A 56,207-nucleotide genomic window follows, 5' to 3' on the forward strand; every position below is an offset into this window, starting at 1 on the left:
TCTCCAGCACGTTCTTGCGTGAGTGGGTGAGCCTGCTGCCGGCGGGGACCTCGTTGCGCCGGTACTTGCCGGTGAGCAGCCCATTGGCGAGAGGGAAGTACGGCAGGATGCCCAGGCCGTAGGCCTCGACGGCGGGGACCACTTCGCGTTCGAGGCGACGGTCCAGCAGGTTGTACGGGTTCTGCGCAGAGATGAAGGGCGTGTAACCGCCGCTGCGTGCCGTGAACTCGGCCTCGGCGATCTGCCAGCCGGCGAAGTTGGAGTGCCCGAGGTAGCGCACCTTGCCGCTGGTCACGAGGTCGTCGAGGGCCGCAAGGGTCTCCTCGATGGGCGTCCGGGCGTCCGGTGCGTGGTACTGGTACAGGTCGATCCACTCGGTGTCGAGGCGCCGCAGGGAGGCCTCGACCGCGCGGATGATGTAGCGGCGGGACCCGCGGGCGCCCCAGTCGGGTCCGTTGACACCGTCCATGTCGAGGCCGAACTTCGTGGCCAGGACGACGTCGTCGCGCCGGGTGCGGAGGGCCTTGCCGAGCTGCACCTCACTCACGCCCGGTGCCTTGCCGTACATGTCGGCGACGTCGAACAGGGTGATCCCGGCGTCGATCGCCGCATGGACGACGGCGTCGGTGCCCTCCTGCGACTCGGAGGTGGTGCCGGCCCGGCCGAGGTTGTTGCAGCCGAGCCCGACGGTGGAAACGCTGAGCCCCGAGGCGCCCAGTCTGCGATAGGTCATCATGCCCCTAACTTACCAACACAGTTGCCCCAGGCACATGACCCGGGGCAACGATGTTTGCGGTGGCGTCAGGCGAACCAGATACCGATCTCCCGCTCCGCGGACTCTGCCGAGTCGGACCCGTGGACGAGGTTCTGCTGGACCTTCAGGCCCCAGTCGCGGCCGAGGTCGCCGCGGATGGTGCCGGGCGCCGCCGTCGTCGGGTCCGTGGTCCCCGCCACCGAGCGGAAGCCTTCGATGACGCGCTCGCCCTCGAAGACGGCGGCGACGATCGGGCCGCTCAGCATGAATTCGACGAGCGGCTCGTAGAAGGGCTTGCCGAGGTGCTCGGCGTAGTGCTCCTCGAGCAGTTCACGGGTGGCGTGCACGCGCTTCAGCTCGGCGATGGTGTAGCCCTTCGCCTCGACACGGGACAGGACGGTGCCCGTCAGGCCGCGGGACACGCCGTCGGGCTTGACGAGGACAAGGGTGCGCTCAACGCTCATGGGGACTCCTGGGATGGATGCGCCGTCATGGACGGCGCGGATGGAACAACTGGTACCGGGTTCGACTCTACTAAATGCCCTACCCCTCGGGGTTCGCCTTCTCCCACTTCGCCTGCAGGCGGTCACGCTCCACGTTCTCGCGGTCCACGCGCGTCCCCTGCCGGATCCCGTACAGCCAGGTGAGGGCGAACGCGAGCCCGACGACGAACATGGCGGGTTCGAGGAAGCCCCCGGCGATGAGGACGAGCTGGAGGATCCAGCCGAGGGCGATGCCCCACTTCTTCGTCAGGACCGCGCAGGTGAGCACGAGCACCACGCTCAGGAGCAGTCCGGAGGTCAGGATGACGGCCGGCGGGATCTCGTCGCGCCGCAATCCGAAGACGACGAGCGTCGCGAAGAACACCACGAACGCCTCGAGGAGGAGGACCGTCGAAGCGAACATGACCTTCGTGGACCGCCGCTTCTTCGGCATACCGGGCCGCCACTCGCGCTGCGCCTTGGTCATGCGTCGTGCCATGCGTGGGCCTACTTCCCGAGGAGGGTGCGGGTTTCCCCGACCACCGTGATGGATCCGGTCACGAGGATGCCGCCGGCGAGGTCGTTGTTCTCCTCGGCCTTCATCACCGCCCACTCCAGGGCGTCGTCGAGCCCGGGCAGGATGGTGATGTTCTCCTCAGCGAACCCGGCCGACAGCGCTGCCTGCAGGAGGTCGGCGGCGGGGACGGACCGGGGCGATGTCGACTGCGTCAGGCAGACGTCCTCGAGGATGCCACCGAGCTCCTCGTGCAGCTCGGCCAGCATGCCCGCCGCGTCCTTGTCCTGCAGTACCCCGATGACGAGGACGAGCCGGCTGAAGTCGAACGCGTCGTTGATGCCCTTGGCCGCGGCGCGCGCCCCGGCAGGGTTGTGCGCTGCGTCCACGATGATGCTGGGTGCGGTCCGCACCACTTCGAGGCGGCCGGGTGAGGTGACGGCCCGCAGCCCGTTGCGCACGAGCTCCGTCTCGAGTTCGCGCTCGCCCCCGCCGAGGAACGCCTCGACGGCGGCGACGGCGACGGCCGCGTTCTCCGCCTGGTGCTCGCCGTGCAGGGGTACCAGCAGTTCGCCGTACCGGCCGGCGAGCCCGGTGATGGACACCACCTGGCCACCGACCGCGACCGTGCGGGACTCGATGCCGAACTCGACGCCCTCGAAGCGGAACTCCGCCCCGACCTCGCGGGCCCGCTCGAGGAGGACCTGCGCGGCGTCGCGGGGCTGGATCGCGCTGACCAGGAAGCTCCCGGGCTTGATGATGCCGGCCTTCTCGAGCGCGATGTCCTCCACGGTGTCGCCCAGCAGCTCGGTGTGGTCGAGGGAGATCGGGGTGACGACGGCCACCTGGCCGTCGCCGACGTTCGTTGCGTCGGTGATCCCTCCGAGTCCCACCTCGATGACGCCGACGTCGATCGGCTCGTCCGCGAAGATCGCGAACGCGAGGATGGTGACGCACTCGAAGTAGGTCAGGCGCGGCTCCCCGGCGACGAGGAGTTCGCCGTCGACGATGTCGAGGTAGGGCTTGATCTCGTCCCAGACCCGGACGAACGTCTCGTCCCGGACGGGCTCCCCGTCGATGCAGATGCGCTCCGTGACCCGCGCGAGGTGCGGGCTCGTGAAGCGGCCGGTCCGCAGGTCGTGCGCCAGCAGGATGCTCTCGATCATGCGTGCGGTCGAGGTCTTCCCGTTGGTGCCGGTGATGTGGATGATCGGGAACGCCCTGTTGGGCTCACCCAGGATCTCCATCGCCCGGTGGAGGGGCGCCATGCGCGGCTCCATCCTGTGCTCCGGGGCGCGGCCGAGCAGCTCCGCGTACACGCTCTCGACCGAGAAGGCGTCCAGCCCGGCGCTGCTCCCCGTGGCGTCGGTGGCGTCGGTGCCTGTCGTGTCATCCATGCTGCTGCTCCTGCTTCTCGACGGTGATGGTGAAGTCCTCGCGCGCGTCCGGGACTGCCTCGATGCGCAGCTCGACCGTCAGGGTCTCGGCCCTGATCAGCCCGGCGTTCGCCTCGAGCGCTCCGACCTGCCCGTGGGCGACGCCGACGGTGGTGCGGATGCGGTCGCTGATGTCGAGGTCGGCGTCGCGGCGTGCCTGCTGGATGGCGCGGATGGCGTCGCGGGCCGTCCCCTCGGCGGCCAGCTCGGCCGTCACCTCGGTGTCGAGGACGAGGAACCCGCCACCGGGCAGGACTGTCACCGCCTTCGAGGCGGCGTCGTTGCCCTCCACCACGGTGTCCAGGGTGTATTCGTGCGGCTCGAGGGCGAGGCCTCCCGCGGTGACGCCGCCGTCGTCGTCGACCTGCCAGTCGCCCGACTTCGACGCCTTGATCACCGTCTGGACGTTCTTGCCCAGCCGTGGTCCTGCCGCGCGGGCGTTGACCACGAGCCGCTGGGTGATGCCGAACTCGGCCGGTTCGGCGTCGGCCGAGTCGATCAGGCGCACGCCCTTGAGGTTCAGCTCGTCGGCGATGATCGTCGCGTACTGCCCGGCGAGGTCAGCGGCGGCGGGCGCCACGACGGTGAGCTCCCGGAGCGGGAGCCTCACCCGGAGGTTCGCGGCCTTGCGCAGGCTGGAACCGACCGAGCAGACCGCACGCGTGCGGTCCATCTGCTCCACCAGATCCGGGGCGGCGGGGAACGACGTCGCTTCGGGCCAGTCGGTGAGGTGGACGGACCGGCCGCCCGTGAGGCCGCGCCAGATCTCCTCGGTGACGAGGGGGAGCAGCGGTGCGGCGACCCGGCACACGGCTTCGAGGCACGTGTAGAGGACGTCGAACGCGTCGGTGTCCTCGTCGAAGAACCGCTGGCGGCTGCGGCGCACGTACCAGTTGGTGAGGGTGTCGAGGTAGCGTCGCAGGGACTCGCAGGCGTCACTGATCGTGAAGGCGTCGAGCGCTCCGGTGAGGTCGCGGACGAGGTTCCCCGTGTTGGCGAGGATGTAGCGGTCGATCGGCTCGCTCAGGAGCGCGGCGACCTCCGGCGTCACGGTCTTCGCCTCGTAGCCCTGTCCGCCCTGGGCGGCGTTGGTGTAGAGGCTGAAGAAATGCCAGACGTTCCACAGGGGCAGGATGACCTGGCGGACGCCGTCGCGGATGCCCTGCTCGGTGACCACCAGGTTGCCACCGCGCAGGATCGGCGAGGCCATGAGGAACCAGCGCATGGCGTCCGAGCCGTCGCGGTCGAAGACCTCCGAGACGTCCGGGTAGTTGCGCAGGCTCTTGGACATCTTCTGCCCGTCGGAGCCGAGCACGATGCCGTGGCTGATGACGTTGCGGAAGGCCGGCCGGTCGAACAGTGCCGTGGACAGGATGTGCAGCATGTAGAACCAGCCGCGGGTCTGCCCGATGTACTCGACGATGAAGTCGGCCGGGTTGTGCGTGTTGAACCACTGCTCGTTCTCGAACGGGTAGTGCACCTGCCCGTAGGGCATGGACCCGGAGTCGAACCAGACGTCCAGGACGTCCTCGACGCGGCGCATGGTCGACTGCCCGGTGGGGTCGTCCGGGTTGGGCCGGGTGAGCTCGTCGATGAAGGGGCGGTGGAGGTCCACCTCACCCTGCTTGTTGACCGGCAGTCGTCCGAAGTCCGCCTTGAGCTCGGCGAGCGAGCCGTAGACGTCGGTGCGCGGGTACTCGGGGTTGTCCGACTGCCAGACGGGGATGGGGCTGCCCCAGAAGCGGTTGCGGCTGATGGACCAGTCGCGCGCGTTGGAGAGCCACTTCCCGAACTGGCCGTCCTTGACGTTGCCCGGGATCCAGGTGATGTCCTGGTTCAGTTCCACCATGCGGTCGCGGATCTTGGTCACTTCGACGTACCAGGAGGACACCGCGCGGTAGATCAGCGGATTGCGGCAGCGCCAGCAGTGCGGGTAGCTGTGGACGTAGCTGGACTGGCGGACCAGGCGCCCCTCGGACTTCAGGACGCGCGTGATGTGCCGGTTGGCCTCGAAGACCTGCAGCCCGACGATCTCCGCGAGCGGTCCGCTGCCGAACACGGGCAGGAACTTCGCACCCTCGTCGACCGACAGGATCACCTGGATGCCGGCCTCCTCGCAGACCTTCTGGTCCTCCTCGCCGTAAGCGGGCGCCTGGTGGACCAGGCCGGTGCCGTCGGTGGTGGTGACGTAGTCCGCGACGAGGATGCGGAAGGCGTTGCGGTAGCCGCCCTCCTCGGGGTCCGCGAGGTAGTCCCACAGCGGCTGGTAGGTGAGTCCCGCCAGCTCGGTTCCGAGGTGCCGGGAGGTGACGGCATCGCGCGCGGCGGCGGCATCGACGAAGCCGAGGTCCTTGGCATAGTTGCCGAGGAGCTCCTCGGCGATCAGGTAGCGCCCACCCGCGTCGTCGCGCCGACCCTCGACGACGACATAGCTGATGTCCGGCCCGACGGCGAGCGCGGCATTGGTGGGCAGGGTCCAGGGCGTGGTGGTCCAGGCGAGGGCCTGCACGCCGGCGAGGTCCTTCGACAGGGCCGAATCGCCGGGGAGGATGGGGAACGTGACCGTGACGGTCTGGTCCTGGCGGTCCTGGTAGACGTCCTCATCCATGCGCAGTTCGTGGTTGGACAGCGGCGTCTCGTCGTTCCAGCAGTACGGCAGCACGCGGTACCCGTTGTAGGTGAGGCCCTTCTGGTGCAGGGTCTTGAACGCCCAGAGGACGGACTCCATGTACTCGGGGTTGAGGGTCTTGTAGTCGTTGTCGAAGTCGACCCAGCGCGCCTGGCGGGTCACGTAGTCGCGCCACTCCCCCGCGTACTTCATCACGGACGCGCGGGAGGCGTCGTTGAACTTGTCGATGCCCATGGCGAGGATCTGCTGCTTGTCGGTCATGCCGAGCTGCTTCATCGCCTCGAGTTCGGCGGGCAGGCCGTGCGTGTCCCAGCCGAAGCGCCGTTCGACGCGGCGTCCGCGCTGCGTCTGGTACCGGCCCACCAGGTCCTTGGCGTAGCCCGTGAGGAGGTGGCCGTAGTGCGGCAGGCCGTTGGCGAACGGCGGTCCGTCGTAGAACACGAACTCGTTGGAGCCGTCGACGCCGGCGTCGCGGTGGTCGATCGACGCCTGGAAGGTGCCGTCCTCCTGCCAGTAGCGGAGGACGCGCTCTTCGAGCTCGGGGAAGCGCGGCGAGGCGCTGGTCCCGGCGGAGGGTGTGCCGCCGTCGTCGGGCGACACGGCTTTGGGGTAGATCTGCGGCATGGGTCTCATCCTGTGTACGGCGGCGTCGGGTGGTGCAGGAGTCCTGCCGTGAGGACGGGACCCTGTCTCCCGCCGCCGGTTGCCTAACCGGCTGCGAGGGTCCAGGACCCGCGGTACCACCTCACTTGCCGCCGTCGTCCGCCGTGCCGCTCATCGCGGTCACGCGGGCCGGGGCCGCCGCTCGTTTCTAGGCTGTGACGGGCCTGCCCGTCCGGTTCTACGGGCCGCCTCCCGGGAGGCGGCCTTTCTTCCGGAAGCTCACCGGTGATGGCCGGGTCGACGCTTGTCCGTCCAGTCTATCCCGGCTCCGAATTCGTTGTCGAAAGGATGGAAGCACGTCGGGCGCCTCCGCGCGCGCACCGAAACCCGTTGTGGCCTTGGCCTCGGCTTGGCAGGGTGGGAGGATGACACCCCCCGCCCTTCCCACCGCATCCGCCCCGGACACGGCCCGGCTGCTCCTCGGCGTTCTCCTGCCGACCATCGTGAAGGGTCCCATCATCCGGCGGCCCTGGGCGGTTGGGCTCGCAGCACGCCTCGACCTGGACACCCGGGCGGTGGGGATCGTGAGGACGATCCACGCGAAGTACCCGGCCGGTCCGCTGATGCTGAAGCTGCCGATCCGCAGGCAGGCGATCGTCCTGGCGCCCGGCGACGCCAATACCGTCCTGGCGCAGTCCCCGGAACCGTTCACCCCCGCCAGCAGCGAGAAGCGCGCGGCGCTGTCCCACTTCGAACCCTCCAACGTGCTGATCACGCGCGGACCCCTCCGGACGGTGCGGCGCGCCCTGCAGGAACAGGTCCTCGACACGGACCACCCCGTGCACCACCTCGCCGACCGGTTCGTGCCCGTGGTGGAGGACGAGATGCGGCAGTTGCTCACGGAGGCCGCCCGCAGCGGATCCCTTCCCTGGGACGACTTCCTCGACGCCTGGTACCGGGTGGTGCGGCGGGTGGTGTTCGGCGACCACGCGCGCGACGACACGGACCTCACGGACATGGTGATCCGCCTGCGCAAGGACGGGAACTGGGCGTTCCTGAAGCCGGTGCGGAAGAAGACCCGACGGCGCTTCCTGGCGCGGATCGACGAGGAGCTCGCCAACGCCGAGCCCGGAAGCCTCGCGGCCGTGATGGCCGCCGCTCCGAAGGGCGACGGCGCCGAGCCCGCCGACCAGGTGCCGCAGTGGCTCTTCGCGTTCGACCCCGCCGGTATGGCGACGTTCCGCGCCCTGACCGTGCTCGCCACCCATCCGGAGGCGATGGCCGCCGCGCGGCGGGAGGTCGACGGCGACACCTCGGGACGCCGCCTCCTCCCCTACCTGCGCGCCGGCATCCTCGAGTCGCTGCGCCTGTGGCCCACCACCCCGATGATCCTCCGCCAGACCACGCAGCCCGTGCAGTGGGAGCAGGGACTGATGCCGGCCGATTGCGGCGTGCTGATCTACGCGCCGTACTTCCACCGCGACGAGCGTTCCCTGCGCAGCGCACACAACTTCTCACCCGAGCGCTGGCTGACCGAGGAGGACGACGGCTGGCCGCTGGTCCCCTTCAGCGGCGGACCGGTGGTCTGCCCGGGCAAGCAACTGGTGCTGCTCATGACCAGCGCGGCTCTGGCGGAGCTGGTGGCCGGGCACGACTTCCAGGTGGAGGAGGGGCAGTCGCTCGACCCGGACCGGCCGCTGCCGGGCACCATGGACAACTACAGCGTCCGGCTGGGCGTCTCCCCCAGGGCCTGAGCAGCGACGCCCGGCCGCCGCACCCGCGTCATCAGCCGGGTTCCCCGGGCCTTCAGCCCCGGAGGACCTTGTGGTTGGCAGCCTGCGCGAGCGGACGGAGGACGAGCTGGTCGATGTTCATGTGGTGCGGCGCGTTGAGCGTGAACGCGACGGCGGCGGCGACGTCGTCGGCCGTCAGGGGGTACGCGACCCCTTCGTAGACCTTGTCGGCGGCGCCTCGGTCACCGCTGAGGCGGTTGAGCGAGAACTCCTCGGTGTGCACCATGCCCGGCGAGACTTCGATGACGCGCACGTTGTGCTCGGCCTCCTCGAGGCGGAGCGAGCGGGCCATCGACTCCTGCGCCGCCTTCACGCCGCAGTACCCGGCGCCGCCCTCGTAGGGCGCGAGCGCCGCCGTCGAGGTCAGGAACAGGACGCTCCCCTGGCCGCCGTCGCGCAACGCCGGGAGCAGGGCCCGGGTCATGCGCATGGAGCCGAGCACGTTCACGTTGTACATCCACTCCCAGTCCTCGGTCCTGGCCTCGGCCACCCGCTCCGTGCCGAAGGCACCCCCGGCGTTGTTGACCAGCGCATGGACCGGGCCGGTCGCGGTGACCTCGGCCGTGAAGGCGTCCACGGATGCCTGGTCGGTCACGTCCAGCACCATGGGAGTCGCCCCGGTCTCGTCGGCGAGCGCCTGCAGGCGGTCGATGCGCCGGGCCGCGGCGACGACGTCCCAGCCGTCCCGACGGAGGGCGCGGACGGTCGCGGCGCCGATCCCTGAACTGGCACCGGTGACGATGGCGAGCAGGGCGGAAGGGGCGGGGTCGGCGGGGGCGCCGAGGGGCGCCCTGGATGTCTCGGTCATGGGGCCACTGTAGTCAGTGGGGGCCGAAACCCGCCTCGCGGCCGGCGATGGCGCGCCCGGCCCGGTGCTGGACAGGGCCGGTCAGGGCAGAGTGACCAGCGTGGAGGCGAGGTTCCGGACCCGCGTCCTCAGCACCTCGCGGACGGTGCGGACCCCGTCCAGGTCCATGGCCGCCGGATCGGAGATCTGCCAGTCCTCGTACTTCTTCCCCGGGTAGATGGGACAAGTGTCCCCGCAGCCCATGGTGATGACGACGTCCGCGGCCCGGACGACGTCGTCGGTCAGGGGCTTCGGGAACTCCTGACCGGGATTCAGGGCGAACCGGCGCGTGATGATCGGCAGGTACGTGGTGAACGTCGCCGTCCGGCTGAGCGCCGTGTAGGACTCGAAGACGTAGCGTTCGACCATCTCCGGGCTGAAGACGCCGTCGAACGTCGAGGACAGCTCCGCGGAGATGCGCTCCAGCACGCGTCCGCGCAGGAGTGCGCCGTCGTCGGCTGCAGGTGACTCGTTCATTCGTTCCCCTTCGATGTGGCCCGCGCTCGGTATCAGCAGGTCGGCGGTCAATGGTGGGCGGCGATCCGGGTGGTGGTGCTCAGTGGTCCGGGTCCCCCGACCGCCCGTGGGCGGTGCCGGTGGGGAAGCCGATCCTGACCAGCTGTGGCCCGCCACAGCACCCGGCATCAGCGTCGGCATCCGGGCCGGCGGCCGTGCCGGTCCCGCACTGTCGCGTCGCGTCACTGTCGATCGCGGCCGGGACGATGGTGTCGCAGGAGCCCCCTAGATCGGTGCTGCAGACGCCTGTCTCGGGAAGCTCGAGCTGGAGGCGGGACGCAGCTTCCGTGTCGCCGGCGATCGCCGCGGTGACGGAACGGACCTGCTCGTACCCGGTGGCGAGCAGGAAGGTGGGCGCCCGTCCGTAGGACTTCATCCCGACGAGGTAGAAGTCCTTCTCCGGGTGCGCCAGGACGTCCGCGCCGTGGGCGGGGACCGTCCCGCAGGAGTGGAACTCCGGGTCGATCAGGGGCCCTAGGGCGCGCGGTGCTTCCACGGCGGGGTCGAGATCGAGCCGCAGTTCGCGCAGCATGTCCAGATCCGGCCGGAACCCGGTGGCCGGCACCAGGACGTCGACCTCGATCGTCCGAGGGCCGGCCGGCGTCGATGCCGTCACCGACAGGCCCGACGGCTTCCGGGCGAGACCGGTGATGGTGAAGTCCGCGACCAGCTCGACGACGCCGTCGCCGACGAGGGTCCTGAGGCGGCTGCCCAGGGCGCCGCGGGCGGGCAGGCCGTCGAGGTCTCCGCCACCGTAGAGGCGCTGGGCGGATCCGCCGCCACGGACGGCCCAGAGGATCCGGGTGCCGGGCTCGTTCCTGGCGACCTCGCCGAGATCGATCAGCGTGTTGGCGGCCGAGTGCCCCGCTCCGACGACCATGACCGTCCTCCCTGCGAAACGTGCCCGCTCGAGTCCGAGGACGTCCGGCAGCGCGGAGCCCACCAGATCCGCCACCGCGTCCTCGCCCGGCGCCGGCAGTCCTGCCTGCCCGAGGGGGTTGGGCCGGCCCCACGTGCCGGAGGCATCGATGACGGCGCGCACGTGGTGATCCGTGGTTCCGTCGGGGGTGGTGACCCGGACGAGGAACGGCGTCGTGGCGCGGTCCCTGGTGCGGGTCTTGTCGAGGCCGAGGCGGGTGACCGCCGTGACGGTGCTGTTGAACCGCAGCGTCCCGGCGATGGCCGGGATGGCTGCGAGGGGTTCGAGGTAGGACTCCACCAGCTCCCGCCCGTACGGCAGGGCGGTCTGGCGTGGTTCGGCCCAGCCGGCGGGTTCGAGCAGGCGACGGGCTGCCGGATCGATGTCGTACTGCCACGGCGAGAACAGGCGGATGTGCGCCCACTGGCGGACCGCTGCACCGACGGTCCCGCCCTGTTCGAAGACGATCGGGGTGAGCCCCTGCTCGAGGAGGTTGGCGGCCGCGGACAGTCCGATCGGTCCGGCGCCGATGACAGCGACCGGGAGGTCGGTCGCTGTGGCGTCGGCCGGCAGGGATGCGGTCATGCCGTCGGTCCCGCGCCGGTGGGCAGGAGTTCGCTGATGAGCTGCCGGATGCGTCCCTTGATCTCGTCGCGGATGGGCCGGACCGAGTCGACACCCTTGCCCGCGGGGTCCTCGAGGACCCAGTCCTCGTACCGCTTGCCGGGGAAATAGGGGCATTCGTCCCCGCAGCCCATGGTGACCACGACGTCGGAGGCCTTCACGGCGTCGGTGGTGAGGATCTTCGGGGTTTCCGCGGTGATGTCGATACCCTCCTCCTTCATCGCCTCGACCGCGGCGGGGTTGACCTGGTCGGCAGGCTGCGAACCGGCAGAGAGGACCTCGATGCGCCCCTCGGAGAGGTGGTTGAGGTAGGCCGCGGCCATCTGTGACCGGCCGGCGTTGTGCACGCACACGAAGAGGACCGAAGGCTTCCTGTGATCGACGGTCGTCGTGGCTGCTGTCTCGGTGCTCATGATGATTCTTTGTTCATCGCCTGACGCCGGAGGGCCGGGCGGCCGGCTGGAGGGGAGGAGCCGAATCCCGGGCCAGACACCTCACGTTCCGGCGACCTACCAGGGATCGACTGGCTTCGATGTCGAGTATGCGGACAGATATCGATGGATGTCAATGCGCAGGTATGCTGGGCGAATGACGACGATCTCCGAGCCCGGGACGGCTGGCCTCGCAGCAACCGCATCGGCTCCCGCACCGCTCGACAGTGCAACCGACGACGGCAGCTGCTGCGTGCCCTCCGGCACTCCCGCGATGAGTGCGGACCGCGCCGAGGCACTGTCCCGGCAGTTCAAGGCCATCGCCGACCCGAACCGGCTGCGCCTGGTCTCACTCATCTCCGCGAGCGCCGCCAACGAGGCATGCGTGTGCGACCTCACCGAACCACTGGATCTCGGCCAGCCCACGGTGTCCCACCACCTGAAGATCCTCGTCGACGCCGGCATCCTGCACCGCGAGAAGCGCGGCGTCTGGGCGTACTACTCCCTCGTGCCCGGGGCCCTGAACTCCCTCGCCGGCGTCCTCACCGAAGCCCGATAACACCCTCCCGGGCTTCTGCCCTCCACCACTGCCCCCCATCACGAATCGAGACCCCCAGTGAGCTTCACAGCGGACAAGCCCTCCGTCCTGTTCGTCTGCGTCAAGAACGGCGGCAAGTCCCAGATGGCAGCCGGCCTCATGGACAAGGTCGCCGGCGACTCGGTGACCACAGCGTCGGCGGGGTCGACGCCGGGCTCCGCGGTCAACGCGCTCTCCGCCGCGGTCCTGGCCGAGGTCGGCGTCGACATCAGCCGGAACATCCCGCGCCGGATCACCACGGAGGACCAGCGCCGGGCGGACGTCGTCGTGATCCTCGGCAGCGAAGCGCAGGTCGACGAGGTCGAGGGGACCCGCTACGAACGATGGACCACCGACGAGCCCAGCAACCGCGGGATCGACGGCATCGACCGCATGCGCCTGGTCCGCGACGACATCCTCGCCCGCGTCACCACGTTGCACGCCACGCTCACCGCCCCGTAAGAGCTCCCCCCACCCCCTCCTGCTGTCCTCCCTCGCCGTCCCCTGCCCTTCTCCTCCCGCGCGCCTCTTCCCCCAAGGAGTCCTGCTGCCATGACCGTGGTCGCCATCCTGATCTTCCTCGCCACCCTGACCCTGGTCATCTGGCAACCCAAAGGCCTCGGCATCGGTTGGTCCGCCCTCGGCGGGGCAGCGCTCGCGCTGATCACCACCGTCGTGAGCCTGTCGGACATCCCCATCGTGTGGGACATCGTCTGGAACGCGACCTTCGCGTTCGTGGCGATCGTCATCATCTCGCTGGTCCTGGACGAGTCCGGGTTCTTCACCTGGGCAGCACTGCATGTCGCCCGCTGGGGCCGGGGCAACGGCCGCCTGCTGTTCACCCTGATCGTCCTGCTCGGGGCCGCGATCGCCGCGGTGTTCGCCAATGACGGGGCAGCACTGATCCTCACCCCGATCGTCATCCAGATGCTGCTCGCCCTGAAGTTCCCGGCCAGGGCGTCCCTCGCGTTCGTCATCGCCTGCGGGTTCATCGCCGACGCCGGCAGCCTGCCCCTGGTCGTGTCGAACCTGGTGAACATCGTCACCGCGGACTTCTTCGACATCGGCTTCGCCCGCTACGCGGTCGTCATGGTCCCGGTCGGACTGGTCTCCGTCGCCGCCAGCCTGGCTGTCCTGCTCCTGTTCTTCCGGAAGGCCATCCCGCGCCACTACGACGTCACCGTCCTCGCGAACCCGAGATCCGCCATCGCGGACCCCCTGACCTTCAGGACCGGCTGGGTGGTCCTCGGGGTCCTGCTGATCGGCTACTTCGCCGCAGACCCCCTGCACATCCCGCTCTCCGCCGTCGCGGGCCTCGGCGCCGTCGTACTCATGATCGTCGCCTCCCGCCGACCTGCCTTCCTCTTCCCGCGTGCAGCCGCCTTCGCGACCACTGCGACAGCGCACGGATCGACACCGGGAGCAGCCGATGCGCGGGTCGCGGACCTCGATTGCGAGACGGTCGGAGCGGCCCACCGCTCGACGACGGGACCGGGCACCGCAGCCCGCTCCGGCTTCGACCCCGACGATGCAGCACCGGATGCAGCGGACGCGGGTGCTGTCGCGCTCCCGAACCCCGGGATCTCGGTTCCGCGGATCCTGAGGGAAGCGCCCTGGCAGATCGTCCTGTTCTCCATCGGCATGTACCTCGTCGTGTACGGGCTGCGGAACCAGGGCCTCACCGACGAGCTCGCCGGTGTCTTCTCCGCCGTCGGCTCCAACGGTGTCCTGATCACCGCCCTGGGTGTCGGTGTCATCGTCGCGGTCCTCGCGTCGCTGATGAACAACATGCCCACCGTCCTCATCGCGTCCCTCGCGATCGGGTCCGCCGGTGCCACCGGGCTGACCCAGGAGGCGATGATCTACGCCAACGTCATCGGCTCCGACCTCGGCCCGAAGATCACCCCCATCGGCAGCCTCGCGACCCTCCTGTGGCTGCACGTCCTGGACCGCAAGGGCATCCACATCGGGTGGGGCCAGTACTTCCGCACCGGGATCGTGCTCACCATCCCCGTCCTCCTCATCACCCTGCTCGCGCTCGCGGGATGGCTCACCGTCGTCGGCGTCTGAAAGCAGGTCCGACGCGAGCTAGTAGCGGGCGAGGACGTCGATGAACTCGTCGGCACGGGCGAGGGTCTCGACCAGCTTCGCCCGCCGTTCGGCGGCCGTTTCGCGGAAGAAGGCCAGGCGCGCGCGCAACTCGCCGGCCGCGGCCTCGTCCTTCTCCTGCTGCAGGGCGTCGAGGACGGCGAGGAGGTCCTTCATCTCCTCGAGCGTGAAGCCCAGCGGCTTCATCCGCCGGATCACCATCAGCCGCTCGAGGTCCTCCTCGGTGTAGACGCGGAACCCACCGTCGGTGCGGGCGGTTGCGGGGAGGATGCCCACCTCGTCGTAGTGACGGATCGTCCGCAGGGACAGGCCCGTGCGCTCCGCGAGCTCACCGATGTGCATGGTCCGGAGCCCTGCTGTGTGGCGTACCTCGGTCACGGCCCACCTCCTTGTCACGACAACTCTACCCTTACGTTAGGGTTGGTTTGGAACCGGTCGTGCACAGAGGCGTGCGCCTCCCCATCGCCCCGCTTCCCGTACACCGGGACGAACGCCCGAAGGAACCTGCCATGTCCGCAGCAGCACCCATCGCTCCACCGGAACTCACGCCCGCCGAACGCCAGTCGGTGGCCAGGACCCTACGGAACCCGCGCCTGCTGAAGACCGAGGTCCTCGCCGGCCTCGTCGTCGCGCTCGCCCTGATCCCCGAGGCCATCGCCTTCTCGATCATCGCCGGCGTCGACCCGCGGCTGGGACTGTTCGCCTCGTTCACGATGGCGGTGTCCATCGCCTTCCTCGGCGGACGCCCGGCCATGATCTCCGCCGCGACCGGCGCGATCGCCCTCGTCATCGCCCCGCTGGTGGACAGCCACGGCGTGGACTACTTCACCGCCGCGGTGATCCTCGGGGGGATCTTCCAGGTGATCCTCGGCGTCACCGGCGTCGCCCGCCTCATGCGGTTCATCCCCCGCTCCGTCATGGTGGGCTTCGTCAACGCCCTCGCCATCCTCATCTTCATGTCCCAGGTCCCCGAACTCATCGACGTACCCTTCCTCGTGTACCCGATGGTCGCCGTCGGCCTGCTGATCGTCTTCGGGCTGCCCCGCCTCACCAGGGCGGTGCCCGCACCGCTGGTCGCCATCGTGGTCCTGACCGTGTTCGCGGTCGTCGCCGACGTGCTCGTGCCCACCGTCGGGGACAAGGGCGAACTGCCCGAGAGCCTGCCGTCCCTGTTCTTCCCGAACGTGCCGCTGACCCTCGAGACCCTCCAGATCATCGCCCCCTTCTCCCTGGCGCTGGCCGCCGTCGGGCTCCTCGAGTCCCTCATGACCGCGAAGCTCGTCGACGACATCACCGATACCCGCTCCGACAAGACCCGCGAATCCTGGGGCCAGGGAGCAGCGAACATCATCACCGGGTTCTTCGGCGGCATGGGCGGCTGCGCGATGATCGGCCAGACCATGATCAACGTGAAGGCCTCCGGTGCGCGCACCCGGATCAGCACCTTCCTCGCCGGCATCTTCCTGCTCGTCCTCGTGGTGGCCCTCGGCGGCATCGTCGCCCTGATCCCGATGGCCGCCCTCGTCGCGGTCATGATCTTCGTCGCCATCGCCACCTTCGACTGGCACAGCATCCAGCCATCGACCCTGAGGCGGATGCCCCGGAGCGAGACCGCCGTCATGCTCGCCACGGTCATCGTCACCGTGTGGACCCACAACCTGGCGATCGGCGTCGGCGTCGGCGTCCTCGTGGCGATGGTCGCCTTCGCGCGCCGCGTGGCGCACTTCGTCACCGTCGAACGCTCCGAGACCACCACGGACGGGGACCGGCACGCCACCTACACGGTCGACGGCGAACTGTTCTTCGCGTCCTCCAACGACCTCTACACCCAGTTCGAGTACGCCACCGACCCCCACCGCGTCACCATCGACCTGCACGGATCCCACCTCTGGGACGCCTCCACCATCGCCGCCCTGGACGCCATCACCGAGAAGTACCGCACCCACGGCACCGAGGTGGAGGTCGTCGGACTCAACGAGGCCTCCACCATGATGCGCGAACGCCTGGGCGGGACGCTCGGCGCCGGCCACTGACCCGGCCGCTCCGGGATCCGCCGGCGCACTTCCGCCCGCGGAACCCGCCGTCGTGCCGGAGTCGGCGGGCGGTAGGGAACAATGGAGGAATGGCCGATACCACCCAGGGCACAGACACGCCCTCCCCCCAGCCCGTTTCCGTCCCCGACAAGCCCGCGCTCGAGGGGCTCGAGGAGAGACTGTCCCGCCAGTGGCGCAAGGACGGCACCTACGCCTTCAACCGTGACACGACGCGCGAGGACGTCTACTCCATTGACACTCCGCCGCCCACGGCGTCGGGATCGCTCCACGTGGGACACATGTTCTCCTACACGCAGACCGACGTCATGGCGCGGTTCAAGCGCATGCGCGGCGCCAACGTCTTCTACCCCATGGGCTGGGACGACAACGGCCTGCCGACCGAGCGCCGCGTCCAGAACTACTACGGCGTCCGCTGCGACCCGTCCGTCCCGTACGACGCCGGCTACCGGCCTCCCGCCGAGCCCGCGAAGAACCAGCGGGACTTCGACGCGGTGTCGCGGAAGAACTTCATCGAGCTCTGCGAAGAGCTGGCCGTCGAGGACGAGAAGGTCTTCGAGAACCTCTTCAGCACCCTGGGACTCTCGGTCGACTGGGACCTGACGTACCGGACCATCGACGACACCTCTCGTGCCGTCTCGCAGCGCGCCTTCCTCGAGAACCTGAAGGCCGGCGACGCCTACCTCGCCGAAGCGCCGACCCTGTGGGACGTCACCTTCCGGACCGCCGTCGCGCAGGCCGAGCTCGAGGACCGCGAGCAGCCCGGCGCCTACCACCGCATCGCGTTCCACGCCCCCGACGGCACCCGGATCCACATCGAGACGACCCGTCCCGAGCTGCTGCCGGCGTGCGTCGCCCTCGTGGCGCACCCCGACGACGAGCGGTACAAGCCGCTCTTCGGCACCACCGTCACCAGCCCGCTGTTCGACGTCGAGGTCGAGATCAAGGCGCATCCCCTGGCGAAGCCCGACAAGGGCAGCGGTATCGCCATGATCTGCACCTTCGGCGACCTGACCGACGTCACCTGGTGGCGTGAACTGCAGCTGCCCACCCGCGCCGTGATCGGTCGTGACGGCCGGCTGCGCGCCGAGGCACCCGAGTGGATCGCGACCGACCGGGCCCGCGGGAACTACGCCCAGCTGGCCGGGAAGACGATCTTCAGCGCCAAGGAGGCCGTCGTCGCGATGCTCCGCGAGAGCGGCGACCTCGAGGGCGAGCCGAAGAAGATCATGCACCCCGTCAACTTCTACGAGAAGGGCGACAAGCCCCTCGAGGTCGTCACGAGCCGCCAGTGGTACATCCGCAACGGCGGGCGCGACGCAGGCAAGCGGGAGGCGCTGATCCAGCGGGGGCGCGAGATCGACTTCCACCCCTCCTTCATGCGCTCCCGCTACGAGAACTGGATCGAAGGGCTGAACGGCGACTGGCTCGTCTCACGCCAGCGCTTCTTCGGCGTCCCGGTGCCCGTCTGGTACCGCCTCGACGCCGACGGCGAACCGGAGTACGAGGACCCGATCCTCCCGGCCCTCGAATCCCTGCCCGCCGACCCGGCCGCCGACCCGGCACCCGGCTTCGACGAATCCGCCCGCAACCAGCCCGGCGGCTTCATCGGCGACAGCGACGTGCTGGACACTTGGGCGACGTCGTCCCTGACCCCGCAGATCGTGGGCGGCTGGGCGCGGGACGAGGACCTGTTCGGGAAGGTGTTCCCGTTCGACCTGCGCCCGCAGGGCCACGACATCATCCGCACGTGGCTGTTCTCGACGGCGGTCCGCGCCGACGCCCTCCAGGACTCGGTGCCGTGGAAGCATGCCGCCCTCTCCGGGTGGATCCTCGACCCCGACCGCAAGAAGATGTCGAAGTCCAAGGGCAACGTCGTGGTCCCCACGGACGTCCTGGAACAGTTCGGGGCGGACGCCGTGCGCTACTGGGCCGCATCGGCGAAGCTCGGCGCGGACACCGCGTACGAGGTGAACCAGATGAAGATCGGCCGGCGCCTGGCCATCAAGCTGCTCAACGCGTCGAAATTCGTCCTCAACCTCGGGGTCACCGATGCGTCCATCGGCTCCGGTGCCCTGGACCGCGTCTCGAACGCGCTGGACACCTCCCTGCTCGTCCAGCTCCGCACGGTGACCGAGCAGGCCACGGCCGCCTTCGAGAAGTACGACTACGCGCGTGCCCTCCAGCTCACCGAGTCCTTCTTCTGGACCTTCACGGACGACTACGTGGAACTGGTCAAGGACCGTGCCTACGGCGATCCGGACGACGCGGGGACGCAGTCGGTCCAGACCGCGCTGGCGACGACACTGGACGCCCTGCTGCGCCTGTTCGCGCCGTTCCTGCCGTTCGCCACCGAAGAAGTCTGGAGCTGGTGGCGCGAGGGATCGGTCCACCAGGCGGACTGGCCCGGTGCCGACGCCCTCGCAGCGCTCCCGGACTCGGCCGACGCCGGCGTCCTGACGTCGGTGGCCCTGGCCCTCGGGGGCATCCGCAAGGCGAAGTCCGAGGCCAAGGTCAAGCAGCGCACCGAGGTGGAACGCGCCGTCGTCACCGCGTCCGCCGCCCAGGCGGGGCAGATCCGTGCGGGCCTGGCCGACCTCCTCGCGGCCGGCAATGCCCGGGACCTCCGGGTCGTCGAAGGGGACGGAGCGCTGAGCGTCTCCGCCGTCGAGCTGGTCCCGCAGCCCGCGGAGTAGCGTCCGGACGCAGGAAGGGACCCGCCGGTGGGCGGGTCCCTTCCTGCGTTCGTGCCGGCTGACGACTAGTCGAAGCGCGGGCTCTCCGTGCGGGAGCGCTTGAGTTCGAAGAAGCCGGGGAACTCGGACATCAGGACGGCGCCGTCGAAGATCCGGCCGGCCTCCTCCCCGCGCGGGATCCTGGTGAGCACCGGCCCGAAGAACGCCGTGCCGTTGAAGGCCACGACCGGCGTGCCGACCTCGTCGCCCACGCGGTCGATGCCGTCCTTGTGGGACGCGCGCAGCCGGGCATCGTACTCGTCGGTGTGCGCGTAGGACGCGAGGTCGGCCGGCAGGCCCACCTCCTCCAGCGATTCCCGGATGACGACGTCGAAGTCCCTGTTCTGGCCGATGTGGATGCGGGTGCCCATGGCGTCGTACAGCTTCTTGATGTACTCGTCACCGTGCAGCTCCGCCGCAGCGATGATCACGCGCACCGGACCCCACCCCTGCAGCATCATGGCCTGGTAGTCCTCGGGGAGGTCGCGTCCCTCGTTGAGGACGGACAGGCTCATGACGTGCCAGGCGACCGAGATGTCGCGGACCTGCTCCACCTCACCGATCCAGCGGGACGTGATCCAGGCGAAGGGACACAGGGGGTCGAACCAGAAATCGGCCTTCTCGACGGTCGTGGACGCAGTCATAGGGTGCTCCTTGCAGGGTTGGTGAGGCCGAGGCCTTTTCCGGTGCAACCAGCGCCGCCGGCTCGCTATTCCGGCCGAATTGGTGCGGGCCCGCAGGAGGCGGTCTAATGGGAGGACACGACCAGTCGAGGATGCCTGGCGCTATCCCTGCGTCGCCATCGGGCTGGATGAGCTCGCACCGGCGACCCCGGTGCCGAAAAGGATGCCGCTGTGCAGCACCACCGGACCGAGACCCACGACACCTGGCTCGAACGCGAGGCGCTCGCGGAAGCCATGATCCCGCTCATCGGGCGCCTGTACCGCGACAACAACGTCGTGACCAGCATCCACGGGCGCAGTCTCATCAACAAGTCGACGATGAACATCCTGAAGGCGCACCGCTTCGCCCGCCGGATCACCACCGAGGAGCTCCGCCTCGAGGACACCGCTCCCCTGCTGCAGATCCTCGCCGACCTGGACCTCGGCGCGGCCGCGATCGACATCGGACGCCTTCGCCTCGCCTACGACCGCGCCGGGGACGGGCGGACCCTCGAGGAGTTCACCCGCGCGGAACTCGCCGACATCGTCGGCCGGGGCGGGCACGACGAGCGCACGAGCACCGACGTCGTCCTGTACGGCTTCGGCCGGATCGGGCGCCTGGTGGCCCGCCTCCTGATCGAGAAGGCCGGCGGAGGCCACGGGCTGAGGCTGCGCGCCGTCGTCGTCCGCCGGGGCTCGGACAACGACCTCGCCAAGCGCGCGAGCCTGCTGCGCCGCGACTCGGTGCACGGCCCCTTCGAAGGGACCATCCAGGTGGACGAGGCATCGAACACGATCACCGCCAACGGGATCCGCATCCAGGTGATCTACTCCGACGATCCGTCGACCATCGACTACACGGCCCACGGCATCCACGACGCCATCATCGTGGACAACACGGGCCGCTGGCGCGACGCCGACGGCCTGTCCCAGCACCTGAAGAGCCCCGGCGTGGCCAAGGTGCTGCTGACCGCCCCGGGCAAGGGAAGCTTGAAGAACATCGTGCACGGCATCAACCACCACGCGATCGAGGAGACCGACCGCATCATCACCGCGGCCTCCTGCACCACGAACGCGATCACGCCCGTCCTCAAGGCCATCAACGACCGCTTCGGTGTGGTCCACGGGCATGTGGAGACCGTCCACTCCTTCACGAACGACCAGAACCTGATCGACAACTTCCACCGCGGCGACCGGCGCGGCCGCTCGGCGGCGCTCAACATGGTCCTCACCGAGACGGGGGCGGCGACGGCGGTGGCGAAGGCCCTGCCCGAACTGGCCGGGAAGCTGACCGGCAGTTCCATCCGCGTGCCGACCCCGGACGTCTCGATCGCGATCCTCAACCTGACCCTCGACAACGCGACCACGAAGGAGGAGGTCAACACCTACCTCCGTGAGATGTCCCTCCACTCGGGCATGCGGAAGCAGGTGGACTACATCGACAGCCCGGAGGTCGTCTCGACGGACTTCGTCGGCTCGCGGCGGACGGGCATCGTCGATGGCCTCGCGACCATCGCCGACGGCACGTTCCTCGTCCTGTACGTCTGGTACGACAACGAGTTCGGGTACAGCTGCCAGGTGGTGCGGGTCCTCGAGGAGATGGCTGCGGTCCATCCGCCGTCGTACCCCGTCGCGGACACCGTGGCCGCGGTGACAGCGAACCGCTGATCCGGCCGGTCAGGCGGAAGGCCCGGCCGGATGGCCGGGCCTTCCGCATGCGGTGGGCTATCAGGCGGATTTGTTCCGGCGCTTGGCGGCCACCTCGTGCGAGATGAGCGTGGGTTCCGCGCGCTTGGCGACGACGTCGTCCGTGATGACCACCGTGGCGATGTCCTCGCGGCTGGGGAGGTCGAACATGACGGGCAGGAGGACCTCCTCCATGATGGCGCGGAGGCCTCGCGCGCCGGTCCCCCGGTCCAGCGCGAGGTCGGCGATGGCCTCGAGGGCCTTCGGTTCGAGGACGAGTTCGACGCCGTCGAGCAGGAACATCTTCTGGTACTGCTTGAGCAGCGCGTTCTTCGGCGCGGTCAGGATCTGCATGAGCGCCGGCCGGTCCAGGTGGGTGACGGTGGTGATGACGGGCAGCCGGCCGATGAACTCGGGGATCAGCCCGAACTTGAGCAGGTCCTCGGGCATGACGTCCCCGTAGCTGGCCTCCTCGTTCTTGAGGGAGCTCAGCGGTGCGCCGAAGCCGATGCCCTTGCGGCCCGCCCGGGAACCGATGATCTCCTCGAGGCCGGCGAACGCGCCGGCGACGATGAAGAGCACGTTCGTGGTGTCGATCTGGATGAATTCCTGGTGCGGGTGCTTGCGCCCGCCCTGCGGGGGCACGGAGGCGACGGTGCCCTCGAGGATCTTCAGCAGGGCCTGCTGGACGCCCTCGCCCGAGACGTCGCGCGTGATCGAGGGGTTCTCGCTCTTGCGGGAGATCTTGTCGATCTCGTCGATGTAGATGATGCCCTGCTCGGCCTTCTTCACGTCGTAGTCCGCGGCCTGGATCAGCTTCAGCAGGATGTTCTCGACGTCCTCGCCCACGTAGCCCGCCTCGGTGAGGGCAGTCGCGTCCGCCACGGCGAACGGGACGTTGAGGCGGCGGGCAAGGGTCTGGGCGAGGTAGGTCTTGCCGCACCCGGTGGGACCGATGAGGAGGATGTTCGACTTCGCGATCTCGACGTCCTCGGTCTCCACCGCGTCGGCGAGCGTACCGGCGGCGCGGGGCCCGTTGCCCGACTGGATGCGCTTGTAGTGGTTGTAGACGGCGACTGCGAGGGAGCGCTTCGCGGGCTCCTGGCCCACCACGTACTCCTGCAGGAAATCAAAGATCTCGCGGGGCTTCGGCAGCTCGAACGTCCCGAGGTCGGCCACCTCGGACAGCTCCTCCTCGATGATCTCGTTGCACAGGTCGATGCACTCGTCGCAGATGTACACACCGGGGCCGGCGATCAGTTTCCGGACCTGCTTCTGGCTCTTCCCACAGAAGGAGCACTTGAGCAGATCCGTGCTCTCACCAATGCGAGCCATGGTTCAATCCCCTTAGGTTTATCGCGATTGCTATGTCCACTCTAGGCCACCCCGCCGCGGGAGCCAGTATCAAAAGGCCCGTGGTGCCATGCGGCACCACGGGCGGGGGACGGGTCGGGCGGCGGACCCGGGGGCCGGTCCGGCCCCCGGGTCCGCCGTCGCTGCTACGGGGTGTTGATCTTCGGCGGGGTGATCTTCCGCGACGTCAGGACCTCGTCGACCAGTCCGTACTCGACGGCGTCGGCCGCGGTGAGGATCTTGTCGCGCTCGATGTCGATGTTGACCTGCTCGGAACTGCGGCCCGAGTGGAGTGCCAGCGTGTCTTCGAGCCAGGTGCGCATACGCATCACCTCGTTGGCCTGGATCTCGAGGTCGGACGCCTGCCCCCCCTGCCCGCCGGAGAGGGCCGGCTGGTGGATCAGCACGCGGGCATTCGGCAGGGCCAGCCGCTTGCCGGGCGCTCCCGCGGCCAGCAGGACGGCCGCGGCGCTTGCGGCCTGGCCGAGGCACACGGTCTGCACCTCGGGCCGGATGAACTGCATGGTGTCGTAGATCGCCGTCATGGCCGTGAAGGAGCCACCCGGCGAGTTGATGTACAGGGTGATGTCGCGCTCGGGGTCCGTGGACTCGAGGACGAGCAGCTGCGCCATGACGTCGTCGGCGGAGGCGTCGTCCACCTGCGTGCCGAGGAAGATGATGCGGTCCTCGAACAGCTTCGTGTAGGGGTCCTGGCGCTTGAAGCCGTAGGGCGTGCGCTCTTCGAACTGGGGAAGGATGTAGCGGCTGGTCGGCAGGTTCTGCGCCGTCGATCCCGCTGCTGCCTGGAATTCGTGGTTCATGGTGTCTCCTGTAGGACGACTGGTGAAGAAAGGGGCTGTGCGCGGACTAGGACGTCTGGTCGGTTCCGCCGCCGCCGGCCACGGAGCCCGAGTGCGCGGAGATGTGGTCGAAGAATCCGTACTCGAGGGCCTCCTGGGCGGTGAACCACTTGTCGCGGTCGTTGTCCTTCAGGATCTTCTCGACCGTCTGGCCCGTCTGGTCGGCCGTGAGTTCGGCCATGACCCGCTTCATGTGCAGGATCAGCTCGGCCTGGATCCGGATGTCCGTCGCGGTTCCACCGATGCCGCCGGACGGCTGGTGCATCAGGATGCGTGCATGGGGCGTCGCGTACCGCTTGCCCTTGGTGCCCGAGGAGAGCAGGAACTGGCCCATCGATGCGGCGAGGCCGGTGGCCACCGTGACGACGTCGTTGGGGATGAACTGCATGGTGTCGTAGATCGCCATGCCGGCGGTCACCGAGCCGCCGGGCGAGTTGATGTAGAGGTAGATGTCGCGCTCGGGATCTTCGGCCGACAGCAGCAGGAGCTGCGAGCAGATGGCGTTCGCGTTGTCGTCGCGGACCTCCGAACCGAGCCAGATGATGCGCTCCTTGAGGAGCCTGTTGTAGATGTAGTCGTCACGACCGCCCATCTCGGGGCCGGCCATGCTCGGGGTGCTTGGTTCGGTTGCCATTGACGTTAACCTCTCACTCTGGCGGGCCGCTGCCGCTTCGGCCGACCCGTCCGTTTGTCTCTCCTTGGACACTAACCCGCTGGCATGGCGAATTGCTCCCGCTCCGCGAACTGTTCGCTGACGGCGCACGGTCGCGCCGCCGTCGTCCGGATGCCGTTCGCCGAGGGCCTCCGGACATCGCCTGAGGGCTTAACGAAGCAGCGGTGCCGCCGCCCGGAGGCTGCGGCACCGCTGTCTGCACTGCTGGCTACTCGGAAGCCGCCTTCTTGCGCGGCGCCCTCTTCTTCTTCGGGGCCTCGGCGGCCTCCGGCTCCTCGACGGCCTCCGGTGCCGCGGCCTCGGGGGCTTCGGTCGCCTCGGCCTCGGGCGCGTCCGCGACCTCGGTCACCTCGGCGTCAGGAGCGTCGACGACGTCCTGCTCGGTCGCGGCATCGTCCGCGCTGATGGTCTCGATGTCTTCATCACCGGGGCGGACGAACTCGCTGAGGTCGACGACGGCACCGTTGGTGTCGGTGACCGTCGCGTACTCGAGGACCTTGGCGAGGGCCTTGCGGCGGCGCACCTCGCCGACGATCATCGGGACCTGGCCGCTCTGGTCGAGCATCTGGGCGAACTGGTTCGGCTCCATGCCGTACTGGCCGGCGGTCGAGACGATGTAGTCGATCAGCTCGGGCTGGCTGACGCCGACCTCCTCCTTCTCGGCGACGGCGTCGAGGATGACCTCGTTCTGGAAGGCGCGCTCCGTGTTGGTGCGGATCTCCGCGCGGTGCTCCTCGGTGTCATGGTCCTCACGGGCGCTGTGGGCGTTCTCGCCGTTGAAGTGCTGCTCGAGCTGCTCCTCGATGACGCTCGCGGGGACCGGCACGGCGACGAGCTCGACGAGCTTGTCGAGCACCTTGTCGCGTGCCTCGACGCCCTGGTCCATCAGCTTGGACTCGGAGGCCTGCTTCGTGAGGTCGGCACGCAGTTCCTCGGCGGTGTCGAACTCCGACGCCAGCTGGGCGAACTCGTCATCGACCTCGGGGAGCTCGCGCTCCTTGACGGCCTTGACGATGACCTTGACCTGCGCATCGGCGCCTGCGTGCTCGCCGCCCGCCAGCTTGGTCTCGAACGTGGCGTCCTCGTCGGTGGAGAGTCCGGTGACGGCCTCGTCCATACCCTCGAGCATGGTCCCGGAGCCGATCTGGTAGGACAGGTCCTGAGCCGAGTCGACCTCGTCATCGCCGACCGACGCGGTCAGGTCGATGGTCAGGAAGTCGCCGTCCTTGGCGGGACGGTCCACGGCGGTGAGGGTGCCGAAGCGCCCGCGCAGCTCGTCCATGGCCTTCTGGATGTCCTCGTCGGAGGCCTCGACGGCCTCGACAGAGACTTCGATGCCCTCGTAGTCCGGGAGTTCGATCTCGGGGCGGATGTCCAGCTCGACGCTGAACGCCAGCTGGCCGTCCTTCTTCGCGGGGTCGGGGACCTCGGTGATCTCGACCTCGGGGCGGCTCAGGGGGCGGATGCCCGACTCCTGCACGGCGCTCTGGTAGAAGCCGTTGAGGCCGTCGTTGACGGCGGTCTCGATGACGTAGCCGCGGCCGACGCGCTGGTCGATGAGCTGCTGGGGAACCTTGCCCTTGCGGAATCCGGGAACCTGCACCTGGGTCGCGATGGTCTTGTAGGCCTCGTCGATGCTGGGCTTCAGTTCCTCGAAGGGGACCTCGACGTTCAGCTTCACCCGGGTGGGGGAAAGGGTTTCAACAGCGCTCTTCACAGCGTAGGACTCCTGAAATGATTGGGGTTGGTTCTGCAGCGGAGGCACTTTCCTCATCACACAACAGAGTCGGGGTGACAGGAGTTGAACCTGCGACTTCCTGCTCCCAAAGCAGGCGCTCTACCAAGCTGAGCTACACCCCGTAAGTGCGAGTGCCAGTCTACGCACCTTTGCGCCGACCTCGCACATTTGGCGATAGCGCGGCAGCTGTGATGTAGTTATAGGCGTTCCACGGGGCCGTATCAGTGCTCCCGCGGGGCTGTAGCTTAGTGGTAAAGCCTCTGTCTTCCAAACAGATGATGCGAGTTCGATTCTCGTCAGCCCCTCTCCTTCCGGCTTGTACCGGACCCTCACCCGGACCGACGCGTCCGGGTGTGCTGCTTTAACCGGCGGCTCCGCTGGGATCAGTCCGGCTGGCACAGCGGGCACCAGTAGACGTTCCGGGCCGCCATCACCGCGGTGAGGATCGGTGTCCCGCAGCGGCGGCACGGCTGGCCCGTGCGCTTGTAGACGTAGTGCGGGGCGGACCGTTTGGGGCGTCCGTTCCGTGCCTCGGGGGTCGTCGTGACGATGCGTCCGTCCCGGACGCCGTCCTTCATCAGGCGCACCGTGTCGGCCCAGAGGCCGGCGGCCTCGTCGTCGCGGACCTGCTTCCCCGGTCGCCACGGGTTCATGCCCTGCAGGAACAGCACCTCGGCACGGTAGATGTTGCCGATCCCCGCGATCACCGCCTGGTTCATCAGCTGGGTGCCGACGGGGGTGATGCTGGACAGCAGCTTCCGCGTGAACACCGTACCGTCCGACCGCGGCTGCAGGGGGTCCGGACCCAGCTTCGCGCGGGCCGCCTTCTCCTCCGCCCCGGTGATCACCTCGCACGCCGTGGGTCCCCGGAGGTCCGCCCAGCCGTGCGCCGACACGAACCGGACACGGACAGCGCCCACCGGCGCGGGAGGGCCCGCGTACCCGGAGCCAGGGCCGTCACCGGAGGGCTGCTCCGACTCCCCCACCCGGCGGGGAGCCCCTATGCTCGAGGCCCCGCGGAACGTCTCGTCGCCGCCAAAGGTCCACGCCCCGTACAGGCCGAGGTGCACCCGCAGGACGCGGCGGTTGTCGAAGCGCAGGAACATCTGCTTGCCGTGGGCGAGCGCGCTGACCAGCGTGGCACCGTCGAGCTGGGCGGCCCCCGCGGCGAACCGTCCCTGCGGGCTCGAGACGGCGAGCCGCTCACCGGTGAAGACGGACCCGAACTGCCGGGCGAGCCTGTGGACCGAATGGCCCTCAGGCAACGCTCCCCGATTCCTCGAACCGCGACACCTGCGCGATCCTGCGGCTGTGCCGCTCGGCGCCGCTGAACGGTTCGGTGAGGAACGCCTCGACGATCGCCGTCGCCTCCGCCACCGAGTGCTGCCGTCCGCCGACCGCGACGACGTTGGCGTCATTGTGCTGGCGTGCCAGGCGCGCGGTGTCCAGGCTCCACGCGAGGGCGGCCCGGACGCCGCGCACCTTGTTCGCGGCGATCTGCTCGCCGTTCCCGGAACCGCCGAGGACGATCCCCAGGGCCTGGGTGCCGGCGGCCTGGTCCGCGATGACGGCCTGCGCGGCGTCGATGCAGAACGAGGGGTAGTCGTCCTCCGGATCGTAGGACGTGGGGCCGTGGTCGACGACGTCGTAGCCTGCCGCGGTGAGGTGCGAGAGCAGGTGGGCGCTCAGTTCCATGCCTGCGTGGTCGGTGGCGAGGTGGACGCGCATGATGATCGGTTCCTTCTGGGTGGCGCCGGGGAGGAGGCGATGGTGGCCGCGCGGGGTGGACGCACGGCTGGACGGGAGGTCTCCAGCCTAGACCGCGGGGCCGGGCGGGTCGACGTGCGCGGCGACACCGGGCGGAGTGAGAGAATCGAACCGCCGCGTAACCCTCATCACACGCGGAGTACCCGAATCCCACCCCTGGAGGCGATCCTTGCCCGGTCTGAACCTGACGCGCGACGAAGCACGCACGCGCGCCGATCTGCTCACCGTCCACTCCTACGAGGTCACCCTCGATCTCACGCGCGGCGAACGCGTGTTCCGCTCGACGACGGTGGTCTCCTTCGACGCACGCCAGGGCGCCTCGACGTTCATCGACGCCGTGACGGACGCCGTGCATCGGGTGGAGCTGAACGGCGTCGCACTGGATCCCGCGGAGGTCTCCGACGGCGTCCGGATCCAGCTTCCGACGCTGGCCGACAGCAACGTCCTCGTCGTCGAGGCCGACATGCTCTACATGAACACCGGCGAGGGTCTCCACCGTTTCACCGATCCCGTGGACGGCGAGGTCTACCTCTACACCCAGTTCGAGGTCCCGGACTCCCGCCGCGTGTTCACCGTGTTCGAGCAGCCCGACCTGAAGTCGACGTTCCGGTTCTCCGTCACCGCTCCGTCGCACTGGGACGTCATCTCGAACACCGCCACGCCGGAGCCCGTCCGGGCGGGATCGGTCGCCGACGGCGCCGCCTCCACCTGGTCCTTCGAGCCCACCCCCGTCATGTCGTCCTACGTGACCGCGCTGATCGCAGGCCCGTACCAGTCGGTGCGAAGCGAACTGACCAGCTCGGACGGCCGCACCATCCCGCTCGGGGTGTTCGCCCGCAAGTCCCTCATGCAGTATCTGGACGCGGAGAACATCTTCGCCCTCACCCGCCAGGGCTTCGCGTTCTACGAGGAGCAGTTCGGCACGCCCTACCCGTTCGCGAAGTACGACCAGCTGTTCGTGCCCGAGTTCAACGCCGGAGCCATGGAGAACGCGGGCGCGGTCACGTTCGTGGAGACCTACGTGTTCCGCTCCCGCGTGCCGGACGCGACGGTCGAGCGCCGCGCCATCACCATCCTGCACGAGTTGGCCCACATGTGGTTCGGGGACCTCGTGACCATGCGCTGGTGGAACGACCTCTGGCTGAACGAGTCGTTCGCCGAGTTCATGTCCACCCTCGCGGCCGCGAAGGCCACCGAGTTCGAGCAGGCGTGGACCACGTTCGCGATCCTCGAGAAGGGCTGGGCCTACCGCCAGGACCAGCTCCCGTCCACGCACCCGATCGTCGCCCGGATCAACGACCTCGAGGACGTCCAGGTCAACTTCGACGGCATCACCTACGCGAAGGGCGCATCCGTGCTCAAGCAGTTGGTGGCCTGGGTGGGCCAGGAGGAGTTCATGCAGGGCGTGCGCCAGTACTTCGCGAAGCACTCCTGGAAGAACACGGAACTCGTGGACCTGCTGTCCGAACTCGAGGCCGCCAGCGGCCGTGACCTGAAGGCGTGGTCCGCCCTCTGGCTCGAGACCGCCGGCGTCAACACGCTCCGCCCCGAGTTCACCACGGACGACGACGGCACCATCACCTCGTTCGCGATCCTCCAGACCGCGGTCGAGGCGTTCCCGACCATCCGCCCGCACCGCCTCGCGGTGGGTTTCTACGACCACGACGACGACGGCGCCCTCGTCCGCGTGCACCGGCTCGAGCTCGACGTCGACGGCGAGCGCACGGAGGTCGCGGACCTCGTGGGTCGCAGGCAGCCCGCCCTCGTGCTCCTGAATGACGACGACCTCGCCTACGCGAAGATCCGCCTCGACCCGGCGTCCCTGCGCACGTCCGTGCGCCACGTCAGGGACTTCCGCGACTCGCTCCCCCGCACCCTCGTCCTCGCCTCGGCGTGGGACGCGGCCCGCGACGGCGAGACGCCGGCACGCGACTACGTGGAACTCGTCCTGCAGAACATCGGAGCGGAGTCGGACTCGTCCGTCGTGCTCGTGCTGCTCCGTCAGCTCGCCTCGACCCTCGCGTTCTACGTCACCCCGGAGGACCGCGAACCGATGGGCGACGCCGCGGCGGACAGCCTGCTGGACCTCGCGCTTGCTGCCGCTGCCGGCTCCGACGCCCAGCTGCAGTTCACGAAGGCCTTCTCCGCCCACGCCCGCACGGTGCCCCAGCTGGACACCGTCGAGGCCCTGCTCTCCGGTGAGCATGTCCCCGGAGGACTCACCGTGGACCAGGACCTGCGGTGGGAGCTGCTCACCAGCCTCGTGGTCGGCGGGCGCGCCGGAGAGCAGGAGATCGACGGCGAACTCGCGAAGGATTCGACGGCGACCGGTCAGCTCGCGGCGGCAGCGGCGCGCGCGGCACTGCCCACCCCGGAGGCCAAGGCGGCGGCGTGGGCGGCACTCGTCGACTCGGCCGACCTGCCGAACGCCACCCAGCGGTCCATGATCGGCGGATTCACGCGCGTCCACGACCGGTCGCTCCTGGAGCCCTTCGTGGCGCGGTACTTCGCCTCGATCCGGGACGTGTGGGCGACCCGCACGCATGAGATCGCCCAGCAGATCATCGTGGGCCTCTACCCGTCGCTCCTGACCACGCAGGACACGCTGGACCGCACGGACGCCTTCCTCGCCGCCCTCGGCGACGAATCGCCGTCGCTCCGGCGCCTGGTGCTGGAAAGCCGGGACGGCGTCGTGCGCGCCCTGAAGGCGCAGGCCGCCGACCGGTAGGCGCTCACCCGGACGGGGAGGACCACCGTCCTCCCCGTCCGCACGGTCTCCACCTGCCGGCGCGCCGGCGTTAGGGTCGTGTCATGAACCTGCAGGAACACCACTACTCGGCGCACGTCCGCTGGACCGGCAATCTCGGCACCGGGACCTCCGGGTACCGCTCCTACAGCCGTGACCACGAGGTGGACGTGGACGGTCCGGGCCTCCTCCTCGGGACGGCGGACCCCACGTTCCACGGGGCGAAGGACCGCTGGAACCCCGAGCAGCTGCTGCTGACCGCCGTCGCGCAGTGCCACATGCTGTCCTACCTCCACGTCGCCGTGACGGCAGGCGTGGTGGTCACGGGCTACCGGGACACGGCGACGGGCACCATGCGCCTGAACCGGGACGGCTGCGGCGAGTTCACGGGGATCGTGCTGCACCCCGTCGTCGAACTGCAGGACGCGGCCCAGGGCGGCCTCGCCGATGCCCTGCACGCGGAGGCGAACCGCCTGTGCTTCATCGCACGGTCCCTGAACTTCCCGGTCCATCACGAACCCACCTCCGTCGCCTCCCGGCCCTGAGGCCCACCGGGCCCGCCCCATCACCGCTGTAGCCTGTTAAGGCGTCCCTGCGCCTCGCGCGCCCACTCCCGGCGGACCCCGGATGCCCGCATGAAAGCGATCTCCATGACATTCCTGAACTCCCTCGGCTATGGCGGCCAGGTCATCACCGCACTGATCATCCTGGTCGGCGCCCTGATCCTGTGGCTCGTGCTCCGGTACGTGATCAACCGGTCGGTCAAGCGCGTCCAGAGCGGCTACAGCGTCTTCAAGAAGCCCCACTTCAAGTGGGCCCAGCCTGCGCTGCGTCCCTTCGACAGCGCCCGGCGCGTCCAGCGTGCGGAGACGATCGGCGGCCTGCTGTCGAGCGTGGCCGCCGTGACCATCGCGATCATCGCCGGCCTCATGGCCATCGAGACGCTCGGCTTCAACATCGGCCCCATCCTCGCGAGCGTCGGCATCGTCGGCATCGCGATCGGTTTCGGCGCACGCGAGGTGATCCGTGACGCCTTCCTCGGCTTCTTCATCACGATGGAGGACCAGTACGGCATCGGCGACACCATCGAGGTGGGCGACACGGTGGGCGTGGTCCAGTCCCTCGGCCTGCGCATCACGCGCATGGTCGATAAGGACGGGGCCATCTGGTACGTGCGGAACGGGGACATCACCAAGGTGGGCAACCGGTCGCAGGGCACCTACGTGGAGCCGGCGCCGGAACCCGGCGTACCGGCAGCACCCGTTCCGGCAGCACCCGCGCCGGCCCTCGCCAATGAGCAGTCATGAGCACGCAGGACCGCAGCGGCCTTCCCTCCGCCGGAGAGGCAGGACCGGGCCCGGTCGGGGTCCCGGGGATGATGCCGCCGTCCGCAGGCGCACGGGCTGCCCTGCCCGTCGAACGGCTCGTCGCGGCCGGACAGGATTTCACCCAGCCGCAGTACACGGACAACTTCTACGAGGCGGTGGGAGGCCACCCAACATTCGTGCGGCTGGTCGACGCCTTCTACGATGGCTTGGCGGACGACGACGTGCTGCGACCCATGTACCCGGAGCAGGATCTCGGTCCGGCGAAGGAACGCCTGCTGATGTTCCTCGAGCAGTACTGGGGCGGGCCGAGGACCTACGGCGAGCTGCGGGGCCATCCGAGGCTCCGCATGCGGCACATGCCGTTCCGGGTCGGGCCGCAGGCACGCGACCGGTGGCTGCAGCACATGCGCGCCGCGGTGGACACCCTGGACCTCCCTCCCCTGCACGAGGCGACCCTGTGGGACTACCTCGAGCGCGCCGCGCACTCGATGGTGAACGCGGCGGACTGACGCCGGCAGCCCGGTCCGCGGGCCACCGTCACCCGGGACCCTGCGCCGCCGGACCGCCGCCACCCGGGACCCTGCGCCGCCGGACCGTCGTCAGAGGATGGCTGCGGCGCGGACGAGGACGTGCCCGCGTGCCGTGCTGACGCGTGACCAGCGCCCGTTCGTGTGGACCGTCGCCGACGTGCCGGGCTGGAGGAAGCCGAGGCTGAACGCGCCGAAGGCCGCTCCGGCCGGGACTGCGCCGGGCACCCCGGCGAGGGGGCGCCCCCATACGGCGATCCTCGCGCTGCTCACCCGGGGTGCGCCCGCGCGGTCAGGCAGGCTGCGGGCCACCTCCGCGATGCCCTGGTGCGCCGCCTCGTCCAGGACCTCGGCCGCGACCGTGCCCGCCGCTTGCCATCCTGACCGGGGAGGGAGGATGCCGGACCAGTTCTCGGTGACCGTCACGGTGGGGACGGGGAACACGACGTCGCCCTCGGGCATGCGGGCGAGCCGGTCGAGGACAGAGCCGAGCGCGACGGTGGTGTCGACGTCGGCCTCCTCCTCGAGGGCCATGGTCCTGAGCCCCAGCACGGTGGGCACGGCTTCCCCGAGCACCGTGGGCCGGAGCGTGCACACGTACGCGGCGAGCACCCGGCCCGCGCCCACGAGTCTCATGCCGCTGTCGTCGTTGCCCCGGGCACGGGCGGTGAAGGTGCGGAGGTCGGCGACCGTGTGCGGGTCCGCGAAGCGCAGGGATGACGACGTCATGCCCGCGTGCCGGCCCGCGTGCGGCGGAAGGGAACGGCCGGGCCCCGCCAGGACAGGAGGATGGCCCTCTGCTGGTCGGACAGGCGCACGGGACGACCGGTGGTGCGGCTGACCATCACCATCGTGGTCGCGGCGATCGCACTCGTGGTGCTCCCCTCGGCCGCCACCCGGTCCCGCACCGCATAGCCGAGGTCGAAGCTCGAGCCTCCCACCGCGGTGATCCAGAGATCGACGGCGGCAAACTCCATGCTCACGGTCAGCGGCGACAGGTACTCGATCTCCTGGCGCCCCACGAGCGTGTAGTGGTCGGGGTCGATCAGATCGATGAACGAACCATCGGGGCGAGGCTCGTGCATCAGCGACAGGCGCGCGTCCTCGAGGAACTGCAGGAAGCGGACGTTGTTGACGTGGCCGTAGGAATCCTCGTCGCCGAACCGCAGCTGGAGGGGGAAGGTGTGCACCGGGGACATAGCGCCATCTTCTCAAACCGCGCCGCCACCGAGCCATTCGCCGTGCCCGCGGACCCCGGTGTGAGTAACACCATGGGCCCGGCCGCGTGCCCGTATTGAGTGCGCTCGGACCGGCGTCTACTGTCAGTAGATGCCCGGGAGCGACCGCTTCCACCGCCCCTGCCCCCACGAGGAGACACCGAACCATGGCAGAACACGCGCCAGCACCAGAGGCACCGGCGCAGGGAGCGCAGCCGAAGGACCCCACGAGGGCCCTCCTCGACCTGCTCGACCTCAGCAGCGCCGAGGGGGCGCAGACGGACGAGGAGATCTTCGTCGGTACGTCCGCCCGCCAGCCGGGCCGGCGCGTCTTCGGCGGCCAGGTGCTCGCCCAGTCGCTGATCGCCGCGATGCGGACGGTCGAGCCGACGCGCGACGTCCACTCGATGCACGGGTACTTCCTGAGGGCCGGTGACGCCGACCAGCCCATCACGTTCGGCGTCCAGCGACTGCGGGACGGGCGGTCGTTCTCCGCCCGGCGCACGCACGCCTACCAGAATGGCGTGCCCATCCTGTCCATGATCGCGTCGTTCCAGGAGCCCGACGACGGCATCACCCACCAGGACCCGATGCCCGCCGGCTTCCCCGATCCCGAGAGCCTGCCGTCCACCGCGGAACTGCTCGGCGGTTTCGACCACCCTGTCGCCCAGGCGTGGGCCTTCGACCGGCCGTTCGACATCCGGCACGTCGACGCACCGCTGTACCTGTCCAACGAGGGTTCGCGGGAACCCCGGAATGCCGTCTGGATGCGCAGTCTGGGGCCCATGCCCGACGATCCGAACATCCACCGTGCCGCCCTCGCGTATGCGAGCGACTACACGCTGCTCGAATCGATCCTGCGGCCCCACGGCCTGAGCTGGATCCAGCCCGGCATGAACGTGGCGAGCCTCGACCACGCGATGTGGTGGCACCGCCCCGTGCGCGTGGACGACTGGCTGCTGTACGTCCAGAGCTCGCCCAGCGCGTCCGGGTCGCGGGGACTCGCCGCGGGCCGCATCTACGACCGCAGCGGGGCGCTGGTGGCGAGTGTGGCCCAGGAGGGCATGGTCAGGATCCCGTCGGCCTGACATCCACGCGTGCAGACAGCAGAGGGACACGGCTTCGGCCGTGTCCCTCTTCTGTCTGCTTCCGCCTGTGCGGCCCCTGCTAGTCGCGCGTGAGGCGGCGGTGGGTGACGCGGTGCGGCTTCGCGGCATCGGCTCCGAGCCGTTCCACCTTGTTCTGCTCGTAGGCGTCGAAGTTGCCCTCGAACCAGTACCAGTGGTCCGGGTTCTCCTCGGTGCCCTCGTAGGACAGGATGTGGGTGGCCACCCGGTCGAGGAACCACCGGTCGTGCGAGACGACGACGGCGCAGCCGGGGAACTCGAGCAGGGCGTTCTCGAGGCTCGAGAGCGTCTCGACGTCGAGGTCGTTGGTCGGTTCGTCGAGGAGCAGGAGGTTCCCACCCTGCTTGAGGGTCATCGCGAGGTTCAGCCTGTTGCGCTCACCACCGGAGAGGACGCCGGCCTTCTTCTGCTGGTCCGGTCCCTTGAAGCCGAACGCCGACACGTAGGCACGCGAGGGCATCTCGACCTGGCCCACCTGGATGAAGTCGAGGCCGTCGGACACGACCTCCCACAGGCTCTTGTTGGGGTCGATGCCGCCGCGCGACTGGTCGACGTAGGAGATCTTCACCGAGTCGCCGATCCGCAGTTCGCCGCCATCGAGGGGTTCCATGCCCACGATCGTCTTGAACAGGGTGGTCTTGCCGACGCCGTTCGGGCCGATGACGCCGACGATCCCGTTCCGCGGGAGCGAGAAGGACAGACCGTCGATGAGGATGCGCTCGTCGTAGCCCTTGCGCAGATCGTGCGCCTCGATGACCTGGCTTCCGAGCCTGGGGCCCGGCGGGATCTGGATCTCCTCGAAGTCGAGCTTCCGGGTGCGCTCCGCCTCCGCGGCCATCTCCTCGTAGCGGTTCAGGCGTGCCTTGGACTTCGTCTGGCGTCCCTTGGCGTTCGAGCGGACCCATTCGAGTTCCTCGGTCAGACGCTTGGAGAGCTTCTGGTCCTTCTTGCCCTGGACCTCGAGGCGCGCGCGCTTCTTCTCCAGGTAGGTCGAGTAGTTGCCCTCGTAGGGGTACAGGTGACCGCGGTCCACCTCCGCGATCCATTCGGCGACGTGGTCGAGGAAGTACCGATCGTGGGTGACGGCGAGCACGGCGCCGGCGTACGACTTCAGGTGCTGCTCGAGCCAGAGCACGCTCTCGGCGTCGAGGTGGTTGGTGGGCTCGTCGAGGAGGAGCAGGTCCGGCTTCTGCAGCAGCAGCTTGCAGAGCGCGACACGGCGACGCTCACCACCGGAGAGGACGCGGACGTCGGCCTCGGGCGGCGGGCAGCGGAGGGCGTCCATGGCCTGCTCGAGCTGGGAGTCGAGGTCCCAGGCGTCGGCGGCGTCGATGGCCTCCTGCAGCTTGCCCATCTCGTCGAGCAGCGTGTCGTAGTCGGCGTCCGGGGAGGCCATCTCCTCGGAGATCTCGTTGAAGCGCTGGATCTTCCCGTAGATCTCGCCGACGCCCTCCTGGACGTTGCCGAGCACGGTCTTCTCCTCGTTCAGCGGTGGCTCCTGCAGCAGGATGCCGACCGTGTACCCGGGGCTGAGGCGTGCTTCGCCGTTCGACGGCGTGTCCATGCCTGCCATGATCTTCAGGATGGTGGACTTACCCGCACCATTCGGCCCCACGACGCCGATCTTCGCACCAGGGAAGAACGACATGCTGACGTCGTCGAGGATTACTTTGTCGCCAACGGCCTTGCGGGCCTTGCTCATTGTGTAGATAAATTCCGCCATGCCCCAAGGCTAGTGGTTGCCCGGACCGATCTCACATTCGGCCGGTCCGGCCAGGCCATGTTCGGCCCGTCCCGGCCCGTGTATCAGCGCTGGTCCCCGACGAAGCACAGGCCGGAGGCGAGTGCTGGAAGGACTACCACCGTGACCGCGCCCTCACGCACCTCACCGACGACGCACGTCCCGTCGATCAGGCCCGCGCCCTGGATCGCGTCGACGTCCAGCCCGGTCGGCGTGCTGTCGATGGACACCTCGACGGCCTCGGGGGCCGTGCCGGCGTCGGCGAAGCCCTGCTCGACGGCGGCGCGGACCCGGTCGCTGGTGACCGCGTCCCCGCTCCCGGCCAGGGTGGCGAGTGCGGCGTCGACGGACGGGGCGATGTCCGACGCGTCCTTTTCCGGCGACGTCGACCCCGCACCCGGCGACGCGGTGGCAGGCGTCGTGTTGCCGGCCTGCGACGATGTCGGGATCGGGACCGGGACCGGGACCGCTTCCGCGGCCCGGGAGGAGGGCGTGCCCGATGTGTCCGGTGTCACGGCGGGCGTAGCCGTACAGGACGTCAGGCACAGGGTCAGTCCCAGGCCGAGCGCCATGACCACCCGGACCGTTCCACCGGGCCGGTTGCGAGGGAGGGCGATAGTCACCCGACCATCCTGCCACCGATCGCCCTCCGGCCCCGGTCAGAACGGGACAGCCTCCTCCTGCCGGGCGTCCGCAGGGTCGCCGCCCGCCTCCCCCACCGGGAGAGGGTCACCCGTGCCCGTGCCCGTGCCGTCGTCGTCGACCGGGTCGGCATCGAAGGCCGACGCCGACCCGAACATCTCCCCCGTTGCCGCGTCCACCCCGGCGGGAAGGCCGTCCCCGGCGGGAACGCCACCCGAGGAATCCTCCGATCCGGCACCCGGCTGTGCCTCGCCGCGGTCAGCCGTCGTGCGCTTGAAGTTCGCGGTGCCCCACATGAGGTCGTGTCCGGCGGTGTCCGCATCGATGTCGACGGATGTTCCCGTCCTGCCGTCCTCCTTGATCCAGGGGCGCACCCGGAGCCGCCCGGTGACGATCACCCGATCACCCTTCTTGAGGCTGGCCCCCGCGTTGGTGGCGAGCTGGCGGAACATGGACACCGAGTACCAGTTCGTGTGCCCGTCCACCCAGGCGTTCGTCTCCTTGTCGAAGCGGCGGTCCGTGGAACACATGCGGAACCCGGCCACCGCCAGTCCGCTCTGAGCCGAGGTGAGCCGCACGTCCGTCGCGACATAGCCCCGCACGGTGATGATGTCGGTCATGATCTGTCCTTCCGTAGATCCCGGTGGACGGCGTTCGGTGCCGGCCTCCACCAAGTCTTCGGCCGGGAGGACCACGGCGCGGGGGGCACGCGGCCCTATGTGGACAACCGCCCCCGCGGTGCCGGGACCGGCACGGGCCGGCACGGGCCGGCACGGGCCGGGACGGCAAAGGGCCGGACGCGTCGGCGTCCGGCCCTGCTGCTGTGCCCCCGGCAGGATTCGAACCTGCGACCAGAGGATTAGAAGGCCCCTGCTCTATCCCCTGAGCTACGGAGGCAGTGACCTCAGTTTACTATGGGCGGTCCGGCGCGATCCCGACCGCGGTCGCGGAGGCCCTGCGCGGTCGTCCTATCCGGCCTCGGCGGGGAAGCTCACCCGCAGTTCCAGGCGGTGCTGGCCGTCCGGGTCCTGCGAGTAGACGGCTTTGCCGGCGATACCGCGGAGCCCGTCCGTACCGGATCCGGGGATAATGTGCCCCGAGCTCGCGGCGTCCGCGCCCTCGGCGACGCCCCAGTGCTGGACCGTCATAGAGCCGGCCCGGTCCCCGATGGTCCCCACGAACTGTTCGGACGCGACGTAGCCGGCGCCGACGTCGTTCCCTGCCATCAGCAGTTCGGCCGTGCTGGTTCCGCTGATCTCGCCTTCGAAGACCTTCGAGGCCCGTACGCGGGAGAGTTCGCCCGTGCTGCCGGGCTCCGAGTACGGCTCGGCATCCCAGCTGGTGATCTCGAACTCGCCGTTGTACGTCGCCGTTCCTGTTTCAATCATCTGTTCAGTATCGCCGTTCAGGGCCGGTACCGCATGCCGGGATGCGTGGTCAGTGCGTCACGCCAGGCGTGGAGGGACGATAGCGCCGCAGGAACAGGACCTTCGTACTGCGGTCGATGAACACGAGGTAGAGCGCGAATCCGAGCGCGACGACGGCTGCGATCTGACGTGCCATCATCAGGCTGAAATCGAAGTACGGGAAGATGTCGAGCTGGTCCGTGATGGCGTAGACCATGAAGAACGCGACCGTGAAGTACAGGAACTTCACCTGCCAGTCGTCACGGATGCCGGTGACCGCGAAGAGCGGGATCAGCCAGACGACGTACCAGGACTGGATCATCGGCGACAGCACCACGATGGCGGAGAAGGCGATGGCGAGACGGCGGACGAGGCGGCTGTGGTCGCCGCGGAAGACCTGGAGCGCGATGATCACGAGCGAGGCGAGCCGGGCGAGGGTGTGGAAGACACCGGCGAGGTCCCATCCGGGCAGGCCGACGGCGTCGCCGAGCGTGGCGATGACGAGCCCGATGAAGCCGACGGGCGCGTACCAGATCCAGACGCTGCCCGGGGTGCTGAGGGCGCCGACCCACCCGAAGCCGAAGGTGTTCACGTACCCCATGACCCACAGGATCCCGAGGGACATGCTCGCGGTGAGGAACCAGTAGAGGAAGCGCCGCGGCCAGGAGGCGCCCCTGCCCGCCCACATCAGGCCGACGAAGGGCAGGAAGATCAGCGTGATCGGCTTGATGCCGACCGAGAGCGTGATCAGGAGGATCCCGAGGACGGGCCGCTTCGTCGCCGCCAGGTACAGGCCGGTCAGGGCGAGGCCGATCATCAGCGAATCGTTGTGGATGGCCGCCACGAAGTTGATGAGGAACAGCGGATTGGCGGCGGTCAGCCACAGGGCGCGATTCGCGTTGATGGAGTGGAGCGCCGCGAGTTTGGGGATGACGTAGACGCACAGGGCCACCCCGACGAGCGCGACGACCCGGAACAGGATGATCGAGGTGTCGGGGTTGCCACCGGTGATCCTGACGATGCCCTCCTCGATCCAGAGGAAGACGGGCCCGTAGGGGGTGGGACTCTGCGCCCAGAGGTCGTCGGCGCCGATCTGCAGATAGTTCGAGATCTGCGAATACCCGTCGACGTAGGGGTTGAGCCTGGCCACCATGACCTGACCCTGGGCGATGTACGCGAACACGTCACGGCTGAAGAGGGGCAGCGCTGCCGCGAGCGGGATGGTCCACGCGATGATGGCCTTCATCAGGTACGGCCGCGTGTCGTCCGACCAGCCGTTCAACCGCTGACCCAACCGCAGCCAGGCCCGGACGAGGAGCATCCCGCCGAGCGCCAGGAGGAGGACGGAGAGCACCGCGCCCGCAGGTTCGAACCGCAGCCAGATGATGATCGGGGTGCGCCGGAGTTCCGCCGAGGCCAGTGACAGCCAGCCGACGCCGAGTGATCCCATCCACATGAGGAGGGACCCGACGAATCCCTGCACGATGGCGATGTCCGGTCGGTTCGGCCCCTGCTGCGTCGCGACGTCGGAGAGCGGGACCTGGGAGGGCATCGGGGAAATCCAATCGTCGGCAAGCATGAGTCGGCGTCGAACGCCCTGTCCTCAGGCCATCGGCCGGTGACGACCCGACGGCGGGCGACCCGCGAGCGGTGCCCTTGCCGGAAGCAGCAGGGTTTCCCAGATCTCCCCGCAACCCTGAGCGAACTGTTCGAATATTAGCATCGGGCCCGGAGTGCGACCCGGCAGGGCCTGCCGCAGAGGGTGCGGCGTCGGGCGTGGAAGCGGGGGTGCCGGGCGGTACATTGGTCGAATGCCGATATCGAATGACCCCATCGTCTGGATCGACTGCGAGATGACGGGACTGGACCTCGTCAACGACGCCCTGATCGAGGTCGCCGTCCTCGTGACGGATTCCGAGCTCAATGTCCTCGGGGACGGCGTGGACGTGGTGATCAAACCCACGCCCGAGGCCGTCGCCCAGATGGGTGACTTCGTGCGCGGGATGCACACGACGTCGGGCCTGCTGGAGGAGCTCGACGGCGGCATCCTGATGGAGGACGCCGAGCAGCAGGTCCTCGAGTACATCAGGACCTGGGTACCCGAGCCGCGCAAGGCCCAGCTGGCAGGCAACTCGGTGGGCACGGACCGGAACTTCCTCGTCCGGGACATGCCGCTCGTCGTCGACCACCTGCACTACCGGGTCATCGACGTGTCGACCATCAAGGAACTGGCTCGCCGCTGGTACACGCGTGCCTACTTCCAGGCTCCCGCGAAGACCGGCGGCCACCGGGCCCTCGGCGACATCGAGGACTCGATCCGGGAGCTGCGGTACTACCGCTCGGCGGTCTTCGTGCCCTCCCCCGGACCGGACTCCGCGACCAGCAAGACCATCGCACGCACGATCGCGTCCTGACGCCCTCGGCGGGCGCTCGTCCGCCGCGGTCGGGAGCACACCGAAAAGTGTGTAAACTTGGATCCGCTGCCTTCCGAGGACAGCCCGGCCGGCTACTCGCCACCGGGGTGGACCGCGGAGACACATGGTGGGTATAGCTCAGCTGGCAGAGCGCCTGGTTGTGGTCCAGGAGGTCGCGGGTTCAAGCCCCGTTACTCACCCTCAGTCGTCGGGAATGATCCTGGCCACGTATGCCGTCCCGGAGAACGTCCGGGGCGGCATCCGCATTTCCGGCCCCACCCAGCCCAAGCCCCGAAGAACGGCCCTCCCGGCCTGCGCCTTCCCGGGCTGCGAGCATACGAAGGACCCCCAGTCATGGAACGCACAGTGTTCGAAGAAGATCACGAGCTCTTCCGCGATGTCGCCCGCGAGTTCAACGACCGCGCCGTCGCTCCCCACTACGCGGAGTGGGACCGGCAGCACCTGATGTCTCGCTCGGTCTGGACCGCGGCGGGTGAGCAGGGACTGCTCGGGCTCGCCGTCCCGGAGGAGTTCGGCGGGGCGGGGATGCCGGACTACCGGTTCCGGACGGTGCTGGACGAGGAGTTCGCCCGCAGCAACCACCTCGCCGTCGGACTCGCGTTCCACCTCCAGGACGATCTCGTCCTGCCGCACCTGCTCGCCTACGGGTCGGACGACCTCAAGGAGCGATGGCTGCCGGGCATGGTCTCCGGTGAGATCGTCACGTCCTGCGCGTGGACCGAGCCGGGTGCCGGCAGCGACCTCCGTGGTATCCGGACCAAGGCCGTGCGCGACGGGGACGACTGGCTGATCACCGGCCAGAAGGTGTTCATCGGCAACGGGATCAGCGGAGACGCATCCCTCGTCCTGGCGCGCACCGACGGCAGCTCGGGCCGAGGGTCGAGTGACGCGTTCTCCCTGTTCATGGTGCGCAAGGGCGAGGGCTACGCGCCCGGCCGCCAGCTCGACAAGATGGGCCTTCGCGCATCCGACACCGCCGAACTCTTCTTCGACAACGTCCGGGTGCCCGGCGCGGACCTCGTGGGCGAGGTGGGCCAGGGCCTTCGCTACAGCCTCGCGCAGATCCCGCAGGGCCGCCTCGGCATCGCCGTCGCCTCCGCGGCGCTCGCCCGGGCGACCTACGAGCAGACCCTGAGGTACGTGACCGAGCGCAGCGCGTTCGGTGAACGCGTGCTCGACTTCCAGACCACCCGCCATGTGCTCGCCGACATGCTCACCGAGGTGCAGGTGACGGAGACCTTCGTCGACCGCGCGGTGCTGGCCTTCAATGCGGGCACTCTGACCCCCACCGCCGCTGCCCAGGCCAAACTGTGGGCCAGCGAACGGACGAAGTCCGTCACCGACCGCTGCCTCCAGCTCCATGGCGGCTACGGCTACATCCTCGAATACCCGGTCTCGCAGGCCTTCCTCGCCGCGCGGCTCCTGACGATCTTCGGCGGGACCAGCGAGATCCTGCGCGAGTCCATCGGCCGTTCGATCGCTGACCGCCCCACCCAGAACAGGTAGGTTCCATGACCGTCCACCCCATCACGATCGCCGGCGAACCGGTCCTGCACCGGCGCGCCCTGCCCGTCGGGGCGTTCGACGACGCGCTGCGCACCCTCATCGCCGACATGTTCGAGACGATGGACGTCGCCAACGGGGTAGGACTCGCCGCCCCGCAGATCGGCGTGGGGCTGCGCCTGTTCGTCTACGGGATGGACAACGACGACGACGTGGCCCCGCGCGGCGTCCTCGTCAACCCGACGCTCGTGACCTCGAAGATCCCCGGCTCCGATCCTGACCCGGAGGACGAGGCGGAGGGCTGCCTGTCCGTCCCGGGCGAGTCCTTCGCCCTCAAGCGCGCCGACTGGGCCCGGGTGTCAGGGTTCGACGGCGACGGCGCGCCCGTCGAATTCGAGGCGACCGGATGGTTCGCCCGCTGCATGCAGCACGAGTACGACCACCTCGACGGCAGGCTCTACGTGGACCGCCTCAACAACCGACAGGGACGCAAGGCGAGCAAGGCGATGAAGAACAACGGCTGGGGCGTGCCCGGGCTCACCTGGACGCCCGGGGTGGACCCGGACCCCTTCGGCCACTAGCCGGCCGGGGCTGGGGCCGCACGCTTCGGTGTCAGGCGTTCCTCTCGGCCTCGACCCGGGCTTCGGGCGCCGGGGCCTCGACGAGGTCCTCCAGCCGCTTCACCCCGCGGAGTGGACCCAGCAGGGCCACGAGCGGTGCGGTGCACGCGATGAGGACGCCGATGAGGACGGCCTGGCGGATGCCGACGGTCTCCGCGAGGACTCCCGCCAGCAGGCTCGCGAGCGCGAGCATGCCCCAGCTCACCGTGCGGGATGCCGCCCCGAGGCGGCCCATCATGTCCGGCGGGCACACGCGCTGGCGGAAGCTCGTGCCGACGACGATGTTCCAGGCGACACTCGCGCCCATCATGAACATGCCCAGAAGCCCCCAAAGCATCCCAGCGCCGGGCGAGAGGACCAGGAGGGAGGCGTAGCCGAGCACCCCGGGCACCATGGACCAGCGCCACAGCGGCCCGGAGCCGAAGCGCTCGCCCATCGAATTCGCCGTCATCCCGCCGACGGCTCCCCCGACAGACGACGCGGCCAGCAGCAGGCCGAGCCACAGTTCGGACTCCCCCAGGGTCCTCAGCACCAGCAGCACGAGCAGCGACGCGGAGATGTTCCCGCCCAGGTTCCAGAGCGCGGCGTTGAGCAGGAGGGCGCGCAGCGGGGCGGTGCTGAAGGTGTAGCGCAGGCCGTCCACCATCTCCCGGACGATCCGGTGATCGCTCCGCGGGCGGACGATCTCCTTCACATCGAGGCGGTGGATGGCCAGGAGCGCGACGACCGACGTCGTCAACTGCACGATCAGCGTGTTGGAGGCGCCGACGGCACCGGTGAGCCATCCTGCCGCGGAGCGTCCGGCCGCGTCCGCGGCGGCACCGGAGCCCGTGATCAGGCCGTTGCCCTCCATGAGCTCGTCCGCGGTGACGGCCTGCTGGACGAGCGCGGCGTCGGCCAGCTGGAAGAAGACGCCGCTCACACCCGCGACGAAGGCGGCGGCGAACAGCAGCGGGGTGCTGAGGAATCCGAGCCAGTAGCCGACCGGCAGGAGCGCGAGGACCAGGACGCGGACGGCGAGGGATGCGAGCATCACCGGCTTGCGGGGCAGCCTGTCGACCCACACACCGATCAGCAGTCCGAACAGGAGCCAGGGCAGGAACGTCATGCCGGCGAGGGCTGCGACCTCGAAGTTGCTGGCCTCGAGTTCCACCGCGGCGATGACGGGCAGCGCCACCGCGGCAACGGCGTTCCCGAGGACACCGAACGTGCTGGAGACCATCAGCGCGCGGAAGTTCCGATTGCGCACCAGCAGGTGTCGTGTTTCAGTGCCCCCAGAGCTCATCCGACCACCCTAATCCAGAGCACCTACGGCGACCGGACCGCCGTGACCACTTTCCCGCACTGATTCGCCGGGTCTTGACGGGTCCCGGGATCCTGCCGATAATTGTTCGCCCCGGCAACAGGATGGGCGGCTGTTGTTCCCGATTTCTCCCTTGGCTTAGCGGGACCCCCTCCGATTGCAGCGCGGTCGGCGGAAGAGCACCATGGATGAGGGAGTGCGTCCCGCGGTCGTTCCCCCAGCAGTATCGCGGTCGACGGGCTCCCGAGGCGGCTATAGACGCCGGGCGGTCCCCCTACCTCTTGAGACCGGGTGCGGGGACCGTTTCATGCCCGCTGCAGGGAGGTCCCCGGCCGTCCGGACCCGCGGCCGGGTCGAAGTGAACGGGCCGACCCCGAAGCCCCAGTAGTAGGCCGACCCGTTCATACCGCAGCGCTTGCGTATGAGACCCGCGGCGATGTTCACACAGTAGGGCGGCCGTGGTCCCTCCATGACATCCGACGCGCCGGAGACCGTGAAGGGCTTGCGCCCGCGGGTCGGGAGAGCGGCACATCCGGTGCGGAGGAATCGGCACCTGGTCTCGCGGGGAGGTCGGGGGATGGGTCGACCGATACGCCGGGTTCTGTCATCGCGCGCCGTCGCCGGCACGCGAGTAGCGACCATCCATCTACGGACGCCGTTGCCGACGCCCTCAAGCGGCCTACCCGTGCACTCGGGCGGGCAGCCCTCGATCGCGCACTGTCTGGCCTTGCTCCGGGTGGGGTTTACCGAGCCGTGCCGGTCACCCGGCACGCTGGTGGTCTCTTACACCGCCTTTTCACCCTTACTGCCCGCGCCGGCCGAGGCCTGCAGCGGGAGCGGTTTCTTTTCTGTGGCACTGGCCTGCGGGTTACCCCGAGTGGGCGTTACCCACCACCCTGCCCTGCGGAGCCCGGACGTTCCTCGGTGGAGCGGATGCTCTCGCCCCGTCCAACGCGGCCGCCTGGTCGACCCATCCGGTGACCATTCTAGGCGACCGGGACGCCGTCAGGCGCCGCGCGCGGACGGCCCGCCCGCGTTGGATACAGTGGATCGGTGCTGATCCTGCTCCCCCCGTCCGAAGGCAAGTCCGCCGCCCGTACGGGCGCTCCGCTCCACCTGGACGACCTCCACTTCCCCGAACTCAACCAGGCGCGCAGCGCCGTGCTGGACGCCCTGAGGACCGCCAGTGCCGCCGACGACGCGCATGCGGTCCTCGGCGTCGGGGCGTCCCTCGCCGAGGACGTGGCGCGGAACTTGGTGCTCGACGTCGCACCCGCCGCCCCGGCCCACGACATCTACTCGGGTGTGCTGTACGACGCCCTCGACTATGCGGGCATGACCGCCGTCCAGAGGCGTAAGGCGAGGGAACAGTGCGTCGTCGTGTCCGCCCTGTGGGGCGCCGTGGGCTTCGGCGACCGGATCCCGGCCTACCGTCTGTCGATGTCGGTCGACCTCCCGGGCACGGGGCGCCTCGCGGCCTACTGGAAGGAGCACCTCGCGGCTCCGCTGGCGCACCACGCCGGGGACGGCCTGATCGTCGACTGCCGGTCGAGCACCTACGCTGCGGCCTGGACCTCGCCACCGCACCAGAGCGCCGCCGTCAACGTGTTCCAGGTCCGGAACGGGAAGCGGACGGTCGTCTCGCACTTCGCGAAGCACACACGGGGCGAGCTCGCCCGGCACCTCCTCACCCGACGCGGTGCGGCGCCCGCGACACCCGCCGCCCTGCTCGCAGCGGCCCGCGAGCGGTGGACGGCCGACCTCGAGCCCGCCACCGCACGGAAGCCCGCGCAGCTCGACATCGTGCTCGACTGACGCACGCTTCCCTCCGCTGGCCCGCCGACCCGGCGTCGTCGGGGAGACAGCCGGATGCCCACCGACTCGCTGCACCCGGCGGGCATCCGCGACGACGCGCGTGAGCGGGGCCGGCGGTCAGTCGGCGACGAGCTCCACCTCGAACCCCTCGGCGTTCTCGAGGTACGCGGCGTAGTGGTCAGGGCCGCCCGCGAACGGGTGCCGGTCGGCGAACAGCACCGACCAGCCGTGGCTGGCCGCCCGCCGGGCCAGGAGGTCGACGTCGGCGCGGGAGCCCGCGCGGAACGCGAGGTGGTTCACACCCGGACGACGGCGGTCGTGGTCGGCCGCTGCAACATCCGGTCCGCTCTCCAGGACCACGTAGAACTCCTCCGAACCGAAGCTCACGCCGTTCTTCCACGACTCCCTGCGGGGGAACCCCAGCCGCTCGAGGAGCCAACCCAGGCTGGCGTCCGCCGCGGTGAGATCCCGGGTCCACACCTCGACGTGGTGCAGCCGGCCGGCGCGGCGGGGCGCCTCCTGCGCGGGGGCCTCGCGCGCGGTCGGGGCTGCGCTCGAGGCCGCACCCGACGACGCGGTCGCGGTTGCCGCAGCGGCACGGGGCTTCCAGTCGACGCCCGCCATCCCGGCGTCCATCGCCTCGTTGGAGAGCCGGTCGGCGTCCTTGTTCCGCTCGCGCGGGATCCACTCGTACGTGACGCGCCGCGGATCGAGGACCTTCCGCGCCGCGGCCGCGAGGACGCGCATGTCGGCGTGCTTGATCTGCCACCGCCCGGACATCTGCTCGACGACGAGTTTGGAGTCCATCTTCACGTGGACGGCAGCCCTCGGGTTGATCTCACGGGCGAGCTCCAGCCCGGACACGAGACCCGAGTACTCGGCGACGTTGTTGGAGGCCTTGCCGATGTAGGCGGCCTTCTCCACGAGGATGCGGCCGGTGTCGGGGTCGCGCACGAGCGCGCCGTACCCGGCGTGCCCCGGGTTGCCCCGCGACCCGCCGTCGGCCTCGACGACCAGACGCGCGGGCAGGTCCTCCTGCGCACGGTCGTGATCCTCGTCCTGGTCCTGGGCGTAGGGGTCGAACAGTTGCTGGTCCGTCACGGCTGCTGGTTTCCCCAGTCGCTGGAGCGGACGAGGATGCAGCCCGAGTCGGGGCAGAGGACGACGTCGTCGGGAGCGGCCGCGGAGATGTCGGCGAGGTCGCCGGGGCTCAGCTGCATGCCCGACCCCTCGGACTTGCCGTGGAAGAGCCGTGCTGCGCCGACGCCGCGCCGAGCGAGGATCCGGTCGTAGACGGCCAGGAGCCCCGCGTCGAAGGTGGCGGCGAGTTCGTCCCGCTGGGCCTGCACGCGAGCGCGCTGCGCATCGATGTCGGCGAGCTCCGCGTCCCGGGCTTCCTCGAGGCCCTTCAGCTCCGCGCGGACACCGTTCGTCCGCCCCTGCACCTCGGCCTGCGCGGCACGCGCCGTGTCCACCCTCTCCATGACGTCGAGTTCGACGTCCTCTAGGTCCGACCGCCGCTTCGTGAGGGTCGCGACCTCGTGCTGCAGCGCCGTCAGGTCCTTCGAGGTCCCGGTTCCGCTGTTGAGCCGCTTCTCATCGCGTTCGAGGCGATTGACGACGGACTGGACCTCGTCCTCAGCGCGGGTGAGCTCGCGCTGCAGGTCCCCGAGCTCGGTCGTCGCCCGGACGAGTTCGGCGTCCACTTCCGCCACCCGGCCCGCGACGATCCCGATCTCGGGATTGCTGCGCGCGGCGGCGGCCTGGCGGGTGAGCTTGTTGAGGGTCGAGTCGAGCGCCTGCAGGTCGAGCAGGCGGAGTTGTTCCTCGGGTGCAGCCTTGGCCACGGTAAACCTCCAGGATGGGACGGATGGGGCACGACGAGCGGGCGTGGGCGTCGTCCCAGCCTAGGCCACGGCGCCCGGGCGGGTCGTCAGTGACCGGGCGTGAGGACGAAGTCCCAGGGGTCGGTGTTGACGCCGCTCACCCGGATGTCGGCGGTGAAGCCCTGATCGGACAGGACGTTGGCGAGGGCCTCGGCGGCGGGCGTCAGCCACAGCCACTCGCTGCCGAAGTGCGAGACGTCGATCAGGTAAGGCGTGGCACCGGCGGCTGCCTCCCTGACCTCCGACGCGGGGTGGTGCCGCAGGTCCGCGGTGACATAGACGTCCGCCCGGCTCGACCGCACGCGGTCGAACAGGGAATCGCCCGCGCCGCCGCAGACGGCGACCCTCCGCACCGGGGCGTCCTTGTCGCCGGCGACGCGCACGCCGCCCGCCACGGCCGGGAGGATCGAGAAGACCACTTCCGCGAAGGCGCCGAGCGTCACCGGCGCTTCGAGGTTCCCGACCCGTCCGATGCCCTCCTCGGGCAGCCCGTCCGCCGCCGGGGTGAGCGGCTGGACGTCCTGCAGCCCGAGGGCGTCCGCCAGCACGTCCGACACTCCCCCGACCGCGCTGTCCCCGTTGGTGTGGACCGTGACCATCGCGCAGCCGGCCTCGATCAGCCGATGGACGGCTTCGCCCTTGAAACCCGACGCGGCGACGGAGGAGACGGGCTTGAGGAGCAGCGGGTGGTGGGACACGATCATCGTCGCACCCCAGTCGAGTGCCTCGTCGAGGACGGCCGCGGTGGGGTCCACGGTGAAGAGGATCCTGTCCGCCCGCCTCCCCGACCGGCCGGCCACCAGCCCCACCTCGTCCCAGTCCTCCGCGAGGCTCTCGGGCCACAGCTCCTCGATGGCGAGGAGCACGTCGCCGACGGTCGGTGCCTGCGTGCCGGGCGGATCGGGCGCGTCGACGCCGGTCGGAGCGACGCCTGCGTCGCGCTCGTTCTGGTCCATGACACCAGTAATACCCGCCACCGGCGGGCCCGCCAAGTCCGCGCCGTCCACCGACGGCGGAACGGGCGCGGGAATCATCGGCACGTGGCGCGCATTGACACTGTCATGAAGACTTTTGTGCTTGGAGGGGGCTGCTTCTGGTGCCTCGATGCCGTCTACCAGAAGACCCGTGGCGTGACCGAGGTCGTCTCCGGGTACACCGGCGGCCATACGAGGCACCCGGACTATGACAGCGTCTGCTCGGGGATCACCGGACACGCCGAAGTGGTGGCGGTGACCTTCGACGAGGACGTCGTCCCCGAGGACGTCATCCTGGACATGTTCTTCGTGTCCCACGACCCCACCACGCTGAACCGGCAGGGCTACGACGTCGGCACCCAGTACCGCAGCGTCATGTACCACCAGGACACCGCGCAGAAGGAGCTCTTCGAGGACGCGATCAGCCGCAACCAGGAGAACTGGAAGAACCCGATCGTCACCGAGGTCAGCCGGCTCCCCCATTTCCACGTCGCCGAGGACTGGCACCAGAACTTCTACGCGAAGCACCCCGAGCAGGGCTACTGCCAGGTCATCATCAATCCGAAGCTCGCGAAGGCACGGAAGTATTACTCCCAGTGGCTGGCCGCATAGGAGCGCCGGTGCCCGGCCGTTAGGCTGACCGCCGTCGCTCACGGGGCAGGCCCACGCCGCCCCACCCCGACGATCCCCCGTATCCACCCCACCTCCGACAAGGCAGGCTCCCCATGGCAAAGATCTACGACGACGTCACCCAACTGGTCGGGCGCACGCCCCTCGTCCGCCTCAACCGACTGACCGAGGGACTCGAGGCGCAGGTCGCCGTCAAGCTCGAGTTCTACAACCCCGCCAACAGCGTCAAGGACCGCATCGGCGTCGCTATCATCGACGCCGCCGAGAAGGCGGGCGCCCTGCGCCCCGGCGGAACGATCGTGGAGGGGACCTCCGGCAACACGGGGATCGCGCTCGCGATGGTGGGTGCTGCCCGCGGCTACAAGGTGGTGCTGACGATGCCGGAGACCATGTCCACCGAGCGACGCGTCATGCTCCGGGCCTACGGCGCCGAGATCGTCCTCACCCCCGGTTCCGAGGGCATGCGGGGCGCCGTGGACCGTGCCAAGGAGATCGTCGCGACGACGGAGAACGCCATCTGGGCCCAGCAGTTCGCGAATGCGGCGAACCCGGAGATCCACCGCACCACCACCGCGGAGGAGATCTGGGAGGACACCGACGGCGAGGTGGACATCTTCGTGGCAGGTGTCGGCACCGGCGGGACGATCACCGGCGTCGGCCAGGTGCTCAAGGAGCGCAAGCCCGGCGTGCAGATCGTCGTCGTCGAGCCCGCCGACTCGCCCCTCCTCAGCGGTGGTGCGCCGGGCCCGCACAAGATCCAGGGCCTCGGCGCCAACTTCGTCCCGGAGAACCTCGACCGCGAGATCTACGACGAAGTGATGGACGCGACGGTGGAGGACTCGGTGCGGGTGGCCCGCGAGCTCGGGACCAAGGAGGGCATCCTCGGCGGGATCTCGTCGGGAGCCATCGTCTGGGCCGCGCTCGAGCTCGCGAAGCGCCCGGAGAACGCCGGTAAGCTCATCGTGGCCATCGTGTGCGACTTCGGCGAGCGCTACATCTCCACGATCCTCTTCGACGACATCCGCGGCTGATCCCGACGCGACGTCCGTCCCCAACCACTCCACGAAAAGGTAACCGGTGAGCTTTCTAGAACGACTGCGCGAGGACCTCGAGACCGCGCGCACCCACGATCCGGCGGCGCGTGGTCCGGTCGAGACCACCGTGGTGTACTCGGGGCTGCACGCCATCTGGGTCCACCGCCTGACCCACCGCATGTGGCGGGACGAGAGGCTGCGCTTCCCCGCCCGGGCCCTCGCCCAGCTGGCGCGTGCCCTCACCGGCGTCGAGATCCACCCTGCGGCCACCATCGGTCGGCGGTTCTTCATCGACCACGGGATGGGCATCGTGATCGGCAGCACCGCCGAGATCGGCGACGACGTCATGCTGTACCAGGGCGTCACCCTGGGCGGACGCTCGCTCGAGAGGGTCAAGCGCCATCCCACCATCGGGGACCGCGTCACGATCGGCGCGGGTGCGAAGGTGCTCGGGCCCATCACGATCGGTGCGGGCAGCGCGGTCGGCGCTAACGCCGTCGTGGTCAAGGACACGCCCCCTGACTCGATCATCACCGGGATCCCGGCGACGTTCCGCCACCGCGATTCGCGCCGCGAGACCCAACCGGCCGTCGACCCGGCGGAGTACGTGGACCCGGCGATCTACATCTGACGCACCGACGGATCCAGCATGCGATCGAGCATGCGAGCCGGACGAGGGAAGCCCCGGACCGCGGTCCGGGGCTTCCCTCGTTCATGCCGTCAGGGCCGTCAGTGCGTGTCGACGGCCTCGATCTCGGACTTGTCCTCGCCCCACATGGTGTGGAAGGTGCCCTCGCCGTCGACCCGGTTGTAGGTGTGCGCGCCGAACAGGTCGCGCAGGCCCTGCGTCAGGGCGGCCGGCAGGCGCTTGCGGCGCAGGCCGTCGTAGTACGCCAGCGACGCCGAGAAGACCGGCACGGGGATGCCCAGCTGGACGGCCGTGGACACCACGCGGCGCCAGGCCGGCACGGCTCCCGCGATCGCCTCGGCGAACGCGGGGGCCAGCAGGAGGTTGGCCGGGCGGTCACTGCCCGCGTACGCCTTCATGATGTCGTCGAGCAGCTCGGCCCGGATGATGCAGCCGGCCCGCCACAGGGACGCGATCTCGTCGAGCTTCAGGTCCCAGCCGTACTCCTTCGCCGCGGCCGTGAGCATGTCGATGCCCTGCGCGTAGCTGACGAGCTTCGAGGCGTACAGCGCGAGCCGGACGTCCTCCACGAAGGTGTCGGGCAGGTCCACGGTGCCCTCGTGGCCCTGCAGGATGTCCTGCGCCAGCACGCGCTGCTCCTTCTGGGAGGACAGGGCGCGGGCGAAGACGGACTCGGCGATGCCCGACGTCGGGCTGCCCAGTTCCAGCGCGGAGACGACGGTCCACCGGCCGGTCCCCTTCTGCCCGGCGGCATCGACGACGACGTCGACGAACGGCTTGCCAGTGCGCGCGTCCGTGTGGCCGAGCACCTCGGCGGTGATCTCGATGAGGAAGGAGGACAGCGTGCCCGAGTTCCAGTCGGTGAAGATCTTCGCCTGGTCGGCCGGCTCGATGCCGGCGCCGGAGCGCAGGAGGTCGAAGGCCTCCCCGATGACCTGCATGTCCGCGTACTCGATGCCGTTGTGCACCATCTTCACGAAGTGGCCGGCGCCGTCCGTGCCGATCCAGCGGCAGCAGGGCTCGCCGTTGTACTTGGCGGAGATCTTCTCCAGCATCGGGCCGAGCGAGTCGTAGGCCTCGCGGGATCCGCCGGGCATGATGGACGGCCCGAGGAGGGCACCTTCCTCCCCGCCGGACACGCCGACGCCGACGAAGTGCAGGTCGTGGGCGGACAGGGCGGCTTCACGGCGGCGGGTGTCCTCGTAGTGGGAGTTTCCGCCGTCGATCACGATGTCCCCCGGCTCCAGCAGAGGCACCAGCTGGTCGATCACGGAATCCACCGGCTTGCCGGCCTTCACCATGATGAGCACCCGGCGGGGCTTCTCCAGCGAGTCCACGAGTTCCTGCATGGTCTCGGTGCGGACGAACTCGCCGTCACCGCCGTGCTTCTCCAGCAGGGCGTCCGTCTTCTCGATGGATCTGTTGTGCAGGGCCACGGTGTAGCCGTTGCGGGCCAGGTTGCGGGCGAGGTTGGCTCCCATGACTGCCAGGCCTGTGACGCCGATCTGTGCGCTCAATGTGTTCTCCGTCATTCGTCAACTGCATGCAACGTGGTGCATGTGCCGGTGCTTCGGGCGCGTTCCCGCCCAGCTCCTCCGGTCCCTTTCACACTATTACCGTCGCGCCACGCGCCGCCACACCCGCGTGGGCCCGCGCCGTCATGTGTCGGCCGGTCGAGGCCTCCCGAGTCGCCATCAGGGCTGGCCCGACTGGGACGCTGGCGCCATCCGTGAAAGAATGATAAGGATGTCCGACATTACCGTTACCCCCACAGCCCCTGCCCCTGCTTCCTCGCGCCCCCAGGTGCGCCCCGAGGTGGAGGGTTCCGAGCCGATCGTGTCCAGTGACGGCAGGCCGCTGCTGCAGTTCAAGTCCCCGCGGGTCAGCCAGCCGCCGGTGCACCTGGCGGACCTGACCGTGGCCGAGCGGCAGGAACGCCTGAAGGAGCTGGGACACCAGGGGTTCCGCGCCAAGCAGCTGTCCACGCACTACTTCTCGCACTACTCCACCGACCCCGCGGCGATGAGCGATCTGCCGAAGGCCGGGCGGGAGGAACTGGTGGCGGCCATGTTCCCGCCGCTGCTGACCGAGGTGAAGCGCCTGACCACGGACAACGGCGACACCATCAAGTTCCTCTGGCGCCTCTTCGACGGCGCCCTCGTCGAGTCCGTGCTGATGCGCTACCCGGGTCGCGTGACGCTCTGCGTGTCCTCCCAGGCCGGCTGCGGCATGAACTGCCCGTTCTGCGCGACCGGACAGGCGGGGCTGACGCGCAACATGTCGACGGCGGAGATCGTCGATCAGGTGGTCGCCGCGAACCGCGCCCTCGCCGAGGGCGCCCTCGGAGACCTGCGGACCGATGGCGGGCACGACGCCGACCGCGTCACCAACATCGTCTTCATGGGCATGGGTGAGCCGCTGGCCAACTACAAGCGCGTCATGGCCGCGCTGCACCGTTTCGTGGACGACTCCCCCGAGGGCCTCGGCATGTCCGCACGAAACATCACCGTGTCGACGGTGGGCCTCGTGCCGGCGATCAACAAGCTCGCCGCCGAATCGCTGCCGGTCACGTTCGCGCTGTCCCTCCACGCGCCCGATGACGAGCTCCGCGACGAGCTGATCCCGGTCAACACGCGCTGGAAGGTCGACGAGGCGCTCGACGCCGCCTACAACTACTACCGGGTCACCGGACGACGCGTCAGCATCGAGTACGCACTCATCAAGGACATGAACGACCACCCCTGGCGCGCGGACCTGCTGGCGAAGAAGCTGAACCAGCGCGGGCGCGGCTGGGTGCACGTCAATCCGATCCCGCTCAACCCCACGCCGGGATCCATCTGGACGGCCTCCGAGAAGAGCGTCTCGACCGAGTTCATCAACCGGCTCCGCGATGCCGGCATCCCGACGACGCTCCGCGACACCCGCGGCAAGGAGATCGACGGCGCGTGCGGCCAGCTCGCCGCCGAGGAGTAGTCCTGCCACGATTGGCGCCGGCGATCGACGAGCCGGTATAGTCGACCCTCGTGATGCAGCCCCGGCCGGTTCCGGCCGACGGTCCGGTGTCACGGGATCAGGGTCTTTAGCTCAGCTGGTAGAGCGCCACGTTTACACCGTGGATGTCATCGGTTCGATCCCGGTAGGACCCACCGAGAACACAGAAGGAGCCCCGCTGATGCGGGGCTCCTTCTGTGTCCGGGGCCCACGGGCGGTCAGTGGGCGGCTATGCGTTCATGGGCCTGGCAGTCCTCGCAGAAGAGGGTTTCGCAGATGTCCCCGCAACACTGGCAACGGTGCTCTGTGTAGCTCATGACTCGACAGTAATGGCTCTGCCCGTGCGCTACCCGGGGGGCCGCTACTCGACCTGATTGATGAACAGACAGGTAGTCCCGGGCACCCGCCGCACCCCGGGCGGTGGAGCGGTCAGCGCTTCCTGAGAACAGCGGCGAGCCTCTGCGCCAAAACGATCACCACCAGCGATGCCCCGGTCACGAAGAGCAGGGACAGCCACAGGGCCGGCGCGCCGCCGTCGTCGTCGATGCCCAGGCCCAGCCTGCGGGCAGCGATGCAGAGCGCCAGCATGCTCATACCCGCCACGAGGATCGCCGTCCTCCGGTTCCACCGCCATCGTCCCAGCACGCCGTCCACTCTAGCCGCAGACGCCGGGTGTCCTCCTACCGCTGCGCCTCCACCACGCCGACCGGCTTGCCGTCGGCGAAGGTGACGACGTAACCCTGGCCCATGATGTCGACGACGCACTCCCTCGTGCCGGTGACCCGGCAGTCCTCGCCCGTACCGGGCAGCGTGGGGGGCTCCTCGAAGATCGGTTCCAGGAGTTCGGGCGGGATGCCGGGAGGTGCGGGCTCGAAGAACGGGACGGACCCGGGGCGGAGGCAGGTCGAGGGATCGGCGGGATCCGTCCACCAGGCGCCCTCCTCGGTGACCGGACACCGGGGAGAGGGCGTCGCGGACAGGAACCCCTGCGGCAGGTCGCCGGGCCGCCCGGCATCAGTGGGAAGCGGAACCGGCGCCGTCATCGCCCCCGAGCCGGCCGGGGCCCCGGTGGACCCACTCACGCCGGCGGGACCATCGGCGATCGGAGGGAGGTCCGGAGCGGACGCTGGTCCGGCGGTCGCGGCGCCGGGGACTGCCACGGCTTCGTCCGCCGCCGTCCTTCCCTGGACGTCGAGCACCAGGGGTGCTGCGACCAGGGCCGCCGCGGATCCGAAAGCTACCAGAAGAGATCGTGTTGTGTGCTGCATTGTTCCACCCTGCTTGAGAGACCTGTTGGATTGACGCTACGGCGGAGCGTCCGACACCGACACCGAGGTGACTACTCGTACGGGACGTTGACTACCTGCGGCAGACCGTGCAGTCCCTAGGGCTGCGTCAGGTCCGGGAGCCGTCCGGCCAGGTAGGTCAATGCCTCGGAGACACCCGCCTCGATCTTGAGCGACGCGAAATCGTCCCCGCGAGTCCACCCGCGGTTGATGATGACCACGGGCTTGCCCGCCTTCGCCGCGTGGCGGACGAAGCGCAGTCCGCTCATCACGGTCAGTGACGACCCGGCGACCAGCAGGGCGGCCGCGTCGTCGACCATGGCGTACGCGTCGGCGACCCGGCCCTTGGGTACGTTCTCGCCGAAGTAGACGAAGTCGGGCTTGAGCATGCCGCCGCAGACCGGGCACGGTGCCATGAGGAAATCGCCGGTGTCGTCCACGTCGGCATCGGCATCCGGCGCGATGTCCCCGGCATCGGACTGCCGCTCGAGGTAGCCCGGGTTGAGGCCCTCCAGGATCTCCGCGATCCGGGACCGGGGGAAGGACGACGCGCACTGCAGGCACACCACGCGGTCGAACGTCCCGTGC

The 56,207-nt window shown here is 69.3% G+C and carries 52 protein-coding genes, 5 tRNA genes and 1 other RNA gene (2 of these 58 running past the window's edge); 23 read left to right on the plus strand and 35 right to left on the minus strand.

Going from position 1 to position 56,207, the window contains the following annotated elements; translation table 11 throughout:
- The 5 genes from IWX63_RS10940 to ileS form a co-directional block, all read right to left on the minus strand.
- On the minus strand, nt 1–736 hold the 5' portion of the coding sequence (locus IWX63_RS10940; protein WP_199278202.1) for an aldo/keto reductase. Its footprint begins 230 nt before the window's first position; the window shows 736 of its 966 coding nt (coding positions 1–736); the start codon lies at nt 734–736; the stop codon falls past the left edge of the window.
- A gap of 65 nt (nt 737–801) precedes the next feature.
- Nucleotides 802–1,218: a nucleoside-diphosphate kinase gene (gene ndk, locus IWX63_RS10945; RefSeq protein WP_199278203.1), complete on the minus strand. Its 417-nt coding sequence runs from the start codon at nt 1,216–1,218 to the stop codon at nt 802–804.
- 79 nt (nt 1,219–1,297) lie between these two features.
- Nucleotides 1,298–1,735 (minus strand): DUF4233 domain-containing protein, encoded by a 438-nt coding sequence (locus IWX63_RS10950; protein ID WP_334685804.1) that lies wholly within the window; start codon nt 1,733–1,735, stop codon nt 1,298–1,300.
- A gap of 8 nt (nt 1,736–1,743) precedes the next feature.
- A complete protein-coding gene (locus tag IWX63_RS10955) occupies nt 1,744–3,147 on the minus strand; it encodes a bifunctional folylpolyglutamate synthase/dihydrofolate synthase (RefSeq protein ID WP_199278204.1) in 1,404 nt (467 codons plus the stop codon).
- Nucleotides 3,140–6,439 (minus strand): isoleucine--tRNA ligase, encoded by a 3,300-nt coding sequence (ileS, locus tag IWX63_RS10960; protein WP_442859123.1) that lies wholly within the window; start codon nt 6,437–6,439, stop codon nt 3,140–3,142. The genes IWX63_RS10955 and ileS overlap by 8 nt, the downstream gene beginning before the upstream one ends.
- Nucleotides 6,440–6,843: 404 nt before the next feature.
- Between ileS and IWX63_RS10965 the strand changes: the two genes are divergently transcribed.
- A complete protein-coding gene (locus IWX63_RS10965) occupies nt 6,844–8,172 on the plus strand; it encodes a cytochrome P450 (protein WP_199278206.1) in 1,329 nt (442 codons plus the stop codon).
- Between the two features lie 52 nt (nt 8,173–8,224).
- Here the strand turns inward: IWX63_RS10965 and IWX63_RS10970 are convergent, their stop codons facing one another.
- The 4 genes from IWX63_RS10970 to IWX63_RS10985 form a co-directional block, all read right to left on the minus strand.
- On the minus strand, nt 8,225–9,019 hold the full coding sequence (locus IWX63_RS10970; RefSeq protein WP_199278207.1) for an SDR family oxidoreductase: 795 nt from the start codon (nt 9,017–9,019) through the stop codon (nt 8,225–8,227).
- Between the two features lie 81 nt (nt 9,020–9,100).
- Nucleotides 9,101–9,535 carry an arsenate-mycothiol transferase ArsC gene (locus IWX63_RS10975; RefSeq protein ID WP_199278208.1) on the minus strand — a complete coding sequence of 145 codons (435 nt, stop codon included), beginning with the start codon at nt 9,533–9,535 and terminating at the stop codon, nt 9,101–9,103.
- A 79-nt stretch (nt 9,536–9,614) separates the two neighbouring features.
- On the minus strand, nt 9,615–11,078 hold the full coding sequence (locus IWX63_RS10980) for an NAD(P)-binding protein (RefSeq protein WP_199278209.1): 1,464 nt from the start codon (nt 11,076–11,078) through the stop codon (nt 9,615–9,617).
- Nucleotides 11,075–11,530 (minus strand): arsenate reductase ArsC, encoded by a 456-nt coding sequence (locus IWX63_RS10985; protein WP_199278210.1) that lies wholly within the window; start codon nt 11,528–11,530, stop codon nt 11,075–11,077. The genes IWX63_RS10980 and IWX63_RS10985 overlap by 4 nt, the downstream gene beginning before the upstream one ends.
- A 292-nt stretch (nt 11,531–11,822) precedes the next feature.
- On the opposite strand from IWX63_RS10985, the gene IWX63_RS10990 reads away from it, so the two are divergent.
- The 3 genes from IWX63_RS10990 (at nt 11,823) to IWX63_RS11000 (ending at nt 14,195) form a co-directional block, all read left to right on the plus strand.
- A complete protein-coding gene (locus IWX63_RS10990; protein WP_442859126.1) occupies nt 11,823–12,107 on the plus strand; it encodes an ArsR/SmtB family transcription factor in 285 nt (94 codons plus the stop codon).
- A gap of 57 nt (nt 12,108–12,164) precedes the next feature.
- On the plus strand, nt 12,165–12,587 hold the full coding sequence (locus tag IWX63_RS10995) for an arsenate-mycothiol transferase ArsC (protein WP_199278212.1): 423 nt from the start codon (nt 12,165–12,167) through the stop codon (nt 12,585–12,587).
- Nucleotides 12,588–12,677: 90 nt separating this feature from the next.
- Nucleotides 12,678–14,195 carry an arsenic transporter gene (locus tag IWX63_RS11000; protein ID WP_199278213.1) on the plus strand — a complete coding sequence of 506 codons (1,518 nt, stop codon included), beginning with the start codon at nt 12,678–12,680 and terminating at the stop codon, nt 14,193–14,195.
- 18 nt (nt 14,196–14,213) lie between these two features.
- On the opposite strand, the gene IWX63_RS11005 is transcribed toward IWX63_RS11000, so the two are convergent.
- Nucleotides 14,214–14,576 (minus strand): MerR family transcriptional regulator, encoded by a 363-nt coding sequence (locus tag IWX63_RS11005; protein WP_199278310.1) that lies wholly within the window; start codon nt 14,574–14,576, stop codon nt 14,214–14,216.
- 167 nt (nt 14,577–14,743) lie between these two features.
- Between IWX63_RS11005 and IWX63_RS11010 the strand changes: the two genes are divergently transcribed.
- The gene (locus tag IWX63_RS11010) at nt 14,744–16,267 is read left to right on the plus strand and encodes a SulP family inorganic anion transporter (RefSeq protein ID WP_199278214.1); all 1,524 of its coding nucleotides are present in this window, start codon (nt 14,744–14,746) and stop codon (nt 16,265–16,267) included.
- Between the two features lie 89 nt (nt 16,268–16,356).
- Nucleotides 16,357–18,981 (plus strand): valine--tRNA ligase, encoded by a 2,625-nt coding sequence (gene valS, locus IWX63_RS11015; protein WP_199278215.1) that lies wholly within the window; start codon nt 16,357–16,359, stop codon nt 18,979–18,981.
- A 65-nt stretch (nt 18,982–19,046) separates the two neighbouring features.
- Here the strand turns inward: valS and IWX63_RS11020 are convergent, their stop codons facing one another.
- Nucleotides 19,047–19,664, minus strand: coding sequence for a mycothiol-dependent nitroreductase Rv2466c family protein (locus IWX63_RS11020; protein ID WP_199278216.1), 618 nt, complete (start codon nt 19,662–19,664; stop codon nt 19,047–19,049).
- 210 nt (nt 19,665–19,874) lie between these two features.
- Between IWX63_RS11020 and IWX63_RS11025 the strand changes: the two genes are divergently transcribed.
- Nucleotides 19,875–21,350 carry a glyceraldehyde-3-phosphate dehydrogenase gene (locus IWX63_RS11025; RefSeq protein ID WP_199278217.1) on the plus strand — a complete coding sequence of 492 codons (1,476 nt, stop codon included), beginning with the start codon at nt 19,875–19,877 and terminating at the stop codon, nt 21,348–21,350.
- Nucleotides 21,351–21,410: 60 nt separating this feature from the next.
- Here the strand turns inward: IWX63_RS11025 and clpX are convergent, their stop codons facing one another.
- The 5 genes from clpX to IWX63_RS11050 form a co-directional block, all read right to left on the minus strand.
- Nucleotides 21,411–22,703 (minus strand): ATP-dependent Clp protease ATP-binding subunit ClpX, encoded by a 1,293-nt coding sequence (clpX, locus tag IWX63_RS11030; RefSeq protein ID WP_199278218.1) that lies wholly within the window; start codon nt 22,701–22,703, stop codon nt 21,411–21,413.
- Between the two features lie 164 nt (nt 22,704–22,867).
- A complete protein-coding gene (locus tag IWX63_RS11035) occupies nt 22,868–23,542 on the minus strand; it encodes an ATP-dependent Clp protease proteolytic subunit (RefSeq protein ID WP_043445666.1) in 675 nt (224 codons plus the stop codon).
- 46 nt (nt 23,543–23,588) lie between these two features.
- A complete protein-coding gene (locus tag IWX63_RS11040) occupies nt 23,589–24,215 on the minus strand; it encodes an ATP-dependent Clp protease proteolytic subunit (RefSeq protein WP_334685806.1) in 627 nt (208 codons plus the stop codon).
- Nucleotides 24,216–24,462: 247 nt separating this feature from the next.
- Nucleotides 24,463–25,971, minus strand: coding sequence for a trigger factor (gene tig / locus IWX63_RS11045; RefSeq protein WP_199278219.1), 1,509 nt, complete (start codon nt 25,969–25,971; stop codon nt 24,463–24,465).
- A gap of 69 nt (nt 25,972–26,040) precedes the next feature.
- A tRNA-Pro gene (locus IWX63_RS11050) sits at nt 26,041–26,114 on the minus strand.
- A 112-nt stretch (nt 26,115–26,226) separates the two neighbouring features.
- Here IWX63_RS11050 and IWX63_RS11055 point away from each other — a divergent pair.
- Nucleotides 26,227–26,297, plus strand: a tRNA-Gly gene (locus tag IWX63_RS11055).
- Between the two features lie 78 nt (nt 26,298–26,375).
- Here the strand turns inward: IWX63_RS11055 and IWX63_RS11060 are convergent.
- Nucleotides 26,376–27,257, minus strand: coding sequence for an Fpg/Nei family DNA glycosylase (locus IWX63_RS11060; protein WP_199278220.1), 882 nt, complete (start codon nt 27,255–27,257; stop codon nt 26,376–26,378).
- Entirely contained in the window at nt 27,250–27,720 is a 471-nt protein-coding gene (locus IWX63_RS11065) for a ribose-5-phosphate isomerase (protein ID WP_199278221.1), read from the minus strand. Before IWX63_RS11065 ends, IWX63_RS11060 begins: the two co-directional genes overlap by 8 nt.
- A gap of 217 nt (nt 27,721–27,937) precedes the next feature.
- Between IWX63_RS11065 and pepN the strand changes: the two genes are divergently transcribed.
- The 4 genes from pepN (at nt 27,938) to IWX63_RS11085 (ending at nt 32,342) form a co-directional block, all read left to right on the plus strand.
- Nucleotides 27,938–30,487 (plus strand): aminopeptidase N, encoded by a 2,550-nt coding sequence (pepN, locus tag IWX63_RS11070; protein ID WP_199278312.1) that lies wholly within the window; start codon nt 27,938–27,940, stop codon nt 30,485–30,487.
- Between the two features lie 83 nt (nt 30,488–30,570).
- Nucleotides 30,571–31,050: an OsmC family protein gene (locus IWX63_RS11075; RefSeq protein ID WP_199278222.1), complete on the plus strand. Its 480-nt coding sequence runs from the start codon at nt 30,571–30,573 to the stop codon at nt 31,048–31,050.
- A 90-nt stretch (nt 31,051–31,140) separates the two neighbouring features.
- Nucleotides 31,141–31,812, plus strand: coding sequence for a mechanosensitive ion channel family protein (locus tag IWX63_RS11080; protein ID WP_199278223.1), 672 nt, complete (start codon nt 31,141–31,143; stop codon nt 31,810–31,812).
- Complete coding sequence (locus tag IWX63_RS11085) at nt 31,809–32,342, plus strand: globin (RefSeq protein ID WP_334685807.1); 534 nt, start codon at nt 31,809–31,811, stop codon at nt 32,340–32,342. The genes IWX63_RS11080 and IWX63_RS11085 overlap by 4 nt, the downstream gene beginning before the upstream one ends.
- Before the next feature lie 90 nt (nt 32,343–32,432).
- On the opposite strand, the gene IWX63_RS11090 is transcribed toward IWX63_RS11085, so the two are convergent.
- Nucleotides 32,433–33,089, minus strand: a complete 657-nt coding sequence (locus tag IWX63_RS11090; RefSeq protein WP_199278224.1) for a hypothetical protein — start codon at nt 33,087–33,089, stop codon at nt 32,433–32,435.
- On the minus strand, nt 33,086–33,559 hold the full coding sequence (locus IWX63_RS11095) for an acyl-CoA thioesterase (RefSeq protein ID WP_199278225.1): 474 nt from the start codon (nt 33,557–33,559) through the stop codon (nt 33,086–33,088). Before IWX63_RS11095 ends, IWX63_RS11090 begins: the two co-directional genes overlap by 4 nt.
- A gap of 185 nt (nt 33,560–33,744) precedes the next feature.
- Here IWX63_RS11095 and tesB point away from each other — a divergent pair, with 185 nt between their 5' ends.
- Complete coding sequence (gene tesB, locus IWX63_RS11100) at nt 33,745–34,665, plus strand: acyl-CoA thioesterase II (RefSeq protein ID WP_199278226.1); 921 nt, start codon at nt 33,745–33,747, stop codon at nt 34,663–34,665.
- Nucleotides 34,666–34,744: 79 nt separating this feature from the next.
- Here the strand turns inward: tesB and ettA are convergent, their stop codons facing one another.
- The 6 genes from ettA to mptB form a co-directional block, all read right to left on the minus strand.
- Entirely contained in the window at nt 34,745–36,427 is a 1,683-nt protein-coding gene (gene ettA / locus IWX63_RS11105) for an energy-dependent translational throttle protein EttA (protein ID WP_199278227.1), read from the minus strand.
- 83 nt (nt 36,428–36,510) lie between these two features.
- Entirely contained in the window at nt 36,511–37,068 is a 558-nt protein-coding gene (locus IWX63_RS11110; RefSeq protein WP_199278228.1) for a DUF6993 domain-containing protein, read from the minus strand.
- A gap of 36 nt (nt 37,069–37,104) precedes the next feature.
- Nucleotides 37,105–37,707 (minus strand): single-stranded DNA-binding protein, encoded by a 603-nt coding sequence (gene ssb, locus IWX63_RS11115; protein WP_199278229.1) that lies wholly within the window; start codon nt 37,705–37,707, stop codon nt 37,105–37,107.
- 204 nt (nt 37,708–37,911) lie between these two features.
- A tRNA-Arg gene (locus IWX63_RS11120) sits at nt 37,912–37,984 on the minus strand.
- 71 nt (nt 37,985–38,055) lie between these two features.
- Complete coding sequence (locus IWX63_RS11125; RefSeq protein WP_199278230.1) at nt 38,056–38,475, minus strand: DUF3224 domain-containing protein; 420 nt, start codon at nt 38,473–38,475, stop codon at nt 38,056–38,058.
- A 49-nt stretch (nt 38,476–38,524) separates the two neighbouring features.
- Complete coding sequence (gene mptB, locus IWX63_RS11130; RefSeq protein ID WP_199278231.1) at nt 38,525–40,045, minus strand: polyprenol phosphomannose-dependent alpha 1,6 mannosyltransferase MptB; 1,521 nt, start codon at nt 40,043–40,045, stop codon at nt 38,525–38,527.
- Nucleotides 40,046–40,304: 259 nt separating this feature from the next.
- On the opposite strand from mptB, the gene orn reads away from it, so the two are divergent.
- The 4 genes from orn (at nt 40,305) to def (ending at nt 43,012) form a co-directional block, all read left to right on the plus strand.
- Complete coding sequence (gene orn / locus IWX63_RS11135; RefSeq protein WP_199278232.1) at nt 40,305–40,907, plus strand: oligoribonuclease; 603 nt, start codon at nt 40,305–40,307, stop codon at nt 40,905–40,907.
- Nucleotides 40,908–41,034: 127 nt separating this feature from the next.
- Nucleotides 41,035–41,107 (plus strand) — tRNA-His (locus IWX63_RS11140).
- Nucleotides 41,108–41,261: 154 nt separating this feature from the next.
- Nucleotides 41,262–42,434, plus strand: coding sequence for an acyl-CoA dehydrogenase family protein (locus tag IWX63_RS11145; RefSeq protein WP_199278233.1), 1,173 nt, complete (start codon nt 41,262–41,264; stop codon nt 42,432–42,434).
- Nucleotides 42,435–42,439: 5 nt separating this feature from the next.
- Nucleotides 42,440–43,012, plus strand: a complete 573-nt coding sequence (gene def / locus IWX63_RS11150; RefSeq protein WP_199278234.1) for a peptide deformylase — start codon at nt 42,440–42,442, stop codon at nt 43,010–43,012.
- A 31-nt stretch (nt 43,013–43,043) separates the two neighbouring features.
- Here the strand turns inward: def and IWX63_RS11155 are convergent, their stop codons facing one another.
- Nucleotides 43,044–44,336 carry an MFS transporter gene (locus tag IWX63_RS11155; RefSeq protein ID WP_199278235.1) on the minus strand — a complete coding sequence of 431 codons (1,293 nt, stop codon included), beginning with the start codon at nt 44,334–44,336 and terminating at the stop codon, nt 43,044–43,046.
- Between the two features lie 592 nt (nt 44,337–44,928).
- Nucleotides 44,929–45,327: RNase P RNA component class A (rnpB, locus tag IWX63_RS11160), an RNA gene on the minus strand.
- A gap of 80 nt (nt 45,328–45,407) precedes the next feature.
- Between rnpB and IWX63_RS11165 the strand changes: the two genes are divergently transcribed.
- The gene (locus IWX63_RS11165; RefSeq protein ID WP_199278236.1) at nt 45,408–46,169 is read left to right on the plus strand and encodes a YaaA family protein; all 762 of its coding nucleotides are present in this window, start codon (nt 45,408–45,410) and stop codon (nt 46,167–46,169) included.
- 117 nt (nt 46,170–46,286) lie between these two features.
- Here the strand turns inward: IWX63_RS11165 and IWX63_RS11170 are convergent, their stop codons facing one another.
- The 3 genes from IWX63_RS11170 to IWX63_RS11180 form a co-directional block, all read right to left on the minus strand.
- Nucleotides 46,287–47,270 (minus strand): reverse transcriptase-like protein, encoded by a 984-nt coding sequence (locus tag IWX63_RS11170; RefSeq protein WP_334685808.1) that lies wholly within the window; start codon nt 47,268–47,270, stop codon nt 46,287–46,289.
- The gene (locus IWX63_RS11175; RefSeq protein WP_199278237.1) at nt 47,267–48,016 is read right to left on the minus strand and encodes a zinc ribbon domain-containing protein; all 750 of its coding nucleotides are present in this window, start codon (nt 48,014–48,016) and stop codon (nt 47,267–47,269) included. Before IWX63_RS11175 ends, IWX63_RS11170 begins: the two co-directional genes overlap by 4 nt.
- Nucleotides 48,017–48,102: 86 nt before the next feature.
- Nucleotides 48,103–49,011, minus strand: coding sequence for a Nif3-like dinuclear metal center hexameric protein (locus tag IWX63_RS11180; RefSeq protein WP_199278238.1), 909 nt, complete (start codon nt 49,009–49,011; stop codon nt 48,103–48,105).
- Between the two features lie 105 nt (nt 49,012–49,116).
- Here IWX63_RS11180 and msrA point away from each other — a divergent pair, with 105 nt between their 5' ends.
- The 3 genes from msrA (at nt 49,117) to epsC (ending at nt 51,324) form a co-directional block, all read left to right on the plus strand.
- Nucleotides 49,117–49,641, plus strand: a complete 525-nt coding sequence (msrA, locus tag IWX63_RS11185) for a peptide-methionine (S)-S-oxide reductase MsrA (RefSeq protein WP_199278239.1) — start codon at nt 49,117–49,119, stop codon at nt 49,639–49,641.
- Between the two features lie 113 nt (nt 49,642–49,754).
- Nucleotides 49,755–50,690, plus strand: a complete 936-nt coding sequence (cysK, locus tag IWX63_RS11190) for a cysteine synthase A (RefSeq protein ID WP_199278240.1) — start codon at nt 49,755–49,757, stop codon at nt 50,688–50,690.
- 46 nt (nt 50,691–50,736) lie between these two features.
- Nucleotides 50,737–51,324 carry a serine O-acetyltransferase EpsC gene (epsC, locus tag IWX63_RS11195; RefSeq protein ID WP_199278241.1) on the plus strand — a complete coding sequence of 196 codons (588 nt, stop codon included), beginning with the start codon at nt 50,737–50,739 and terminating at the stop codon, nt 51,322–51,324.
- 98 nt (nt 51,325–51,422) lie between these two features.
- On the opposite strand, the gene gndA is transcribed toward epsC, so the two are convergent.
- The gene (gene gndA / locus IWX63_RS11200) at nt 51,423–52,859 is read right to left on the minus strand and encodes an NADP-dependent phosphogluconate dehydrogenase (RefSeq protein WP_199278315.1); all 1,437 of its coding nucleotides are present in this window, start codon (nt 52,857–52,859) and stop codon (nt 51,423–51,425) included.
- Nucleotides 52,860–53,079: 220 nt separating this feature from the next.
- On the opposite strand from gndA, the gene rlmN reads away from it, so the two are divergent.
- Both rlmN and IWX63_RS11210 read left to right on the plus strand, forming a co-directional pair.
- Nucleotides 53,080–54,315, plus strand: coding sequence for a 23S rRNA (adenine(2503)-C(2))-methyltransferase RlmN (gene rlmN / locus IWX63_RS11205; protein WP_199278242.1), 1,236 nt, complete (start codon nt 53,080–53,082; stop codon nt 54,313–54,315).
- Between the two features lie 100 nt (nt 54,316–54,415).
- Nucleotides 54,416–54,488: transfer RNA gene (locus tag IWX63_RS11210), tRNA-Val, on the plus strand.
- Nucleotides 54,489–54,762: 274 nt separating this feature from the next.
- Here the strand turns inward: IWX63_RS11210 and IWX63_RS11215 are convergent.
- From IWX63_RS11215 to IWX63_RS11225, 3 genes are all read right to left on the minus strand, one after another.
- Nucleotides 54,763–54,978 carry a hypothetical protein gene (locus IWX63_RS11215; protein ID WP_199278243.1) on the minus strand — a complete coding sequence of 72 codons (216 nt, stop codon included), beginning with the start codon at nt 54,976–54,978 and terminating at the stop codon, nt 54,763–54,765.
- 35 nt (nt 54,979–55,013) lie between these two features.
- Nucleotides 55,014–55,601, minus strand: coding sequence for a hypothetical protein (locus IWX63_RS11220; RefSeq protein WP_199278244.1), 588 nt, complete (start codon nt 55,599–55,601; stop codon nt 55,014–55,016).
- Between the two features lie 116 nt (nt 55,602–55,717).
- Nucleotides 55,718–56,207, minus strand: partial view of an NAD-dependent protein deacetylase gene (locus IWX63_RS11225; protein ID WP_199278316.1) — the 3' portion only. The gene runs 446 nt beyond the window's last position; the window shows 490 of its 936 coding nt (coding positions 447–936); its start codon lies off the right edge, out of view — the gene reads right to left on this strand; its stop codon occupies nt 55,718–55,720.

This window comes from Arthrobacter sp. CAN_A2 (assembly GCF_015752045.1).
Classification (GTDB): domain Bacteria; phylum Actinomycetota; class Actinomycetes; order Actinomycetales; family Micrococcaceae; genus Arthrobacter_D.

Excerpts from the sequence above, each read along its gene's own strand:
- ndk (WP_199278203.1), bottom strand. The coding sequence starts at position 1,218 with ATGAGCGTTGAGCGCACCCTTGTCCTCGTCAAGCCCGACGGCGTGTCC.
- IWX63_RS10950 (WP_334685804.1), bottom strand. The coding sequence starts at position 1,735 with ATGGCACGACGCATGACCAAGGCGCAGCGCGAGTGGCGGCCCGGTATG.
- IWX63_RS10955 (WP_199278204.1), bottom strand. The coding sequence starts at position 3,147 with ATGGATGACACGACAGGCACCGACGCCACCGACGCCACGGGGAGCAGC.
- ileS (WP_442859123.1), bottom strand. The coding sequence starts at position 6,439 with ATGCCGCAGATCTACCCCAAAGCCGTGTCGCCCGACGACGGCGGCACA.
- IWX63_RS10965 (WP_199278206.1), top strand. The coding sequence starts at position 6,844 with ATGACACCCCCCGCCCTTCCCACCGCATCCGCCCCGGACACGGCCCGG.
- IWX63_RS10970 (WP_199278207.1), bottom strand. The coding sequence starts at position 9,019 with ATGACCGAGACATCCAGGGCGCCCCTCGGCGCCCCCGCCGACCCCGCC.
- IWX63_RS10975 (WP_199278208.1), bottom strand. The coding sequence starts at position 9,535 with ATGAACGAGTCACCTGCAGCCGACGACGGCGCACTCCTGCGCGGACGC.
- IWX63_RS10980 (WP_199278209.1), bottom strand. The coding sequence starts at position 11,078 with ATGACCGCATCCCTGCCGGCCGACGCCACAGCGACCGACCTCCCGGTC.
- IWX63_RS10985 (WP_199278210.1), bottom strand. The coding sequence starts at position 11,530 with ATGAGCACCGAGACAGCAGCCACGACGACCGTCGATCACAGGAAGCCT.
- IWX63_RS10990 (WP_442859126.1), top strand. The coding sequence starts at position 11,823 with ATGAGTGCGGACCGCGCCGAGGCACTGTCCCGGCAGTTCAAGGCCATC.
- IWX63_RS11000 (WP_199278213.1), top strand. The coding sequence starts at position 12,678 with ATGACCGTGGTCGCCATCCTGATCTTCCTCGCCACCCTGACCCTGGTC.
- IWX63_RS11005 (WP_199278310.1), bottom strand. The coding sequence starts at position 14,576 with ATGCACATCGGTGAGCTCGCGGAGCGCACGGGCCTGTCCCTGCGGACG.
- IWX63_RS11010 (WP_199278214.1), top strand. The coding sequence starts at position 14,744 with ATGTCCGCAGCAGCACCCATCGCTCCACCGGAACTCACGCCCGCCGAA.
- valS (WP_199278215.1), top strand. The coding sequence starts at position 16,357 with ATGGCCGATACCACCCAGGGCACAGACACGCCCTCCCCCCAGCCCGTT.
- IWX63_RS11020 (WP_199278216.1), bottom strand. The coding sequence starts at position 19,664 with ATGACTGCGTCCACGACCGTCGAGAAGGCCGATTTCTGGTTCGACCCC.
- clpX (WP_199278218.1), bottom strand. The coding sequence starts at position 22,703 with ATGGCTCGCATTGGTGAGAGCACGGATCTGCTCAAGTGCTCCTTCTGT.
- IWX63_RS11035 (WP_043445666.1), bottom strand. The coding sequence starts at position 23,542 with ATGAACCACGAATTCCAGGCAGCAGCGGGATCGACGGCGCAGAACCTG.
- IWX63_RS11040 (WP_334685806.1), bottom strand. The coding sequence starts at position 24,215 with ATGGCAACCGAACCAAGCACCCCGAGCATGGCCGGCCCCGAGATGGGC.
- IWX63_RS11065 (WP_199278221.1), bottom strand. The coding sequence starts at position 27,720 with ATGCGCGTCCACCTCGCCACCGACCACGCAGGCATGGAACTGAGCGCC.
- IWX63_RS11075 (WP_199278222.1), top strand. The coding sequence starts at position 30,571 with ATGAACCTGCAGGAACACCACTACTCGGCGCACGTCCGCTGGACCGGC.
- IWX63_RS11080 (WP_199278223.1), top strand. The coding sequence starts at position 31,141 with ATGAAAGCGATCTCCATGACATTCCTGAACTCCCTCGGCTATGGCGGC.
- IWX63_RS11085 (WP_334685807.1), top strand. The coding sequence starts at position 31,809 with ATGAGCACGCAGGACCGCAGCGGCCTTCCCTCCGCCGGAGAGGCAGGA.
- IWX63_RS11090 (WP_199278224.1), bottom strand. The coding sequence starts at position 33,089 with ATGACGTCGTCATCCCTGCGCTTCGCGGACCCGCACACGGTCGCCGAC.
- IWX63_RS11095 (WP_199278225.1), bottom strand. The coding sequence starts at position 33,559 with ATGTCCCCGGTGCACACCTTCCCCCTCCAGCTGCGGTTCGGCGACGAG.
- tesB (WP_199278226.1), top strand. The coding sequence starts at position 33,745 with ATGGCAGAACACGCGCCAGCACCAGAGGCACCGGCGCAGGGAGCGCAG.
- ettA (WP_199278227.1), bottom strand. The coding sequence starts at position 36,427 with ATGGCGGAATTTATCTACACAATGAGCAAGGCCCGCAAGGCCGTTGGC.
- ssb (WP_199278229.1), bottom strand. The coding sequence starts at position 37,707 with ATGACCGACATCATCACCGTGCGGGGCTATGTCGCGACGGACGTGCGG.
- IWX63_RS11125 (WP_199278230.1), bottom strand. The coding sequence starts at position 38,475 with ATGATTGAAACAGGAACGGCGACGTACAACGGCGAGTTCGAGATCACC.
- mptB (WP_199278231.1), bottom strand. The coding sequence starts at position 40,045 with ATGCCCTCCCAGGTCCCGCTCTCCGACGTCGCGACGCAGCAGGGGCCG.
- orn (WP_199278232.1), top strand. The coding sequence starts at position 40,305 with ATGCCGATATCGAATGACCCCATCGTCTGGATCGACTGCGAGATGACG.
- IWX63_RS11145 (WP_199278233.1), top strand. The coding sequence starts at position 41,262 with ATGGAACGCACAGTGTTCGAAGAAGATCACGAGCTCTTCCGCGATGTC.
- def (WP_199278234.1), top strand. The coding sequence starts at position 42,440 with ATGACCGTCCACCCCATCACGATCGCCGGCGAACCGGTCCTGCACCGG.
- IWX63_RS11155 (WP_199278235.1), bottom strand. The coding sequence starts at position 44,336 with ATGAGCTCTGGGGGCACTGAAACACGACACCTGCTGGTGCGCAATCGG.
- IWX63_RS11180 (WP_199278238.1), bottom strand. The coding sequence starts at position 49,011 with ATGGACCAGAACGAGCGCGACGCAGGCGTCGCTCCGACCGGCGTCGAC.
- msrA (WP_199278239.1), top strand. The coding sequence starts at position 49,117 with ATGAAGACTTTTGTGCTTGGAGGGGGCTGCTTCTGGTGCCTCGATGCC.
- cysK (WP_199278240.1), top strand. The coding sequence starts at position 49,755 with ATGGCAAAGATCTACGACGACGTCACCCAACTGGTCGGGCGCACGCCC.
- rlmN (WP_199278242.1), top strand. The coding sequence starts at position 53,080 with ATGATAAGGATGTCCGACATTACCGTTACCCCCACAGCCCCTGCCCCT.
- IWX63_RS11220 (WP_199278244.1), bottom strand. The coding sequence starts at position 55,601 with ATGCAGCACACAACACGATCTCTTCTGGTAGCTTTCGGATCCGCGGCG.